Here is a 57039-nt window from a genome sequence, read left to right as displayed (position 1 = left end):
ATTGTAAGAAGAAATATCCCCGAACTGCATCCTTCCTACCGATAACAAAGAGGGTATATGCCGAAAGGAATGCCGCTTATTCTGCCGATAATTTTATCAACTAATGATTAAACTATTTTCTCCTCTCGCCGATAACTAGCTGAAACTACCATTGACTAAAGGAAACAATCTAATGGCAAGTGCAACAATCAGTAGTCTTGGCGTCGGCTCAGGTTTGGACTTACAGACGCTCTACACTAACCTTGAAACCGCTGAAAAAACAAAATTAACAACAATAACGAATCAGCAAACCTCTTATAATGCGCAGCTCAGCGCATTCAGTAAGCTGCAAAGTGCGATGCAAACGCTCAATACCGCCACTGCAGCACTCTCTAAAACTGACACATGGAACGCAACAGCAGTCGGATCGACCAATACCTCCTTTACGGCAACCACGGCAACGGGAGCCACCGTCGGCAGCTATGCCGTTCAGGTTAAATCGCTGGCAAAAGCACAGGTACTGACTACTGCGAGTCAGGCTAGCGCGACCTCGCAGTTAGGCGCAACAACGGGTGGAACTCGTACGATAACCATTGCACAAGCCGGCTCGACAACGCCGCTGACCGTTACGCTCGGTGATTCCGATACCTCATTAAATGGAATCGCCAGCGCGATCAACAAAGCGAACGGGAACGTTACTGCTACCGTCATTAAAGCGAAAGACGGTGACTACACTTTAATGCTGACCTCTAAAACATCTGGTACAGCAAATGATATGACGGTGAGCGTCTCGGGCGACAGCACATTACAAAATATCATTGGATATGATTCTTCAACTCACACAGGCGTGATGAATCAACAGACGGCATCCAAAAATTCGCAAGTTATTATCAACGACATCACGATTGAGCGTTCAACTAACACGATTACTGATGCCCTGCCGGGTATTACCCTGAGTCTTAAAAATGAGAGCACGAGCAGTGAAAATCTGGATATTACTCGTGCTGCTGACACCACTCAAAAAGCCATAACTGACTGGGTAACTGCCTATAATGCTTTACAGTCGACCATTACATCCGTCACCAAATATATAAAGGTTGATGCCGGTGAAAGCCAGTCTGCAAATAACGGCGCGTTAATTGGCGATAGCACGGTACGCTCGGTGCAATCTCAGCTACGCGGATTATTAACTGAGGTGCAGTCAGGCTCTTATGCAATCCTGGCTCAGCTGGGTGTCACGCAAGATACCGCGACGGGGGCCGACGGTTCGTTAGGCAATCTTAAGATTGACTCGACCAAATTGAGCAAAGCCTTAACGGATAATCCAGAAGCGGTACAGGAATATTTTGCCGGTGATGGGAAAGCAACCGGCCTTGCGACACAAATGGGCACGATGCTCACAAACATGTTAAGCACGACCGCGGGTAAAGAAGGGATTATCAAGAATGCGACTGACGGTATAAACACGACGCTTAAAACGCTTGATCAACGCTATGACGCGATGGAAGCAAATATAGAAGCCACAATGGCGCGATATAAGGCGCAATTCACGAATCTGGATACGTTGATGAGCAAAATGAACAATACATCCACCTATCTGAAACAGCAATTTAGTTCGTCCAGCAGTTAAGGAATAATCATGTACTCACAAATTGGTGCGCGTGCATATCAACAAATCGGTCTTGAAAGTGCGGTAATGAGTGCAAATCCGCACCAACTTGTGACCATGCTTTTTGACGGGGCACTCAGTGCCCTTGTCCGTGCTCGGCTTTTTCTCAACGAGGGTCGTGTTGCCGAAAAAGGTGAAGCTTTGTCGAAAGCGATAAATATCATCGACAACGGGTTGAAGGCTGGTTTGAACATGGAGATTGAAGGTCCGCTTTCTGCGAACCTTGCAGCACTTTATGACTATATGATTCGTCGTCTCTTACACGCTAATTTACGTAATGACGAAGGGGCAATTGTCGAAGTTGAGGACTTATTGAATAACATTGCTGACGCGTGGAAACAAATTGGCTCTAATGTCTCCTCTCACCAGGATAATTTTTAATGAACAACCCCAACTCTGCTCTTAGCGCCTGGCAGGCGCTACATGATCTCAGCCTTTCAATGCTCAAGCTGGCTAAAGCAGGCCAGTGGGACGATCTCATCACGCAAGAAATCACTTATGTTCAACTTATTGAAAATATTTCGCTTAATCCAATAGCATCAGCACCACGGCCCCATATCGAACAGGCCAGATTCTTGCTTGAAAACGTGCTCAAAAATGAAAGTCAACTCAAAGAGTTACTGGCAATTCGAATGGATGAGCTTAGGCATCTCATCGATCAAACCGGCAAACAGCAATCCATCACCTCTACCTATGGAAAGCTGTCAGGGAATATTCTTTATCCAGAAAGTGTTACCCGCGACACACAATTATGATTTCTTCATCCATACTCCAGAAGTCTGCCATATGGCTTCTGGAGCACGGACGATGAAAAACCCCACCCTGTTACAATGCTTTCACTGGTATTACCCCGCTGGCGGTGAATTGTGGCGAGAAGTCACGGCGTTAGCCCCCAATCTTAATGAAATCGGCATCAACATGATCTGGCTGCCGCCCGCGTATAAAGGGGCTTCCGGCGGGTATTCGGTTGGCTATGACTCTTACGATCTGTTTGACCTCGGCGAGTTTGACCAGAAAGGCAGTATCGCCACGAAATACGGTGACAAAGCGCAGCTGCTGGAAGCCATCGACGCCCTCAAAAGCAACGAGATTGCCGTCCTGCTGGACGTGGTGGTGAACCACAAAATGGGGGCTGATGAGAAAGAGCCTGTCCGCGTGCAGCGCGTGAACGAACAGGACCGTACACAAATTGATGATGAAATCATCGAGTGTGAGGCCTGGACTCGCTACACCTTCCCCGCCCGCGCCGGGCAATATTCGCAGTTTATCTGGGATTACAAATGCTTTAGCGGCGTCGACCATATTGAAAACCCGGATGAAGACGGGATCTTTAAAATCGTCAACGACTACACCGGCGAAGGCTGGAATGACCAGGTCGATGATGAGATGGGCAACTTCGATTACCTGATGGGCGAAAACATCGACTTTCGCAATCACGCCGTCACCGAGGAGATCAAATACTGGGCCCGCTGGGTCATGGAACAGACACGCTGCGACGGTTTTCGTCTGGACGCCGTCAAGCATATTCCCGCCTGGTTTTACAAAGAGTGGATTGAGCACGTTCAGGAAGTCGCCGAACAGCCGCTGTTTATCGTGGCGGAATACTGGTCTCACGAGGTGGATAAACTGCAGGCCTATATTGACCAGGTCGACGGTAAAACCATGCTGTTTGATGCCCCGCTGCAGATGAAATTCCACGAAGCGTCGCGCCAGGGACGTGATTACGACATGAGCCAGATCTTCACCGGCACGCTGGTGGAGGCCGACCCGTTCCATGCGGTGACCCTCGTCGCGAACCACGACACTCAACCCTTGCAGGCGCTGGAAGCCCCGGTCGAAGCCTGGTTTAAACCGCTGGCGTACGCGCTGATCCTGCTGCGGGAAAACGGCGTGCCGAGCGTCTTCTATCCGGATCTGTTCGGCGCAAGCTATGACGATACGGGAGGGGACGGTGAAACGTACCATATTGATATGCCGGTGATTGAGCAGCTTCACGAGCTGATCCTCGCCCGCCAGCGTTTTGCCCACGGCGTGCAGACGCTCTTTTTTGACCATCCAAACTGCATCGCCTTCAGCCGCAGCGGCACGGAAGACGATCCCGGCTGCGTGGTGGTGATGTCGAACGGCGACGACGGCGAGAAGGTAATTTGCCTGGGGGAAAACTACGGCAACAAAACGTGGCGTGATTTTCTCGGCAATCGTGAAGAAACGGTCACCACCGCGGCGGATGGCGAAGGCACCTTTACCTGTAAAGGGGGAAGCGTCAGCGTGTGGGTGATTGAGGATGCGTTGTAGAACGGGAAACGTGCGGCCTGATGCCCTCACCCCGTCCATCTCCCACAGGGAGAGGGCGCAAACACCACAAACGGCAACGAGGTTGCCGTTTTGCTTTTACCCTTAGGGCAGTTTACTCTCCAGCGGATTCTTGCTCAGGTAATCCGCACATTCCACCGTTGGGCGATCAACCTTCTGCAGCTCCATCCCGTCATATTCAAGCGTAGCGCCGTCGCGCTCCAGCGGATAGATATCCAGCTTGCGTGTGACGTTATAATAGCTGTCTGAACGCAGCATGATCTTACCCGGTACGGCAATCACACGCTGCCACTGGCGGCAGTCCAGCGTATCGCCCTCTTCCGTCAACACCAGTGTGGCAATCGCTTCAGGGCTGACCAGACTGCTCTGCGGCCCTTTCGACTGCCAGTATCCCGCCAGGTTCGCCGGGACGGGATGCTTGATCACGTCATTATAGTTATCGACCTGAACGCACCCGGTCAGTGCCAGCAGCGCGCCAGCAATTGCTATTTTTTTCATCATCTTTCCTGCATTCGAAGAAAAAAATATTGTGGCATTAAAGCGCTGAGGCTGCCAGCGAAGATCAAGGGGGCTTAAACCTGCATGCCCATCACTTCCTGATACGCCGACACCAGCTTGTTACGCACCTGGATCCCCATCTGCAGGGAAACCGAGGCTTTTTGCAAATCGGTCATCACATCATTGAGCGCCACGCCCGGCTCGCCGAGGGTGAACTTCTCCGCCTGCGTACGCGCAGCGGTCTGGGTATCGCTGATACGGTCAAGAGCGGCATGCAGTTGCCCCGCAAAGCTGATGGTCGGCTGCTGTTCTGCCACATTCTGATTACGGGCCGTCATCGCCGTTGCCTGCAACTGACTGATGACCCCTTCAATGCCCTGTATAGCCATGACTCTCCCCTGGATGGTTTTTTACGCGGTCAAGACTAACAGCTTGTCAATAAGATAATGGCGGTAAATAGCGTGAAAAAACCAGGTTATTTGACGCATAGAAAATCCGGAATCGTCAAATAATGGCAGGGCCATCAATATGGAACTTTTGTCGTGTTTGCCGACCCGGGAGTCAGTTTTGTTTCTCTACACGAATAACGTAAACCACCAGGATTTAAGAGGTGCGCAATGAGTGCAACAGCATCGACAGCGCCACAAAATAAATCACTCGAGTGGATGAACCGCCTTCGCGCGAATCCTAAAATCCCGTTGATCGTGGCAGGCGCTGCCGCAATTGCGATCCTTGTAGCGATGGTTTTATGGGCGAAAAGCCCTGATTACCGCACGCTCTACAGCAACCTTTCCGATCAGGATGGCGGCGCCATCGTCACCCAGCTTACCCAGATGAACATCCCGTATCGCTTTGCCGATAATGGCGGTGCGCTTGAGGTACCGGCGGATAAAGTGCACGAGCTTCGTCTGCGCCTGGCACAGCAGGGCCTGCCAAAGGGCGGCGCGGTCGGCTTTGAGCTGCTGGACCAGGAAAAATTCGGCATCAGCCAGTTCAGCGAGCAGGTGAACTATCAGCGTGCGCTGGAAGGCGAACTGGCCCGCACCATTGAAACGTTAGGCCCGGTGAAGAGTGCCCGCGTGCACCTGGCAATGCCTAAACCCTCTTTATTTGTTCGGGAACAGAAATCCCCTTCAGCTTCCGTTACCGTGAACCTCGAGCCCGGCCGCGCGCTGGACGAAGGGCAAATCAGCGCGGTAACGCATCTCGTCTCCAGCGCCGTCGCCGGCCTGCCGCCGGGTAACGTGACGCTGGTGGATCAAAGCGGACACCTGCTGACGCAATCCAATACCGCCGGGCGTGACCTCAACGACGCGCAGCTGAAATACGCCGCCGACGTTGAAAGCCGTCTCCAGCGCCGCATCGAAGCGATCCTCGGCCCAGTGGTGGGCAACAGCAACGTGCACGCCCAGGTGACCGCGCAGATTGACTTCTCTAATAAAGAACAAACCGAAGAGCAATACAGCCCGAACAGCGATGCGGCTCAGGCGGTCATGCGTTCACGCCAGATAAACTCCAGCGAACAGATCGGCGGGGCCTACCCTGGCGGCGTGCCGGGCGCGCTCTCTAACCAGCCAGCGCCGGCAAACGCGGCGCCGATTTCAACGCCGCCGGCCAACCAGCAGAACGGTCAGCAAAATAATCAGCAGACCACCTCAACGACCAATAACGCCGGTCCGCGCTCCAGCAGCCGTAACGAAACCACGAACTATGAAGTGGACCGGACGATCCGCCACACTAAGCTGAACGCGGGCGATATTCAGCGTCTTTCCGTTGCGGTAGTGGTGAACTACAAAACCCTGCCGGACGGCAAACCGTTGCCGTTAACCGCCGAGCAGATGAAGCAGATTGAGAACCTGACCCGCGAAGCGATGGGCTACTCCGAGAAGCGCGGCGATACCCTCAACGTCGTGAACTCTCCGTTTAACTCGGTTGAAGAGACCGGCGGTGAACTGCCGTTCTGGCAACAGCAGGCGTTTATCGACCAGCTGATGTCCGCAGGCCGCTGGCTGCTGGTGCTGATTGTCGCGTGGCTGCTGTGGCGTAAGGGCGTTCGTCCTCAGCTCCAGCGCCGTGCTGAAGCCGAAAAAGCGGCTCGCGAGCAGATGAATACGCGTCAGGAAACGGAAGAAGCGGTTGAAGTTCGCCTCAGCAAAGATGAACAGATGCAGCAGCGTCGTGCTAACCAGCGCATGGGCGCTGAGGTGATGAGCCAGCGCATTCGCGAAATGTCAGATAACGATCCGCGCGTCGTGGCGCTGGTCATCCGCCAGTGGATGGGTAACGAACATGAGTAATACGCTTACGGGCACCGATAAAAGCGTCATCCTGCTGATGACCATTGGCGAAGATCGCGCGGCAGAGGTGTTTAAACACCTCTCCCAGCGAGAAGTGCAAATTCTCAGTGCGGCGATGGCCAACGTGCGTCAAATCTCCAACAAACAGCTGACCGAAGTGCTGTCAGAGTTTGAACAGGAAGCCGAACAGTTTGCCGCGCTGAACGTCAACGCCAACGACTACCTGCGCTCCGTGCTGGTCAAGGCGCTGGGTGAAGAGCGTGCCGCCAGTCTGCTGGAAGACATTCTGGAAACCCGCGATACCGCCAGCGGTATCGAAACGCTCAACTTTATGGAGCCGCAGAGCGCCGCAGACCTGATTCGCGACGAGCACCCGCAGATTATCGCCACCATCCTGGTTCACCTCAAACGTGGTCAGGCGGCCGATATTCTGGCCCTGTTCGAAGAGCGCCTGCGTCACGACGTGATGCTGCGTATCGCGACCTTCGGCGGCGTTCAGCCGGCCGCGCTGGCGGAGCTGACCGAAGTGCTAAACAACCTGCTCGACGGCCAGAACCTCAAGCGCAGCAAAATGGGCGGCGTAAGAACGGCGGCGGAAATCATCAACCTGATGAAAACGCAGCAGGAAGAAGCCGTCATTTCGGCGGTTCGCGAATTCGACGGCGAGCTGGCGCAGAAAATCATCGACGAGATGTTCCTGTTCGAAAACCTCGTCGAAGTGGACGACCGCAGCATCCAGCGCCTGCTCCAGGAAGTGGATTCCGAGTCGCTGCTTATCGCCCTCAAAGGCGCCGAACAGCCGCTGCGCGAGAAGTTCCTGCGCAACATGTCCCAGCGTGCGGCGGATATCCTGCGCGACGACCTTGCCAACCGTGGCCCGGTTCGTCTGTCTCAGGTGGAAAACGAACAGAAAGCCATCCTGCTTATCGTTCGTCGTCTGGCGGAAACCGGCGAGATGGTGATTGGCAGCGGAGACGACACCTATGTCTAATGAGCTGCCGTGGAAGCGCTGGACGCCGGACGACCTGGCCCCTCCCCTTGCCGAATTCACGCCCGCGGTGGTCTCGTCCGCAGAGCCCGACGCGGACGTTGAACAGCCCGAGCTGAGCGAAGAGGAGCAGCAAGCGCAGATGCTGGCCCAGCTGCAAATACAGGCGCACGAGCAGGGCTATAACGCCGGTCTGAACGAAGGCCGCCAGAAGGGGCACGAACTGGGGTATCAGGAAGGCCTGGCGAAAGGGTTAGAGCACGGCATCGATCAGGCGCGCCAGCAGCAGGCGCCGATCCATGCCCGAATGCAGCAGCTGGTCAGCGAGTTCCAGCACACGCTGGACGCGCTGGACAGCGTGATTGCCTCGCGTCTGATGCAGATGGCGCTGGAGGCGGCGCGTCAGGTTATCGGCCAGACGCCCGTGGTGGATAACACCGCGCTAATCAAACAAATTCAGGGTCTGCTTCAGCAGGAACCGCTGTTCAGCGGCAAACCGCAGCTGCGCGTCCACCCGGACGATCTGCAGCGCGTTGAAGAGAGCCTTGGCGCAACGCTTAGCCTGCACGGCTGGCGTCTGCGCGGCGACCCGTCGTTACATCATGGCGGCTGCAAAGTCTCTGCCGATGAAGGCGACCTGGATGCCAGCGTCGCCACCCGCTGGCAGGAACTGTGTCGCCTGGCGGCACCGGGAGTCGTCTGATGACCGCACGCCTTACCCGCTGGCTCACCACGCTCGACAACTTTGAGACGAAGATGGCGCAACTGCCATCTGTTCGTCGTTATGGGCGACTGACGCGCGCCACCGGTCTGGTACTGGAGGCCACCGGCCTGCAGCTTCCCCTGGGTGCGACCTGCGTCATTGAGCGTCAGGATGGGCAGGAAACGCGTGAAGTGGAAAGCGAAGTGGTCGGGTTTAACGGCCAGCGCCTGTTCCTGATGCCGCTTGAAGAGGTGGAAGGCATTCTGCCCGGCGCGCGCGTATACGCGAAAAACATCAGCGGCGACGGGCTGCAAAGCGGGAAACAGCTGCCGCTTGGCCCTGCCCTGCTCGGCCGCGTGCTGGACGGCAGCGGGAAGCCGCTGGATGGCCTGCCCGCGCCGGACACCACCGAAACCGGCGCGCTGATTACCCAGCCGTTCAACCCCCTGCAGCGTACCCCTATTGAGCACGTGCTGGATACCGGCGTGCGTCCGATTAACGCCCTGCTCACCGTAGGGCGCGGACAGCGCATGGGCCTGTTCGCCGGTTCCGGCGTCGGGAAATCCGTCCTGCTCGGCATGATGGCGCGCTATACCCAGGCCGACGTGATTGTCGTGGGGCTGATCGGCGAGCGTGGTCGCGAAGTAAAAGACTTTATTGAAAACATTCTGGGTGCGGAAGGCCGCGCCCGCTCGGTGGTGATCGCCGCGCCGGCGGACGTGTCGCCGCTGCTGCGTATGCAGGGTGCCGCCTACGCCACCCGTATCGCCGAAGATTTTCGTGACCGCGGCAAGCACGTGCTGCTGATCATGGACTCCCTCACCCGCTATGCGATGGCGCAGCGTGAAATCGCGCTGGCCATCGGCGAGCCGCCGGCCACCAAAGGCTATCCGCCTTCGGTCTTCGCCAAACTTCCGGCGCTGGTAGAGCGTGCGGGGAACGGCATCAGCGGCGGCGGCTCCATCACCGCGTTCTATACGGTGCTGACCGAGGGCGATGACCAGCAGGACCCGATTGCCGACTCCGCGCGCGCGATCCTGGACGGCCATATCGTGCTGTCGCGCCGCCTGGCCGAAGCCGGGCACTACCCGGCGATTGATATTGAAGCGTCCATCAGCCGTGCGATGACGGCATTGATTACCGAGAAGCACTACGCCCGCGTGCGTAACTTCAAACAACTGCTTTCCAGCTTCCAGCGCAACCGCGATCTGGTCAGCGTGGGGGCGTATGCCAAAGGCAGCGACCCGATGCTCGACAAGGCGATTAGCCTGTGGCCGCAGCTGGAGGCGTTTTTACAACAGGGCATTTTTGAGCGTGCCGACTGGGAAGATTCAATCCAGGCGCTGGAGCTGATTTTCCCGCAGGTGTAACACAGGTGGAGGGCGAAGGTCATGGCGCAAAACAGCGCGTTATCAACGCTGAAAGATCTGGCTGAAAAAGAAGTTGATGATGCCGCATTGCAGCTTGGCGCAATGCGACGCGGGTGCCAGCAGGCTGAAGAACAGTTGAAGATGTTAATCGACTATCAGCATGAATATCGCACCAACCTCAATACCGATATGACGCAGGGCATTGGCAGCCAGCGCTGGATTAACTATCAGCAGTTTATCCAGACGCTCGAGAAGGCGATAGAGCAGCACCGCCAGCAGCTAAACCAGTGGACCCAAAAAGTCGATACCGCGCTGAATTTCTGGCGCGAGAAAAAACAGCGGCTGCAGGCCTGGCAGACCTTACAGGACCGGCAGATTGCAGCCTCGACCCTGGCGGAAAACCGCCTGGATCAGAAGAAAATGGATGAGTTTGCCCAGCGCGCATCAATGAGGAAACCGGAATGATCACACTGCAACAACTGCTGATGAGCGACAGCGACCCGTCAGGCGGCATGCAAACAGGGAAAGGCACCGAGGGTGCACAGGACTTTCTCTCCCTGCTGGCGGGCGCCCTGACGGATGCAACGGGCAAGGGCAACGATGCGCCGCTCACCCTGGCGGACCTGAAAGCCGCCGGCAGCAAGCTGTCGAAAGTCGCGCAGGAGGCCAAAGGCGATACCGCTCTGCAGGCCAAAATTGCCGACCTGCTCTCGCGTCAGCCTGCGCTGAATGGCGTTGAAACGTCGGAGCCCGCGCCGCTTGAAACGTTGGTCTCCGGGCTGGTACCGCTGTCAAAGGGCGACGCGCTTAAGACGCTCACCGCGGCCAACGGTAAAGATGACGCTAAAACCGAGCTGAGCGAAGAAGAGCTGGCGGGGCTAAGCGCGCTGATGGCGATGCTGCCGCACCAGCAGACGACCGCCTCTCGTGCGGCAGGCAGCGACGGCGTTCACGCCACCTCGGCGCTGAGTTCAGCAACGCTTTCGCAAAACGGTGCGGGACAGCCGCCGTCCCTGAACGCGCCTGCGGGAAGCCATGATAAAGCGCCGCTTTCTGCGTCCTATCAGAGCCAGGCGAAGAACAACGGTCCGGATCTCGCCGCCAACGCGCCAGCCGCACCGGTCGTGGCCGCAGCCGCTGAGAAGCAGGACTTCGCCAGCGCCTCCTCGTCATCTTCGCCGACCGCTACCCTGGCGCCGATTATCTCCAGCCATGCGGCCAGCCAGCCTGCCGCAACCGTTGCCACCGCCCCGGTGCTAAGCCAGCCTCTGGGCACACATGAATGGCAGCAGTCCCTGAGCCAGCACATCACCCTGTTCACTAAGCAGGGCCAGCAGACGGCGGAGCTGCGCCTGCACCCGGAAGATCTGGGCCAGGTGCAAATCTCGCTGAAGCTGGACGATAACCAGGCACAGCTGCAGATGGTCTCTGCGCACAGTCACGTGCGCGCGGCGCTGGAGGCCGCGCTGCCGGTCCTGCGGACCTCGCTGGCGGAGAACGGCATTCAGCTTTCTCAAAGCAGCGTCAGCAGCGAGAGCTTTGCCGGGCAACAACAGTCTTCATCCCAGCAGCACCATGCTTCACGCCCGGGCCAGCACGGCGGTTTTAATGAAGAGAGCGATGAGCTCCTGCCGACCCCTGCCGCCCTGCAATCCGCGGCGCGCGGTAACGGTGCCGTAGACATCTTCGCCTAAACGCCAGAGGTAGCGTGATTATCCCCGTCTTTTCCACGCTTTGACGACGGCAGGACACGGGATAATCACCTTATTAAGCTGTACCGAAACAGGAAGCTCGTATCAGATGACAGACTCCGCTATCACCAAAAAAAGCAAGCGTTCCATCTGGATCCCGCTGCTGGTGTTGATCACGCTCGCCGCCTGCGCTACCGCGGGCTATAGTTACTGGCGTATGCAGCAGGAACCTTCAACCGCTGCGGCCAAAGCCGAACCTGCCCCACCGCCGGCGCCGGTCTTTTTCCCTCTGGACACCTTCACCGTTAACCTCGGTGATGCGGATCGCGTGCTGTATGTCGGTATTACGCTGCGCCTGAAGGACGAAGCAACCCGCGCGCGCCTGAACGATTATCTGCCGGAAGTGCGTAGCCGCCTTCTCCTGCTGTTTTCTCGTCAGGACGCCTCCGCGCTGGCTACCGACGTGGGTAAGCAAAAGCTGGTCGACGCCATCAAGCAGACGCTGGCCACCCCGCTGGTAAACGGTCAACCTAAGCAGGAAGTCACTGACGTTCTGTACACAGCCTTTATTCTGCGGTAACGACATGGGCGACAGTATTCTTTCTCAGGCAGAAATCGACGCGCTGCTTAACGGCGACAGCGATAAGAGTGACGACCCGCAACCGGGTCTCACCGGCGACGATAATATTCGTCCTTACGATCCCAATACCCAGCGTCGCGTGGTACGTGAACGTCTGCAGGCGCTGGAGATCATTAACGAACGTTTTGCACGTCAGTTCCGTATGGGGCTGTTTAACCTGCTGCGTCGTAGCCCGGATATCACGGTCGGTGCGATCCGCATCCAGCCGTATCATGAGTTTGCCCGCAACCTGCCGGTGCCAACCAACCTTAACCTGATTCATCTGAAGCCGCTGCGCGGCACCGGTCTGGTGGTGTTTTCCCCAAGCCTGGTGTTCATCGCGGTGGATAACCTGTTCGGCGGCGACGGGCGTTTTCCGACCAAAGTGGAAGGTCGTGAATTTACCCACACCGAGCAGCGCGTCATTAACCGCATGCTGAAGCTGGCGCTGGAATCCTACAGCGACGCGTGGAAAGCGATTAACCCGCTGGAAGTGGAGTACGTCCGTTCTGAGATGCAGGTGAAATTTACCAATATCACCACCTCCCCGAACGATATCGTCGTCAATACGCCGTTCCACGTGGAGATCGGTAACCTGACCGGTGAGTTCAACATCTGCCTGCCGTTCAGCATGATTGAACCGCTGCGCGAGCTGCTGGTTAACCCGCCGCTGGAGAACTCACGCAACGAAGATCAGAACTGGCGTGAAAACCTGGTGCGCCAGGTGCAGCACTCGCAGCTGGAGCTGGTGGCGAACTTCGCCGACATTTCGATGCGGTTATCCCAGATCCTGAAATTACAACCCGGCGACGTTTTGCCGATAGACAAACCCGACCGCATTATTGCCCACGTAGATGGTGTCCCCGTACTTACAAGCCAGTACGGCACGATTAACGGTCAGTATGCGTTACGCGTTGAGCACTTGATCAACCCGATTTTGAATTCGCTGAATGAGGAACAGCCCAAATGAGTGACATGAACAATCCGTCCGATGAAAACAGCGGAGCACTGGACGATCTGTGGGCTGACGCGTTAAACGAGCAAAAAACGACTCCGACAAAAAGCGCGGCGGACGCGGTATTCCAGCAGTTAGGCGGCGGCGACGTCAGCGGCACGCTGCAGGACATCGACCTGATTATGGACATCCCGGTTAAGCTGACCGTTGAACTGGGACGCACCCGGATGACCATTAAAGAGCTGCTGCGCCTCACGCAGGGTTCAGTTGTGGCCCTTGACGGCCTGGCCGGCGAGCCGCTGGATATTCTGATCAACGGTTATCTGATTGCCCAGGGTGAAGTGGTGGTGGTTGCCGATAAATACGGCGTGCGCATCACCGACATCATCACCCCGTCTGAACGCATGCGTCGTCTGAGCCGTTAAGCATGAAAACCCAGGCAACAATATCACAGCCTTCCGCCGTTCCCGGCTCCCCGCTGCTCCAGGTGAGCGGGGCGCTGTTCGGTATTATTGCCTTTATTCTTATCGCCGCCTGGCTGGCAAAGCGTTTTGGCCTGGCGGGTAAAACTGCCGGCACCCGCGGCCTGAAGGTCAGCGCCAGCACGACGCTTGGGCCGCGCGAACGCGTGGTCATCGTCGATGTGGAAGATGCGCGTCTGGTTCTGGGCGTAACCGGCTCAAACATCAACGTATTACATAAACTGCCGCCCGCCCCGGTCACGGTGGAGGAGCGCGCACAAGCCCCTGCGGATTTTCAGTCCGTCATGAAGAGTTTGCTTAAGCGTTCCGGGAGAACCTGATGCGCCGTTTGTTATCCCTGACGCTTGCGGGCGTTGGCCTGTTTGCTCCTGCGGTTTATGCACAGCTGCCCGGTCTGATCTCCACGCCGATTGCGGGTGGCGGCCAGAGCTGGTCGCTCCCGGTTCAGACGCTGGTGTTCATCACCTCGCTGACCTTTATTCCGGCCATTCTGCTGATGATGACCAGCTTTACCCGCATCATCATCGTTTTTGGTCTGCTGCGAAACGCGCTGGGCACCCCTTCGGCGCCGCCAAACCAGGTTCTGCTCGGGCTGGCGCTGTTTTTGACCTTTTTCATCATGTCGCCGGTGATCGATAAGATTTATACCGACGCCTACCAGCCGTTCAACGAAGATAAAATTTCGATGCAGGAGGCGCTGGAAAAAGGCGCGCAGCCGCTGCGGGAATTTATGATGCGCCAGACGCGCGAGGCGGATCTGGCCCTCTTCGCCCGCCTGTCCAACACCGGCGAGCTGCAGGGGCCGGAAGCGGTACCGATGCGCATTCTGCTGCCGGCCTATGTCACCAGCGAGCTGAAAACCGCGTTCCAGATTGGCTTTACTATCTTTATCCCGTTCCTGATTATCGACCTGGTGATCGCCAGCGTCCTGATGGCGCTCGGGATGATGATGGTGCCGCCCGCCACCATTGCCCTGCCCTTTAAGATCATGCTTTTTGTGCTGGTCGACGGCTGGCAGCTGCTGGTCAGCTCGCTGGCGCAAAGTTTTTACAGTTAAGGAACGGCAATGACACCCGAATCGGTCATGATGATGGGCACGGAAGCGATGAAAATCGCCATTGCCGTTGCCGCGCCGCTGCTGCTTGTCGCGCTGGTTACCGGCCTGATTATCAGTATTCTTCAGGCCGCCACGCAGATTAACGAAATGACGCTGTCGTTCATCCCGAAAATCATCGCGGTGTTCGTGGCGATTATCGTGGCCGGGCCGTGGATGCTGAACCTGCTGCTGGACTATATGCGCAACCTGTTCACCAATCTGCCGTACATCATCGGCTGACCTGACGATGCTGCACTTCACCAGCGACCAGTGGGTTCAGTGGCTCGGCGTCTATTTCTGGCCGATGCTGCGCATTCTGGCGCTGATCTCCACCGCCCCCATTCTCAGCGAGAAATCGATACCCAAGCGCGTTAAGGTGGGGCTGGGCATTATCATCACCATTATCGTCGCCCCTTCCCTGCCACCGGTGGATATTCCCATCTTCTCGGCTAACGCAATATGGGTCGCTTTACAGCAGGTGATGATTGGCGTCGCCGTGGGCTTTACCATGCAGCTCGCCTTCGCCGCCGTGCGCACGGCAGGTGAGTTGATTGGCCTGCAGATGGGGCTATCGTTCGCCACGTTTGTCGATCCCGGCAGCCATCTCAACATGCCGGTGCTGGCGCGCATCATCGATCTGCTCGCCATGCTGCTGTTTTTGTCGCTCAACGGTCATCTGTGGCTCATCTCCATGCTGGTGGATACTTTCCATACGCTGCCGATCGGTGATAACCCGGTCAACAGCAATGCCTTCCTCGCGCTGACCCGCGCGGCGGGGCTGATCTTCCTCAACGGTCTGATGCTGGCTCTGCCGATCATCACCCTGCTGCTCACCGTCAACCTGGCATTAGGCTTGCTGAACAGAATGGCACCGCAGCTCTCGGTGTTTGTGATTGGTTTTCCGCTAACGTTGACGGTCGGAATTTTATTAATGTCATTACTGATGCCCCTTATCGCCCCCTTCTGTGAACATTTATTCGGCGAGATATTCAATCTGTTAGCGGATATTGTCAGCGAATTGCCACGTAAATAATAGTCCTCACGATCGCTATTGTCTTTCTGAGGATATTCCTAAAATAAAACGCGAAAAACATCTTCCAGGATATATCTGACGCGGTTTAAATGTTTCTAACCACCTCACAATACTTAATATTTACTTTACTTTAAGAAGATTCCTGGCAAATTATACGTAACTTTACGGGATAGTGAGTCCGCCTGAAAGTCTTTGTCATGCTCACAGGTTTATTATTTTTTTCCATCCCGTATGGCTGTTTTGAGCTCTCAGGCAGATGGTGAATTATCGTTACGCATTGAGTGAGGGTATGCCATGTCAACGATCATTATGGATTTATGCAGCTACACCCGGCTAGGGTTAACCGGGTACCTGGCAAGCAGAGGGGTAAGAAAGAGAGACATCAACGATGCACACACCGTTGAAGAACTCGCAGCCGCTTGTGACGAACTCAAACCAGGCGTGGTGTTTATTAATGAGGACTGTTTCATTCACGATCCAGCCAACAGTCAGCACATTAAGCAAATCATTAATCAGCATCCAAAAACCCTGTTTATTGTTTTTATGGCGATCGCGAATATCCATTTCGATGAGTATTTGTTGGTCCGTAAAAATTTATTGATCAGTTCTAAGTCGATTAAACCCGAGTCGCTGGATGACATTCTGGGTGATTATTTGAATAAAGAAGTTAAAAATGTAGGAGCGGTTAACTTACCCACCCTTTCATTAAGCAGGACTGAATCAAGTATGCTGCGAATGTGGATGGCTGGACAAGGAACTATTCAGATCTCCGACCAGATGAATATTAAAGCGAAAACCGTTTCGTCACACAAAGGAAATATTAAAAGGAAAATTAAAACGCATAATAAGCAAGTGATCTATCACGTGGTACGTCTGACCGATAATGTGACGAACGGGATTTTCGTCAACATGCGTTAGTGGCTTAAACCCCTTTGCACCCTACCTTTGATCTCTGGCCTGGCCAGAGATTTTTGCTTTTGCGGACGTGGTCGGGCACGCGCAATGCCACCCGACGCCGTACTACTCCGCTTTCTCAACAAAAATGCCGTCCGGATGCCCCAGTTCGTTAAAAAACCAGATGCCGAGCGGGTAGTCTTCCAGTGAGACCAGGTACATTGTGCCTTCACTAAACTCTTCAATTGCCAGCACCACCCCCGGGCGGCGCGGCCCACCGTCCGTTTTAACGGTTACCCGATCGTTGACCTTCATACATTCCTCCTCTGGTTTTGAGCCAGTGTAGAACAAAACGCAAAAACACACATCGCCGCACGGCGTGAATGGCGTTTTTATACACAGTCTATACTTACCGTGGACACGGTTTAATGAGGAGCCCCGTAATGAAGACCGATAAAGAGTACAGCGACACCATCAAACGCGAGGTCGAGGTGGATGTCGATGCCCTGCTGGCCGCCATCAATGAGATCAGTGAGTCAGAAGTCCGCCGCACGAACGATGGTTCGGACCACGTCATTGTTAACGGGAGGGATTATCACACCTACCGCGAGCTGGCGGAGGCCTTCGAGCTGGATATTCATGACTTTAGCGTGTCTGAAGCAAATCGTTAGCACGAAAAAAATCCCGGTCATGGGGATGGCCGGGATCAAAACTTGCTTATGCAAGAAGCACTTGAAAATTCGTTACACCAGGAAATCTGATGTACAAACAACACTATCCCCAACGATTTTGCATGACAAGCATATATTCTTACGATGAATATAATATTTTTAACATAATCGTTTTGGTTATGAGCAACAACATGCGCCGAATGCGGGTTTGGCTGGATCGGTTCTCCTCAATCCGGTTTAAGCCCAGATATTTTTTAGGAATATTCTTAGATTAAGGCTCATTCGTTTTCGGGAGTTACTATGCTTTCACTCCGGGGTCCCCTGCTGATTTTTTCCGATCTGGATGGGTCGCTGCTGGATATTCATACCTATGAGTGGCAGCCCGCAATGCCGTGGCTGGATAAACTGCAGGACAACCAGGTGCCGGTGATTCTTTGCAGCAGCAAGAGCGCGGCAGAGATGCTGGATATTCAGCAGGATCTGGGTCTGGAAGGGTTACCGTTTATCGCTGAGAACGGCGCGGTGATTCAGCCTGACGTGCGCTGGGAAATGGGTCAGCGCCACATCAACGGTATGACGCACCGGAAGATTCGTCCGCTTATTGAGCAAATCCGCCAGCAGGCGGGCTTCAAATTCACCACCTTTGACGACGTGGACGACCGCGTCATTAGCGAATGGACGGGGGTGACCCGCTACCGGGCGGCGCTTGCCCGCAAGCATGACGCCTCCGTCACGCTCATCTGGCGTGATTCCGACGAAGCCATGGCCCGGTTTGAAGCGGCGCTGGCGCAACGCGGGCTGAAATGCCTGCAGGGTGCCCGTTTCTGGCATATTCTCGATGCCGGCTGCGGTAAGGACGTTGCGGCTAACTGGCTAATCGCGCAGTACCGTGAACGGGAAAATATTGAACCCACGACCCTGGGGCTCGGCGATGGGCCGAACGACGCGCCGCTGCTGGACAGCGTGGACTTCGCGGTGGTGATTAAGGGGATAAACCGGCAGGGTATTACGTTACGGGACGATAACCCTCGCCGGGTTTATCACACCCGGCAGGCGGGACCGCTCGGCTGGCAGGAGGGGCTGGATCACTTTTTGTCATGATCGTGCCAGACAACCCGGTTACGTCCGTCCTGTTTAGCTTTATATAACCGGGCATCCGCCACGGACTGCAGCTGTTCGAAATCGTAATTTTCGTTTTCCCGGGCGCTGCTGACGCCGAGTGACGCGCTGATGCGCAGGGTCGTATTCTTCTTCACCAGAATCTCCTTGCTGTTGATTCGGCAGCGAATACGCTCCGCGACGCCTCTCGCCTCCTCAAGACCGAGCCCCGGCAGGACGATACAAAATTCTTCCCCGCCCACGCGTCCTGCCACGTCGTTTTTACGCAATGCGCTGGAAATTAGCCCTGCCGAGTGGGAAAGCACCTTATCACCGGCCTGGTGACCGAATCGATCGTTGACGCTTTTAAAATGGTCGAGGTCTAACTGAATGACCGAGAACGGCAACGACTGTTGATGACACTTCTTCGCCAGCAGTTTCGCGCGTTCGAACAGCGCGCCGCGATTATTCAGGCGGGTTAGCGGGTCGTGCCAGGCCTGCCACTTGAGCGAGTGCTGCAGCGTATACATATTGCTGACCATCCGGCGGATCACCAGCCACGAAATCAGCAGCATCGCGGTAAAGAGCGCCCACAGTAATGCCAGTACGATACTGATGCTGCCGAAGTCGCCCTGTACCCCTTCCTGCAGAGTATGGACACGCAAAACCAGGCCATCAAAATGATCGAGCCGCTGCCAGCTAATGAAACGGCTGCCGAGGCGGATGCCACCACCAGTATCGTGCTCGATCGCCTGCGCTATCTGCGCGAGTTCGCGTTCATCGAAATGGTTCACCTGTTTATCTGTCTTTTCAGAGGAGGCAATCATATTGAGCCGGGAGTCGTACAGCTGATACTCCCCCTCCGTACGGTCGTCCGTCGCCTCTGCCAGCAGGCGTTGCATCGTATTCAGCGAAAAATCCATCGCCACCACGCCATACCAGTAGCGATTGAAATAGATGGGGACGCTGGCAGTGATCGTTCGCTCGTCACCGGTCCAGGATGACGGCGTGGAGATAAACCAGCGCACCGCGCGGGAGCGATTGTTACGTTCCGACTGCTGGGTAAACCAGGACTGCGTGACCAGGTGATAATAGCGGGGGATAATATCGCTCGCCTCTGTTAGCGTGTCCGTCGAAAGATAAAACCCGGCGCGTGAAACGTAGATCACCCGAGATTCACTATGCCTGCTCGACGTCGCCAGCCTGAGCAGATAACCCACCTCAAGCGCGGCTGAAATTTCATTGCTGATGCGTTCAGCGTCCCGGTTCAGAATCGACGTTTTTTCAACAAACGCATCCGAGACGCCGTTAATCGGAAGTGTGCGATTTTTGTCAACGAGGAGCTGCCAGGTGGGACGCATGCGTAATGCGTTAAAGTGCGATACTGCATCGTGCAAAACATTGAAGGCCAGCGGCGTCTGTAGCGCATCGCGCATGCTCTGGCGAAATAACAGCATTTTATCCACGCTGTACTGCAGCTGTCTGTCCAGCGAGCTGGCCACGGTTTCCAGGTGGTTGCGCTGGCTGGAGATATACGCCTCTTCGAGGACCACCACTTCACGCCAGGTCAGGAGGGTTGAAAATACCAGAACAGTGATAAAACAGAGGTTAACAATCAAACCCGGATTGCTACGCTTATGCAGCCATTGCAGAAAAGATCGTCTTACAACAAAGGTATCGCGCTGCACACACACTCCCTGATTACTGCCTTACACCCGGTACTTCAGTTAAAAACGCCCGGCAAAGCCGGGCGTTATGTGATTAAGCCTGATCGTGCTTGCGCTGGCCGTCACCCGGCTGAAGCTCATCTTCACGAAAGGCTTCCTGCTTAATGCTGTAGCCATCATGCCACCGACATTCCACCATTCCGCTGGAATACCCGGTGACAATCATGCGCGGGCCGCCCTTCTTAGGCTTAACTTCATCACTGACCAAAAAGACCATACCTGCCTCCTGTATCAGGGTGAAACTGTTTCAATTTAGACGAGGAATGGTCTTTTTGCACCCTGCGACGGGTAACAATTAGTGCGCCGTACCGCGCATTTTTTCGATCAGTTTCACCGCCGCCACCACGATAGCGCCAACGATAAAGCCCAGCACCAGATTAAGCAGCGTGGGCAGAATCGCTGCCACCACACTCCCCTGCGCCGAGGCGAAATGTTCGATGGCATGGTGCAGCGGCGCAATGCCGTGGACCACAATGCCGCCGCCCACGAGGAACATCGCCAGGGTCCCCACCACGGACAAGCTCTTCATCAGCCACGGCGCCAGCGTCAGTAAGCCTTTGCCGATGCCTTTAGCCACCGCGCTGGATTTCTCCTCCAGCCAGTAACCGATATCATCCAGCTTCACGATCAGCCCGACCAGGCCGTAAACGCCCACCGTGACCAGAATGGCGATCCCGGAGAGGATCAACACCTGATTCAGCAGCGGCGCATCGGAGACAATGCCCAGCGTAATGGCGACAATTTCAGCCGACAGAATAAAGTCGGTGCGAATGGCGCCTTTGATTTTATCGCGCTCGAAAACTTTCGGATCCTGCGCGGCAAGCGCTTCAAGGCGCTGCTGGCGCGCCTCCGGGGTATCCTTCTGCTTGCGAGAGCTCAAAGAGTGCAGGACCTTCTCCACGCCTTCGAAGCACAAGAATGCCCCGCCAATCATCAGCAGCGGCGTGATGGCCCAGGGGATGAATGCGCTGATCAGCAGCGCCAGCGGCACCAGGATCACTTTGTTCAGAAACGAGCCTTTTGCCACACCCCACACCACAGGCAGCTCACGGTTAGCCCGTACCCCGCTCACCTGTTGGGCGTTAAGCGAGAGATCGTCCCCCAGCACCCCTGCGGTTTTCTTCGCCGCCAGTTTCCCCATCACGGAAATATCATCCAGTAAGGTGGCAATATCATCCAGCAATGTTAATAAGCTACTTCCTGCCAAAATGGTGATCCTTCTTTTTTTGGTAATTAAGTGAATAGTATGGAGCAAAAGCGCAATCGCGGAAACAGGCAGCTTTCGTCAACAAAAAATTCACATCAACTACACAATTAAAGGGCTCGCCAGCGCGATAGTTTTCGCGTTTACTATCAGCGACCTTTTTATTTCGTCGTGAGGGATTATGCGTTTCCGGCAACTGCTTCCGCTTATCGGGGCACTTTTTTCGCTGTATATCATCTGGGGTTCAACCTATTTTGTCATTCGCATCGGCGTGGAAAGCTGGCCGCCGCTGATGATGGCGGGCATTCGCTTCCTCTCGGCGGGTGTGCTGCTGCTGGCCTTCCTGCTGCTGCGCGGACATAAGCTTCCACCGCTTCGCCCAATGCTGAACGCCGCCCTGATTGGCCTGCTGCTGCTGGCGGTCGGGAATGGCTTTGTGACCATTGCCGAGCACCAGAACGTACCGTCTGGGATCGCCGCCGTGGTCGTTGCCACCGTACCGCTGTTTACCCTCTGCTTCAGCCGTCTTTTCGGCATCCGCACCCGCAAGCTGGAGTGGCTGGGGATTGGCATCGGCCTTGCCGGCATCATTCTGCTTAACAGCGGCGGTAACCTGAGCGGGAATCCGTGGGGCGCAGTGATTATCCTTATCGGCTCGATGAGCTGGGCGTTTGGTTCCGTATACGGTTCGCGTATCGAACTGCCGACCGGCATGATGGCGGGGGCAATAGAGATGCTTGCGGCTGGGATCGTGCTGCTGCTAGCCTCAGCCCTTACGGGAGAGGAGCTGACGACCCTGCCGCCGTTGTCGGGCTTCCTGGCGGTAGGCTATCTGGCGCTGTTTGGCTCAATCATCGCCATCAACGCCTATATGTTCCTGATCCGTAACGTCTCGCCGGCGGTCGCCACCAGCTATGCCTACGTCAACCCGGTCGTGGCCGTGCTGCTTGGCACCGGGCTTGGCGGTGAAACGCTCTCTCCGGTTGAGTGGTTAGCTTTAGGGGTGATTGTTTTTGCCGTCGTGCTGGTGACCTTAGGCAAATATTTGCTGCCGGCAAAGCCCGTGGTTACGCCTTGCGAGGTGGAGAAACCGTAAGCGCGTGGATCCCCTGGGTGTCGATCTGCGCGGCCTGGCCGCCGCCGCAGATCCACTCTTCCAGCCGTTCGCTCAGATCGGCATCGTTCAGCTTTAACCGCCCTTTCAGCGCACATTCCCAGACGATCAGCACTCTCCAGCCCTGCGCGACAAGCGTGGCGAGATCCCGCGCATCTCGCTCAACGTTCTTGCCAATCTTTTCCAGCCAGAAATCGGTGCGCGTCGCCGGGACTTTAAACAGGTAGCAGTCGTGATGATGCCAGAAACAGCCGTGGGTGAAGATAATGCACCGATACGCGTCAATGACGAAATCCGGGCGACCCGCAAGTGCGGGATCCTGCACGCGAAAGTCGAAGCCCGCCTGCGTCAGAAGCCCGGCCAGACGCTTTTCAATCGCGGTGTCACGCGTGCCGATGGCACGCATGTTTTTGCTCCGCGTGGCCTTATCGTGAACGTCCGTCATTGACGGCCTCACCCAGGCGGAGCGCCACCGCCTGTCTGATGCGCGGGGCCAGCAGTTTTGCCACCGCCGCGAACGCGGGCACCACCACCGAGTTACCAAACTGACGGTAAGCCTGGGTGTCCGAAACAGGAATGCGGAAGCGGTAGCCCTGTGGCGTTTCAAAGCCCATCAGCCGGGCGCACTCTCGCGGCGTGAGGCGCCGCGGACGGTGACGCTGGTTTTGCGGATCGTCGAAATCTTTCTCGCCCAGCGCTTTATCCCAGCCTCTGTCGATCAGGATTTCCGCGCCGTCTTTGTAGTAGCGAGCGGACAGCGTGCGGGTCACGCTGTGCGGATCGTTTGGGTTCACCATGCCAAACCCAAATCCGTTGCCTTTGGCCTGATGCTTTTTGGCATAGCGGTAGAGGTATTTCCACAGGATCGGGGTAAGGATAAATTTCGCGTCGACCACCGGCTCCAGCAGGTCGGCAATGGTTGGACGACGCTCGGGGTATAAGGAGGGAATATCCCGCAGGGTGAAATCCCCCTTAAGATTGAGATCGCGGCGGAAACCGACGAGCACAATGCGTTCGCGATGCTGGGGCAGGAAGTGTTTCCCGTCGATAATTTTCGGGTCATCCGCGCCCATGTCCCCGGAATCAGCCACGTCATAGCCCAGTTCGTCCAGCGTTTGCATGATAATGCGGAAGGTCTTTCCACCGTCGTGGCTCTTTAAGTTCTTGACGTTTTCCAGCACGAATATGGCCGGGCGACAGGCGTCAATGATTCGGGCCACATCGAAAAACAGCGTTCCCTGCGTATCGCAGGCAAAACCGTGGGCACGCCCGAGGGCATTCTTTTTGGAGACGCCGGCCAGCGAGAAAGGCTGGCACGGGAAGCCCGCCAGCAGCACGTCATGCGCCGGAATCGTCTGGCGAATGTGCTCGGCGGCTTGTTCATCCGTGACGCCGCTTTTATGGCTCAGGGTAACGTCGCGGATATCGGCGTTGAAATGATGTTCATGCGGATCGCAGTACCAGTTCGCTTTATAGGTGCGTACCGCATGTTTGTTCCACTCGCTGGTAAACACGCACTGACCGCCGATAGCTTCAAAGCCGTGCCGGATGCCACCGATGCCGGCAAACAGATCGATAAAGCGGAAGGCATAGTTCGGGTGCGCGGCAGACGGCCGCGGAAGCAGGTCTTGCAGATAACGAAACTCGCTTTCGCTCAGGCGGCGCCCTGCCCGATCGCTGGTCAGCAGTCGCTTAAGGATGGCCGGGCTCCAGTGGCTCTCGCCGTGCGCCACCAGCTGGTTTGCCAGCGTTTTAGCGTCATAAATATCCAGCAGCTGGCGCAGTAATGCCTGCACCGTTGCCGTTGACTTCTCAGCCTGCTCAGGCGCGGGCTCTGTCACTGATCGATTTTCCTGCATTCTTTTAACCGGGCAATAAAGACTGGAAACAGATTACCACAGTTCACTTTCGCAAACTGCGACGGAAGCGGTGTTGAATCTGGCTATCCAGCCCGATGCAGTCGCCCTGTAATTCGGCACTGAGTTTCGCCATAAACTGAATCAGAAAATCGGCGTTGTGCTGCGCGAGCTCGCGCCCGACGTCGGTTTGCATTGTATCAGGCAAGCGCAGCAGCTTGGTCTGAAAATGATCGAGCGCAAACGCCCGGTCATCAAGCGGGCGCGCGTCGGCAAACGGATCGTCCGCGTTAAAAAGCGGTACGCCCAGCGCACCTGACACGGCAAACACGCGCGCCAGGCCAATCGCCCCCAGCGCCTCCAGACGATCTGCATCCTGCACAATTTTGGCCTCAATCGTGGACGGCGTCAGGCCGGCGCTAAAACTGTGCGCCTCGATGGCGTGCTCCACGGCGGCATAGCGATCGGACGGGAAGTCAGGGAAATCGCGGTGCAGAATGTCCCGCGTTTTGCGCGCAGCCAGACGCGACGACTGGCTGCGTTCAGGATGATTTTTCGGCAGGCTAACGATGTCGTGAAAATAGCAGGCGGTCAGGATCGTCAGCGGGTCGACGTGGTGATGAACCATGATTTTCTGCGCCGTCAGCCAGACGCGACGGAAGTGTGAAATATCGTGCGCGGTGTCATCGGTCGCGTGATGTTCATCAAGCCAGGATTCAAAGCGCTGCTGCCACTGTATGAGTTCCATCATCCTTTCCTGTTACGAAAATGGGCACTGAATTATAATATAGCTAAATAAAATAAATTAAAAAATAGAACCCCGAAATACTTAATAATAATTACCCGCAATACTTTCAAGCGATTAATTCATTTGAAAAATAAAGAGATTTTTGGAAATATTTTGTAATATTTTCACTGGTTTAATTACATTTATTTTTGAACCAAATTCACGAGCCATAGAATAGTATCAGACACGTAATTACGGAGGGTGATTACATATATTCATATAAATTATCTTTAAAGGGAATATATAATGAAAAGAAAAGTTCTGGCAATTCTTGTACCCGCATTATTAATGGCTGGCGCGGCAAACGCGGCTGAAATGTATAACAAAGACGGCAATAAAGTTGACCTGTACGGCAAGGTTGACGCGCGTCATACCTTCTCCGACAACGCGGGCGACGACGGCGACGAAACCTACGTGCAGATTGGTTTCAAAGGCGAAACACAGATTACCCGCGATCTGGTCGGTTACGGTCAGTGGGAATATAAAACCTACGCAAATGATACCGAAGACGCCGGGGATACCTCTTTCAACCGTCTGGCCTATGCGGGCCTGAAATATGGCGAATACGGTTCATTTGATTATGGCCGTAATTACGGCGTCGTGTATGACGTTGAAGCCTGGACCGATATGCTGCCGGTATTTGGTGGCGATTCCTACACCTGGACTGACAACTATATGGTTGGCCGTACCAACGGTGTTGCGACCTACCGTAATAATGATTTCTTCGGGCTGGTTGATGGCCTGAACTTCGCGCTGCAGTATCAGGGTGCTAACGAAGGCGCAAACGCTAACGAAGATCAGGAAGGCACCAAAAACGGTCACGACGACGTACGCTTCCAGAACGGCGACGGCTTCGGTATGTCTACCACCTATGACTTCGACTTCGGTCTGACGCTGGGTGCGGCGTATTCTTCATCTGACCGTACCAACGATCAGGTTGCTTATGGTGCGGGCAACTATAACCGCTTCAGCAAATACGCAGGCGGTGACCGTGCAGACGCATGGACCGTTGGCGCAAAATATGATGCTCAAGGCGTCTACCTGGCGATGATGTACGCGGAAACCCGCAACATGACGCCGTACGGCAGCGACGGCATCGCCAACAAAACGCAGAACTTTGAAGCCGTAGCGCAATACCAGTTTGACTTCGGTCTGCGTCCATCCCTGGCGTGGGTCTATTCCAAAGGCATCGATCTGGGCGGTAACGATTATCACCCACGCAATGGCTATGACTATGTAGACCAGGATCTGGTTAACTACATCGACCTGGGCATGACCTACAACTTCAACAAGAACTTCTCCACCTACGTTGATTATAAAATCAACCTGCTGGACGAAGATGACGCCTTCTACAATGACAACGGTATTGCAACCGATGACATTGTTGGCATCGGCATGATCTATCAGTTCTGATCCCTGAAAATACCAAAGCCCGCATTTGCGGGCTTTTTTGTTTCAAGGGACACTATTTTACGGCGCTTCCTGCAGCGCCACGCGGATAAACCCGTTATTCTGCACCAGCAGCTCATGGGCTTTCCACGCATCCAGACCGGTCAGCACCATCAACACCGCCGTTTTACAGTGGTGGTTACAGCTCTCCAGCGCGGCCTTTGCCTGCGCCCGGGTGCATCCCCCCGCTTCCATCACAATGGCGATCTGCCGTTCGGCCCATTTGGTACTGCTTGCCTCAAGATCCACGCGCAGGTTGCTGTAAACGCGCCCGGTGCGAACGGCCAGCGCGGTGGTAATCATCGAGAGGATCATTTTTTGCGCGATCCCCGCTCTGGTATTGCGATACCCGGCAACCACATCGGCCCCAAGCTCTGGGGCAATTACCATGCTTGCCAGCTGTGCTGCTTCACTTTGTGCATCACCGGTGATGACCGCAACCGGCGCTCCCAACGACCACGCATGCCGCATTGCCCCCCAGACCCACGGCGTTTTTCCGCTGACGGTCACGGCAAGCATCATATCGTGCTCACCAAATTTAATGGCCTGCAGGTCAGCCACCCCGCGCTCGTAGCTCCCTTCCCCCTCGCCAGCCGTAACGGCAATTACCGGCGTTTTACCCGGCGCATACTCATCTGCAGCCTGTTGTGCGATGCAGCCCGACGGGCCCGCGCCGACAATCACCAGACGGCCACCGCGGTTAAGCGACGCGGCGGCGTTATCCACCGCGCGGGCGATTGTCGTTAAGCAGGGGGTTATAGCAGCAGAAATGCGTGCATCTTCCTCGTGGATAACCTTCAGCATGTCCAGCGTGGACAATCTATCTATATTCATCGTGCTGGCGTGCCGTCTTTCCTTGACTGAACCGGTAAGCGTAATGCTCATAAACAGCCTCCTTATTATGAGTACCCACACACTATAAAGTGTTTTATATAGATGACCTGCGAGTGGGGTCACGAAAAGAAGAGTAAATCGACGCTTTTACATGGCTTTAAGAAAAGCCCATCATCAGCGATAATCACTCCCTTTCCTAATCATCGCGGAGTGTTGATGAGCGATTTGCAGCCTTTCCCTCTGACGCGCAAGCGCCCCATGAAACTGTACACGCTGGTCACGTTGATGGTGTCCGCGATTATCGCCTCTGTGCTGCTGGTGGTTTTTGCGCTCTATTCCGTGCAGATCACCCGGGCAACCCGCGATGATGTAAAAGATACCGCTCTGGGCATCGCCCGCACGCTGGCCGACAGCCCGGAGATCCAGCGCGGCCTGATGCAGTCGCCGCAGGCCGACATCATTCAGCCCATCGCCAAAGCCGTTACCCAACGCAACGATCTGCTGCTTACCGTGGTGACCGACATGCGGGGGATTCGCTACTCGCACCCTAACGAGGCGCTCATCGGCCTGCATTTTATCGGCAACGATCTGGAACCCGCGCTGGAAGGCAAAGAGAATGTCTCGGTTAACCGCGGCGCCCTCGCCGAGGCGCTTCGCGTTTTCACGCCGGTCTATGACAGCCAGCACGATCAGATCGGGGTCGTCGTGGTCGGGATCTCCCTCAAAAAGGTAGAAGACCAGATAGCCCGCGGGCGGCTCAACGCGCTCTGGACGATTCTGTTCAGCATCTTTATGAGTTCGATGGCGATTTGGGGTCTGGTACGGGTCCTGAAACGCATTCTTTTCGGGCTCGAACCCTATGAAATCTCCGCCCTGTTCGAACAGCGCCAAGCGATGCTGCAGTCGCTTCGCGAAGGGGTGCTGGCCGTCGACATTCACGGCCGCGTGACGATGATTAACCACGCAGCCAGAGAGATATTACTTCTTCCCTCCGGCAAGCAGACCGAAAACACCAGCGAGCCGCTGCTGGCAAGCCTGCGTGAGGTATCGAAAACCGGGGTTGCGCGTCAGGATCAGGAGATCAGCTGCAACGGACGACTGCTGCTCTGCAACATGGTGCCGGTCAAAAGCCAGAATCGGGTGATCGGGGCTATCAGCACCTTCCGCGATAAAACGGAAATCAGCCAGCTGATGCAGCGTATCGATGGCATGGTCAACTACGTCGACGCCCTGCGCAGCCACACGCACGAGTTTATGAATAAACTGCATGTGATCCTCGGCCTGCTGCACATGAAGCGTTACGACAAGCTGGAGGAGTACATCATCCAGACGGCGCATAATTACCAGACGGACATTGGCACGATCCAGAGCAAGGTAAAGTCCCCGGTCGTTGCCGGGTTCCTGCTGGGTAAAATCAACCGGGCGAAAGAGGCCGGCGTCACCCTGACGCTGGCGGATGAAAGCCTGATACCGGATACCGCCAGTGAAGAGCAGGTTGCGGTGCTGATCACCGCCCTTGGTAACTTAATCGAAAACGCGCTCGACGCGATGGCAGGACAGCAGGAAGGCGAGATTGGCCTGCTGCTGCATTATCAGAATGGCTGGCTCAGCTGCGAAGTCAGCGACGACGGCCCCGGCATTGATCCCACTCAGCTGGAGGCTATTTTTACTAAAGGGTTCTCAACAAAAGGTGAAAACCGCGGCGTTGGGCTGTTCCTTGCTCGCCAGCAGATCCAGAACCTGGGCGGCGATATCACCGTCGAGTCTGAGCCTGGCGTATTTACCCAATTTTTTGTTCACATCCCCTGGGATAGCGAGAGGAATATCGCGTGATAAATGTATTAATTGTCGATGATGACGCCATGGTAGCCGACCTCAACCGTCTGTACGTCAACCGTGTTGAAGGCTTCAGCTGCTGCGGCGTCGCCTCCACGCTCAATCAGGCCAGGGCCTTTATCAATAACCCCAGCCAGCCTGTCGATCTGGTGCTGCTGGACGTCTACATGCAGCAGGATAACGGGCTGGATCTGCTGCCCGATATTCGCGCTTCAGGCCGCCCGATTGATGTGATTATGATCTCCTCGGCCGCCGATGCCGCCACGATCCAGACCTCCATCCACTACGGCGTGGTGGATTATCTGATAAAGCCGTTCCAGTTCCCGCGCTTTGAAGAGGCGCTGAACGGCTGGAAGGCAAAGCACAGCCTGATGGGCTCGCACCAGTATTACGAGCAGGCGGACGTCGACAGGCTGATCCACGGCGGCGCGCCGGAGCTGGCGGACACTAAAAAATTGCCGAAGGGGTTAACGCCGCAAACGCTGCGCACGATTTGCCAGTGGATTGATGGCCACCCGGAGACGGAATTTTCCACCGACGATCTGGCTAACGCTGTCAATATCTCCCGCGTCTCCTGCCGTAAGTACCTGATTTGGCTTGCGCAGATCAACATTCTGTTCACCAGCATTCACTACGGCGCCACCGGGCGTCCGGTGTATCGCTACCGCTTACAGCCGGAACAGATCGGGCTGCTCAAACAGTACTGCCAATAACGCGGTAGCTCTCGTCCAGAAGGGTAAAACGGAAGTGGTGCATCGAGGAGATGACCACTTCTTTTGTTTTGGTCACAAAGATAGCTTCAATATCGGGGCGCGCGCGCAGGGCGGCACAGCCCTTTTCTACCCCCATGCCGTACATCAGCGTGGTCCAGATGTCGCCGTCAATGGAGTCTTTTGAAATAATAGTGACGCTCTCCAGCTCGTTGTCGAGCGGATACCCGGTGCGCGGATCGAGAATATGGTGATAGCGCTTGCCGTTCTGCTCGAAGTAGCGCTCGTACGTTCCCGAGGTCACCACGGAGAGGTTCTCCACCGTCATCGCACCGATCAGCGCGTCACCGGCGAACGGTTTTTTTAGCCCCACACACCAGCCCCCTTCCGGCGAGCCTAACGTCTGGATGTTTCCGCCGAGGTTGATCAGCCCCAGCTCAGCGCCCTCTTTGCGCAGGTAGTCCCGCACCCGGTCGGCGATATAGCCTTTGGCGATGGCCCCCAGATCAATCTCCATCCCCGCTCTGGTCAGAAACACGCTGGTCTGCGCCTCATCAAGGATGACCTCCTCGGGCCGGGTTATCGCCAGCAGGGACGCAATGTCATCGGCAGGCGGAACGCTGTCTCCCTGAAAGCCAATCTTCCAGCGCTTCACCAGCGGGCCGATCGCCAGGTTAAACGCGCTGTCTTTTAGCATGCTTGCCGCTTTTGCACAGCGGATCAGTTCAAACACCGGACGACTAACGGCAACCGGATGCTGGCCCGCCGCATGGTTGATGTCCATCACCTGGGAATGCGCGCGGTTAACGGTGAGGAGATCTTCGTACTGTTTGATCAGGCGGAAAACGCGGGACGCGAGGGCTTCGTCATGGGAGAAGAGCTTCAGGAGAATGGGCGAGCCCATCAGAACGGCGGAGTAGCTGTAAACGCGATGGCTATCAGGCATTGCATGTGTCCTCTGATGTAGCCCCGGCAGGCACCGCGCCGCCGGGGAGACAGGAGCCTTACGTTCTTTTTGAGCGCATCGCCGCCTGATGTCCTGCAAGGGTACCAAAAATAATGATATCCGCCACCGCGTTACCGCCGATACGGTTGCCGCCGTGGATCCCCCCGACCACTTCACCCGCCGCAAACGCCCCCGGCAGTACGTTGTGGTTGCTGTCCAGCACGCAGGTTTCGGTGTTGATGGTCACGCCGCCCATGGTGTGATGCACGCCTGGCGCAATCTGAATAGCGTAGAAAGGCCCTTCGTTGATAGGCGCACGCAGCGCGGTGGTACGACCAAAATCGTCATCGTGCTGTTTTTCAACGAAACCGTTGTAACGTTCCAGGGTCGCGAGGAAAGCGTGGTGATCCATACCGAGCGCTTCCGCCAGCGCTTTTGGCGAGCTGGCGCTGGTCACGAAGCCTTTCGCAATATACTCATCCGCGGCTTTGTTTTTGGCACGTACGTGCTCGTCAAAGACGATGTACGCGTATTTCTCCGGCAGCGCGATGATTGACGCCGAGACTTTATCGCGGGTCGACATTTCGTTGTAGAAGCGCTCCCCTTTCTGGTTGACCAGAATCGCCCCGCCTCCGCGGATGGATTCGGAAATCAGGTACGAGGTGTTCTGCTCAACGGTTGGGTGAATTTGGATTTCGCCCATATCCACGGTGCCCGCCCCGATGCGCTCCAGCAGCGCGATACCGCCGCCGGTTGCCCCTTTGTGGTTGGTGGTGACGAACCCTTCCAGATCCGGACGGTATTTGACGACCATCTGGCTGTTGGCGCTGAAGCCGCCCGTCGCCACGATCACGCTTTTCGCTGCCACGGTGACGGTTTCGTTCTCTTCAGTGGTCAGGCGAACCCCGGTCACTTCACCGTTCTCGAAGATGATGTCGCTGACGGAGGTATCCAGCATCACCTCGATGTTGCGTTTGTTGACGTTACGCACCAGGCCGCTGATCAGGTAGCCCCCCACCGCAGAGCCGTCTTTTGGACGGTGAGTACGGTCGATGCTCATCCCACCGGTGGTGGTGATGTCGTTCAGCATGATGCCGCGCGTTGCCAGCCACTCGATCGCCTGCGGCGCGTTCTCGACAAAGCGGCGCAGCAGTTCAGGGTTGTTCTTGTTGCCGCCGCCTTTCAGGCTTTCCTGGTAGAACAGCTCTTTGCTGTCCTGAATGCCCTTCACGCGCTGGAAGCGGGTTTCGGCGGCATTCATACCGGCAGAGGCTTTAATGGTGTTCCCGCCGATGGTCGGCATCTTCTCAACAATCAGCACGCTCGCGCCTTCGTCGTGAGCCTGAATCGCCGCCGCCAGACCGGCGCCACCGCTACCGACCACCACCACGTCCACGCTGCGGGTTTCGTTCGGGTCAACGCCCTCTTCCGCTGCCAGCGCTTTGCTGGATTTCAGCATCGCTTTAGAGACCGCTTTCTTCACCGCTTCACTCTGGCTGGTTGCACCGGTGATGGCATCCACGTGCGGGGTATTGGCGTCCAGAATGCGGGTACGGATCTCTTCAAAGCTGGTGACGAACTCAACGTCATCGCTCGGGCCAGAGGCCAGCTCGATGTCCGCAATGCGGTCGGTTTCCAGACTGACGTTAATCACCAGCTCGTTCGCGTCGTCCTGCACCTTCTCGGTGAACATGCCCGGTTTGAATTTCGATTCGCCCATGCTCATGTCGCGGATCATCGCTTCCACCAGCGAGAAGCGCCACAGCGGTTCAGGAATGCTCAGTTCCTCGCGTTTGGTGCTGTCCATAAACAGCTCAAGGCTTTCACCCGTCGCGATGCGGTCGGTCCAGTCCGGGTAGGCAATAGTGGCGCGGCCAACGGCAATCAGGTCGTAACCGTGATCCAGCGCTTCATTCACGTCTGACGCATTCACCACGCCGCCCACGCCCATCACCGGAACCTGCGCCAGCGTTTCAGAACGCATCGCGCAATATTTTTCGATCAGCGGCGTCGGGTCCTGGGTGTCGACAATGGACGGACGCAGGGTCGCACCGACGGAGAAGTGCAGGTAGTCCACGCCGCGCGCCGCCAGTTTTTCCAGCAGGTACATGGTGTCTTCAAAGCGGATGCCCGGCACTTCCAGCTCTTCAGGGGAGAAGCGGTAGCCAATAATAAACGCGTCGTCCGCGTACTGGCGCACCATTTTGTGGGTGATGTCCAGCACCGCCAGCGGGAACTTCGCGCGGTTGTCGCGGCTGCCGCCCCACTCGTCGTCGCGCTGGTTAGAGTTTGGAGAGTAGAACTGCTGAATCAGGTAGGTGTTCGCCCCGTGGATTTCCACACCGTCAAAACCGGCCTGGATGGCGCGGCGCACGGCTTCACCAAACTTGCCGATCATGCCTTCCACTTCTTCGGCGGTCAGGGCAACCGGCGTTGCGGCACCGTCACGCGGCGCGGCCACGGCGCTTGGGCCAACCGGGGTACGGCCACCGATCAGTTTCGGATCAACCATGCGGCCACCGTGGTAGATCTGCAGCAGGGCCTTAGATCCTTTGGATTTAATGGCCTCGGCGATTTTCGCCAGCCCGGCGATTTTCTCGTCGTTATCAATACCAATTGCGCCCGGGAAGGCGAGGCCGAGATCGTCGACGAAGCAGCACTCTACGATGATGGTGCCAATGCTGCCGGAACGGGCCCGATAGTACTCCACCAGCTCGCTGGTGACGGTGCCGTCATAATAGCCGGTACAGGTGGTCATAGGGGCCATTAACAAACGGTTTTTCAGTTCAGTGCCATTCGGTAATGTGAAGGGGCTAAGAATGCGTTCGTTAGTGCTCATAATAGAAACTCCAAACTTTTAAAAATTGAAAATTCGTTATCGGATTGATTTTTTATTTCGTCGTTCTTTGCCGATGTCATGATATTAATATAATGATTTTTTTAGTTTCTAAAGTTATTACGTTAGTTAAAAAACTATTTAATCCCTGTAATAACACTAATAATACATTGGTGTTAGCGATTGTCATTCAGGCATTCACAATATTTTAAAATACGTTAAATAAAAAATGGTAAAACCATTACACCAAAAACCAAAAACACCTTTTAAAATCAACTAAATAGCAATTATTAAAAATTCAAATTGTTACAGAAATGATAAAATAAACCCGCAAAAAAGATAATAACCACATACGCCAGAGTGGTTATTAATAAAAGCATAAAAATAACGCTGCAATTCTGTTTTTTTGATCTCGATCAATAGTCATGGCATTTAAAAGCGCAATATAAAAACATCATCATTTTTTAATTTAACGCACACAAAAAAGCGTTAAATCGCTATTACTGAAAATACAAAAACGCACCTTTAATAACTAAAAAAAGCAAAGAAACTTAAGAAAGCAATTTTGACTTTTCAGTGCGACCGAATTTTTGACAACTTAAGACGTGAAACTATGAATACAAAAACTGCTGTAACGCCCCCTGTGGCGAACCAGGCATCAAATGGAAACGCAAAACGTCTGCTGATGATGGCACTGCCCGTCATCGTCGCCGTACTGCTGCTGTTTGTTCCGGTACCGGAAGGACTGCCTCCTTACGCGTGGCACTACTTCGCCATCTTCGTCGGCGTGATCGTCGGTCTTATCTTCGAACCCCTGCCGGGCGCGGTGATCGGTCTGACCGGCGTGGTCGCCATTGCCCTGTGCAGCCAGTGGGTGCTGTTCAGCCCTGAACAGCTGGCTGACCCGAAATTCAAGCTGGCGGGCGCCTCCTTTAAGTGGGCAGTGAGCGGGTTTGGTAACTCCACCGTCTGGCTGATTTTCGGTGCCTTTATGTTTGCCGCGGGCTACGACAAAACCCGCTTCGGCCGCCGTCTGGCGCTGATTCTGGTGAAGTATCTTGGCCGTCGCAGCCTGACGCTCGGTTACGCGATTACGTTTGCGGACCTGCTGCTGGCACCGTTCACTCCGTCCAATACCGCGCGCAGCGGTGGGACCATCTACCCGATCATCGCTAACCTGCCGCCGCTGTACGGTTCAAAACCCAACGACCCAAGCGCGCGTAAGATTGGTTCGTACCTGATGTGGGTGGCGATCACCGCGGCCTGTATCACCAGCTCAATGTTCCTCTCTGCCCTTGCGCCGAACCTGCTGGCCCTTGCGCTGGTGAAAAGTACGGTTGGGATCGACATCTCCTGGGGGACCTGGTTCCTCGCCTTCCTGCCGCTGGGCATCCTGCTGATCCTGACCATGCCGCTGCTGGCCTACTGGTTCTACCCGCCAGAAGTGAAGGTGAACAACGAAGTGCCGCTGTGGGCGACCCGAGAGCTGGAAAAACTGGGCAAACTGTCCCGCAATGAGATCCTTCTGCTGGTGTTCGTATGCTGCGCGCTGCTGATGTGGATCTTCGCCGCCGCGTGGATTGAACCCGCGATGGCGGCCCTGCTCATCGTCGGCCTGATGCTGTGGACCGGCGTGCTGGAGTGGAACGATATCACCGGCAACAAAGCGGCGTGGAACACCTTCGTCTGGTTCGCCACCCTGGTGGCGCTGGCGGATGGCCTCTCCTCTACCGGCTTTATCAGCTGGTTAGGTAAAGAAGGCGGCCTGCTGATGAGCGGTATCTCTCCGGGCGTGGCGACCATCGTCCTGCTGCTGGCGTTCTACCTGCTGCACTACCTGTTTGCCAGCACCACCGCGCACACCACGGCGCTGCTGCCAGCGATGCTGACCATCGCCTCCACCATTCCGGGCATGAATATGGAAGTGTTCGTTCTGCTGATGGTGACCTCGCTGGGCGTGATGGGGATTATCACCCCGTACGGCACTGGCCCAAGCCCGATTTACTACGGTAGCGGCTACCTGCCAACCAAAGACTACTGGCGCCTCGGCACCATCTTCGGTGCCATCTTCCTTGCGGCCCTGCTGCTGATTGGCTACCCGTGGATGTCCATGATGTTCTGATTCCTGACCGCCGGACTTCTCCTCCGGCGGTTTTATTTTTGTGGAGCAATACGCTATGTCAAACAAACCGTTTATCTACCAGAACCCCTTCCCTCTTGCGCATGACGACACCGAATACTACCTGCTGACCAACGAGCACGTCTCCGTTGCCGAGTTCGAAGGCCAGGAAATCCTGAAAGTGGAGCCGGAAGCGCTGACCCTGCTGGCGCAGCAGGCCTTCCACGACGCCGCATTTATGCTGCGTCCTTCCCACCAGAAGCAGGTTGCCGCCATCCTCAACGACCCGGAAGCCAGCCAGAACGACAAGTACGTGGCCCTGCAGTTCCTGCGCAACTCGGAAATTGCGGCGAAAGGCGTGCTGCCAACCTGCCAGGATACCGGCACGGCAATCATTATGGGTAAGAAAGGCCAGCGCGTCTGGACCGGCGGCGGTGACGAAGCGGCCCTGAGCCAGGGCGTGTATAACACCTATATTGAAGACAACCTGCGCTACTCGCAGAATGCGGCGCTGGATATGTATAAAGAGGTGAATACCGGCACTAACCTGCCCGCACAGATTGACCTCTACAGCGTCGACGGTGACGAGTATAAATTCCTGTGCATGGCGAAGGGCGGCGGCTCTGCCAACAAAACCTATCTCTACCAGGAAACCAAAGCGCTGATTACCCCGGCGAAGCTGAAAAACTACCTGGTTGAGAAGATGCGTACCCTGGGGACCGCAGCCTGCCCGCCGTACCATATCGCGTTTGTTATCGGCGGCACCTCAGCGGAAGCCACGCTGAAAACCGTGAAGCTCGCCTCCACCCGCTACTACGACGCGCTGCCAACCGAAGGCAACGAGCACGGCCAGGCGTTCCGCGACGTTCAGCTCGAACAGGAACTGCTCCAGGAAGCACAGAACCTCGGCCTCGGCGCGCAGTTCGGCGGGAAATACTTCGCCCACGATATCCGCGTGATCCGCCTGCCACGCCACGGTGCCTCCTGCCCAATCGGCATGGGGGTCTCCTGCTCCGCTGACCGCAACATCAAGGCGAAGATCAACCGCGACGGGATCTGGATTGAGAAGCTTGAGCACAACCCGGGTCAGTATATTCCTGAATCCCTGCGTCAGCAGGGCGAAGGCGATGTGGTGAGCATCAACCTGAACAAGCCGATGAACGAGATCCTGGCGCAGCTTTCCGCGCACCCGGTCTCTACCCGCCTGTCGCTGAACGGCACCATTATCGTGGCGCGCGACATTGCCCACGCGAAGCTTAAAGAGCTGCTGGATAACGGCGAAGCGCTGCCGCAGTACGTCAAAGATCATCCGATTTACTACGCGGGCCCGGCCAAAACGCCGGAAGGCTACGCGTCTGGCTCCCTCGGCCCAACCACCGCAGGGCGCATGGATTCGTATGTGGACTTACTGCAGTCCCACGGTTCGAGCATGATCATGCTGGCCAAAGGCAACCGCAGCCAGCAGGTGACGGACGCCTGCCATAAGCACGGCGGCTTCTACCTGGGCAGCATTGGCGGCCCGGCGGCGGTGCTGGCGCAAAACAGCATCAAGAGCCTGGAGTGTGTGGCCTATCCTGAGCTGGGTATGGAAGCGATCTGGAAAATTGAGGTGGAGAACTTCCCGGCGTTTATTCTGGTGGATGATAAAGGCAACGACTTCTTCCAGCAGATTCAGAACAAGCAGTGCAAAGGCTGTTCACAGCGCTGAGTGCTTCCATACGTCCGGCAGGAGCGACAGCGTTTCAGCGATCGTGCTGCGCTTGTCGCTCCCCGGCTTCCAGATGGTGACCATCGTCTGACCAATCCCCTGGCTGCCCACTTCGGTGTGCAGCCTTTTTACGTTTTGCCACTGACCGGCATGAAAATGCGTCGGTAAGAATCCCCAGCCGCAGCCGCGCTCCAGCAGACCGCGCAGCATCTCCGGTTCGTTGGTAAAGAGAGTATGCCCGGAGATCTGCAGGCGGCGCGCCACCGGCTCGTCCGAGGCGGGGTGCATGACGACCTGGGGCACCAGGGAGAGATCGAGCAGCGACAGTGGGGAAGCACTGTCCGCAAACAGCCCGCGGGCGGCATAAAAATCCATATCAATGGCGCCGAGGGCGCGCCACTCCATATCATTGCCCACGCTGCGGTTGCGCGCCTGGCAGATGGCCAGATCCGCGTCGTTGTTCGCCAGCAGCCGTTCCGATTCATCCCGAGAGGTGCAGATAAGGCTCAGCCGGATGTTTCGCGCGGCCATTTCAGCAATCACCCCGAGCAGAAAGGCTCTGGGCGTAAAAGGATCGTAGGCCAGCGTCAGGTCCTGCGTGGCACGGTGCGGCACCTCTCTGGCAAACGCCTCAAAGGCTTTTACCTGCCGCATCAGCAGGTGCGCCTGGCGCTGAAGCTGTTCCCCTTCGGGCGTGAGCCGCAGGGTGCGGCCGTCGCGAATAAACAGAGCGTAGCCCAAGCCATCCTCAAGAAAATCAATCAGATCGCGAAGCGTCGTGCGGTCCTTCTTCAGCGCCACCGCGGCTTTACTTAGGCCCCCGTTCTCGGCCACGGCGGTAAATGCCTCGAGCTGTGCAAAAGAGTAAATCAGTCCCGCCACGCTACGCTCCTTCTGTTTTATAGGGGGATTTTCCCCCACTACGCGTTTTTTATTATAGCCCCCGGGTTTTTAAACTGAAGCCGTTCTTAACCTGAAAGAGACGGATATGAAAAACAGAAAAGTAAACCATGCCCTGCTGGCGGGACTTGTCTTCAGCACCCTGCTCTCCCCTGCGGCAGTGGCCGCCTGCAAAGGCACCGACCTTAGCGCCTGCCCTGCCCCCTTTGACGCCGCGCTGCCGGACACCCATAAGATGCTCACCTGGAGTCAGGCCGACCGCGTGGTGGGCTTTCGCAATGACTACCGCAACTACGCCGGGGATGTTTTCCGCCACGGTAGCGCCGTGGCGCTGGAAATGTCGGATAAGCCGCTCACTGACGCCTGGTATCAGGTCAACGGCAGGCGCTACGGCCTTCAGGAGTACCTTAAACGCCAGAACGTCAGCGGCATGCTGGTGCTGAAGGACGGCAAAATCGCCTGGAAGTACCTTGAAGAGGGCAATACCGACTCCACGCTCTGGACCTCGCGCTCGGTTGGGAAATCGGTTGTATCGGCGCTGGTGGGCGTGGCCCTCAAAGAGGGAAAAATTCACTCGCTCGACGACCTGGTCACGCGGTATGAACCCGACCTGAAAGGCACCGCGTGGGACGGCGTGACGCTTAAGCAGCTTATCACCCATACCTCCGGCGTGGCGTGGAACGAGGATTACACCAACCCTAAATCCGACTTCGCGCAGCTCACCGAGTGCGAGGCGAAGCCGGGTACCTATGACTGCGTGCGCAAGCTGGTGAAGGGGTTACGCAGGGCGCACCCGGCCGGAGAGAGCTGGTCTTACTCTTCGGGCGGCGCCTGGCTGCTGGGTGACGTGCTGGAGCGGGCCACCGGCATGACGCTGGCGGCCTATCTGGAGAAAAGCATCTGGCAGCCTTACGGCATGGCGAGCGACGGCGTGTGGCATGCCTACAGCAAAGGCCAGCATAACGTTGGCGCGCACGGCTTTAACGCCACACTGGAGGACTGGGGGCGCTTCGGGCAATTTATCCTGAGCAACGGTACGCTGCCGAACGGTAAGACCATTCTGCCGGAAAACTGGATCCGGCAGTCGTCAGACTGGACGAAGGCCAAAGGCTCCGTCTCAGACGCCCATCCCGAGGGGCTGTACGGCTATCAGTGGTGGAACAACGAAGTGCCCGCCAACGCCACGGGCGTAGAGCCGACGGCCCAGGATTCGCTGAAAGGTTCACTCTGGGCGCTGGGCATTTTCGGGCAGATGATTATGGTGAACCCGAAGGAAAATCTGGTCATCGTCCAGTGGTCTACCTGGCCGCAGGCGGAACCGTCCTTCAGCGCCCAGCCGCTGGAAGCCTCTCTGATGTTTAGCGCGATTGCCAGGGCGCTGCGCTAAATGGCCTCCGCCGGGTAACGACGCGGTTACCCGGCTCATTCTAAAACGCGCCTCTGCGCTACATCACAAAATCGCAATATCAGAGACTTACAGAATATTGGTGAATAAAAAGCCAATATTTTGTTAAGTTATTGTTGCCATTAAATGTATTTATTCGCCGGATTACATTCATGCAAGAAATGCATCAGTCGATGCGGCATTTGCGCTTATCGAATTCCTCATCCTGATCCAGTTTTCAGAAACAGACGCGTAAAACGTCAACAATAAACTGGAGATAACCATGTTTTCCTCAACCTCACCTGCAACCGTACGCTCTAAGGCGGGCGCGATACTTCGCGTGACGTCCGGCAACTTTCTTGAGCAATTCGATTTCTTTCTTTTCGGCTTCTACGCCACCTACATCGCCCACACGTTCTTCCCGGCGAGCAGTGAATTTGCGTCGCTGATGATGACCTTCGCGGTCTTCGGCGCGGGCTTTTTGATGCGTCCAGTCGGGGCCATTGTGCTGGGGGCTTATATTGACAAGGTCGGTCGCCGCAAAGGGCTGATCGTGACGCTTTCCATCATGGCGGCAGGCACCTTCCTGATCGTGCTGATCCCGTCCTATCAAAGCATCGGGCTTTGGGCACCGTTGCTGGTACTGACGGGCCGTCTGCTGCAGGGCTTTTCCGCCGGCGCGGAGCTTGGAGGCGTCTCGGTCTATCTCGCTGAAATCGCCACGCCGGGCCGCAAAGGGTTCTATACCAGCTGGCAGTCCGGCAGTCAGCAGGTTGCCATTATGGTCGCCGCGGCGATGGGTTTTGCCCTGAACGCGCTGATGGAAGAGAGCGCCATTCGTGAATGGGGCTGGCGCATCCCGTTCCTGTTCGGCTGTTTAATCGTGCCGTTTATCTTTTTCCTGCGCCGCAAGCTGGAGGAGACGGAAGAGTTCAGCGCGCGCCGCCATCATCTGGAGATGCGTCAGGTCTTTAAAACGCTGCTTGGCAACTGGCAGGTGGTGGTCGCGGGCATGCTGATGGTGGCGATGACCACCACCGCGTTCTACCTGATCACCGTCTACGCGCCAACCTTCGGCAAAAAAGTGCTGATGCTGAGTGCCTCGGACAGCCTGCTGGTCACGCTGCTGGTAGCGATCTCTAACTTCATCTGGTTGCCGGTGGGCGGCGCGCTGTCGGACCGCTTCGGGCGTAAACCGGTGCTGATTGCCATGACCCTGCTGGCGCTGGCCACCAGCTACCCGGCCCTGACGCTGCTGGCTGACGCGCCAAGCTTCTCCATGATGCTGAGCGTCCTGCTGTGGCTCTCCTTCCTGTACGGGCTGTATAACGGGGCGATGATCCCGGCGCTGACGGAAATTATGCCCGCTGAAGTCCGCGTGGCAGGGTTCTCTCTGGCTTACAGCCTCGCAACGGCGATCTTCGGCGGCTTTACCCCGGTGATGTCCACCGCGCTGATTGAATACACCGCTGACAAAGCCTCGCCGGGCTACTGGATGAGCTTCGCCGCGGTGTGTGCCCTGCTGGCAACCCTCTACCTTTACCGTCGTCGCGCGGTTTCGGTGCAAAACACCGTTAAGTCGCAGGAGGCCGCATGACTCGCACTTCTCGTTATACCGTTACCGCGCTGATGCTGACGTTCCTGAGCGCCAATGCCTGCGCTCAGGAGGTGAAAGTGATGATTTCAGGCGGTTTCAAAGCCGCCCTTGAAAAGCTGGCACCGGAATATGAACGCCAGACCGGCGATACCATCGTGATTATTCCCGGTCCGTCAATGGGCGCTACGCCGCAGGCGATCCCAAACCGGCTCGCGCGCGGCGAGAAAGCCGACGTGGTGATTATGGTGGGCGATGCGCTGGCGAAGCTCGAAAAAACCAGCCAGACCCAGCCGGGTTCGCGAACGGAACTTGCGGACTCTCCCGTCGGAATGGTGGTGAAAAAAGGGGCGGATGTCCCAGATATCAGCAGCGAGGCGACGCTACGTAACGCGCTGCTTCAGGCCAGCTCCATCGCCTACTCAGACAGCGCCAGCGGCAGGTATGTCAGCCAGACGTTGTTCAAGAAACTAGGGATTGAAAAGGAGGCGGCGGCTAAAGCAACGATGGTCGAACGCATTCCGGTTGCTTCGGAAGTGGCAAAAGGGAAATACGCCGTGGGCTTCCAGCAGGTGAGCGAGCTGCTGCCGGTTCAGGGCGTCACCTTTATTGGTAAAATCCCGGATAATCTGCAGTACATCACGCGCTTCGCGGGTGCGGTCACCCGTCACGCTGAACATCCTGACGAGGGGAAAGCGCTGCTAACCTATCTCGCCTCACCGCCCTCACGCGCCGTCATCGAGAAGACGGGGATGATCCCCGTTACGTCCGGCGATACCGCTCGGTGATCTCTTTTTCCAGTTCAGCCGCGATATAAGACTGGATGCGCCCCCGGCGCCGGATAAGCCCCACGGTACGTTTAACTTCCGGCGCCACCAGCGGCAGATGCGTCAGCGGCGTGTACTCTGACGTCGGCATCGACATGGCGGGAACGGCGGCAATGCCGATCCCCGCCTCTACCATACCGAGCATCGTGGTGACGTGGCGCGTTTCGCAGACGCTGGGGCGCTCGGGAATGATATCCCCCAGCATCCGATCCAGCAGGTTGCGGTTCCCCGACGTTTTATCAAGGGAGATATAGTCCTGCTGGTAAAACGCCTGCCAGGTCAGGTGGCTCTTCTGCGCCAGCGGGTGGTCCTTTCTGCACGCCACAACGTAGACATCCTCTACCAGCGGGAAAAATTCAATTTCAGACGGCAAGTTTCCCGCAAAGCAGATGCCAAAATCCGCCTGGCTTCGGGCCACGGCGTCAATCACATTCCCCGCGCTGCTGTCGATGAGCTTAATGCGAACGCGCGGAAAGCGGGACTGAAAGCGACGGATCACATCAGGCATAAAATAACAGGCGGCGGAAGGTACCGCGGCGACCGTAATCAGCCCCGTCCGCTCTTCACTGGCCTTATCGACATCCGCCAGCATTGATTCTACGTTGTCGAGCAGCTGTGCTGAGCGTTCAGCAAAGTTTTGCCCGTATAACGTCAGGGCGACGCGGCGGGTGGTTCGGTCAAACAGCCTGGTTCCCAGCGCGGCTTCCAGCTTTTCGATCCTGCGGCTTAGCGCCGACTGGGATATGCAGATTGATTCAGCGGCGACACGGAAGTTACCGTATTCCACTAACGCCCTGAAGGCATAGAGATCGTTAAGGTCGAAATTCACGGGCATAGCGTCTGGATGTCCTGTCAGGGAAAGCAACAAAGTCAAAAATAATAGCGTCTTATTGACCTTCCGCAACCGGCGCGGTGTTGAAATAGGTCAGAGGTCGTTGAGATTGAGGCGAATGCGCCCGGCCTGGTCAGCAATCGCCTGCCGTTCCTCTTCCTTCATATCCGAAAGCTGTTTATAGACAATGCCCAGGCGGGGATTGTTACCGAGGCGCATCCGGTTGCGCGCAAAGAAATCCCAGTAGAGGGCATTGAACGGGCACGCCAGCTCTCCGGTGCGCTGGTTGTGCTGATACCGACAACCCTGACAGTAATTACTCATCTTATGAATGTAGGATGCGCTTGAGACATAGGGCTTACTGGCCAGTAACCCGCCATCGCCAAACTGGCTCATGCCGAGAGTATTGGGCAGCTCCACCCATTCAAACGCATCAATATAGACCCCCAGATACCACTCATGAACCGCCTGCGGCGACAGGCCGCTGAGCAGACTAAAGTTCCCGATCACCATCAGGCGCTGGATATGGTGGGCGTAAGCCTCGGTAAGCGATTGCCCAACGGCATGCGCCAGGCAGCGCATCTGCGTTTTGCCCGTCCAGAACCAGTGCGGCAGCGGGGCGTGCTGCTCCAGGGCATTCAGCTCGCGATAGCCCGGCATTTGCGACCAGTAGATCCCGCGCACGTACTCCCGCCAGCCGAGAATTTGTCGGATAAACCCTTCAACGGCAGGCAGCGGCGCGTGGCCAGAACGCCATGCCTGCTGGGCGGCGGCCACCACTTCCCGGGGATTAAGCATTTTGGTATTCAGCGCAAAAGAAATTAACGAATGAAAAAGAAAAGGTTCCTCCGCGTGCATCGCATCCTGCCAGTTTCCAAACTGCGGGAGCACGTGAGAAATAAACGCATCCAGACTGGCTTTGGCTTCCGAACGGTTGAGCGGCCAGCGAAAATTGTCGGCCTGCGGTTCGCCGAAGGTCTTTATGCCGCAGCGTTGGATCTCTGCCCACAAGGCTGAATGATCGTGGCGGGGGCGCGAGTCACCCGGTGCGGGCGGCTCGCCCGACCAGCGCCTGCGGTTTTCAGCATCATAATTCCATTTCCCCCCTTCCGGCTCGCCTTCAGAGGTCAAGAGAATCCCGTGCCGACGGCGCATTTCTCGATAAAAGTATTCCATTCGCCAGCTTTTACGCGACGCAAAAAACGCGATTACCGCGTCCCGGGGGGTCAAAAAATGCTCGCTGCTGACGCAGGCTGTTTCAACGGACGCTGTTTTCGCCCACGCTTGCAGCTGCGCATCAAGACGCCATTCGTCGGGCTCCTGCCACAATACCCTGTCGGCGCTGTAATGCGTAACAAGCGCGTTGAGATTGTCTTCCAGCGCGCCGCGGTTTGAACCGTCAGAGAGCCGGACATACCTCACCCGATGCCCCTTCTCTTTCAACGCTGAGGCAAACGCCCGCATGGCGGCGAAGATAGCGATAATTTTCTGGGCATGATGCAGCACGTATGCGGTTTCCGCCCGCAGCTCCAGCATCACGTAAATGACGTTTGGGTTGCGGGTATCAAACCAGCTGTGATGCGGATTAAGCTGATCGCCCAGGATCAGACGCAGCTCGGTCAACGATGGCTCCTGCGGCAACGCTCGGAACAGTATTTGACCTCATCCCAGCATTTCGCCCATTTTTTGCGCCACGTCATGGGCCGCTGGCAGTGCACACACAGCCGACTGGGCAGGTCCTGCTTGTTGCCTTTGAAATCGCTCATCTTTTCAATACCGTACTGATTTATTCACCCCACCTGCGGATAAAGGCTACGACAGACGTCACAAAATGAAGGTGATGCCTGCAAAGCGCTACCCACCGCTACGTACGAAATGATAGTTTATTCGGGCTGTAAGTGTTGCAATGATAACGTTCCCCTTTGTGTTCAAGTGACGAGTTTGCGAGCAAAGTGATGATTAAGTGGCCCTGGAAAACGAATGAGGCAGGCCGGGACATGGCGCTGCCGTGGGATGACGCGCTGGCGATCCCTGTTCTGGCGAATCTTAAGCCGGATGAACAATCGAAACTGGTTCAGATGGCAGATCGTTTTTTGCAGCAAAAACGTCTGGTGCCGCTGCAGGGGTTCGAGCTTGATCCGCTGAAAAACGCCCGCATCGCCCTGCTTTTCTGCCTGCCGGTGCTGGAGCTCGGCATTGAGTGGCTGGACGGTTTTCATGAAGTGCTGATTTATCCTGCACCGTTCGTCGTCGATGATGAGTGGGAGGATGATATCGGGCTGGTACACAACCAGCGGGTGGTGCAGTCCGGACAAAGCTGGCAGCAGGGGCCAATTATCCTCAACTGGCTCGACATTCAGGACTCGTTCGACGCCTCGGGCTTTAATCTGATTATTCACGAGGTGGCGCATAAGCTTGATACCCGCAACGGCGATCGCGCCAGCGGCGTGCCTTTTATTCCGCTACGTGAAGTCGCAGGATGGGAGCACGACCTGCATGCGGCAATGGATAACATCCAGGATGAGATAGACCTGGTGGGCGAAAGCGCGGCCAGCATTGATGCCTATGCGGCAACTGACCCCGCCGAGTGCTTTGCGGTGCTCTCGGAGTACTTCTTCAGCGCCCCCGAACTCTTCGCGCCCCGTTTCCCGGCGCTGTGGCAGCGTTTCAGCCAGTTTTATCAGCAGGATCCGCTCCAGCGCCTGCGGCAAAATGAGGGCGCTGGCGGCCCTTCATCCCACCACGTCCATTAATTTTTTTCGACAGGGGTACGCTCGGTTAACCGTACCCCGATGCTCAGCGCTAAAAACAGCGCCGCCACGCCAAAGGCCGCCGTCGTTAAATAGTGTTCGCCGAAAAAGCGCGTCACAACGGGCACCAGCAGCGCGCTGACGCCATAGCCCAGCGTGTGGCTGGTCGCAATAGCGCCCGCCCCCTTCCCCGTGGTCAGGCGATCGTTCAGCAGCAGCTGATAGCCCGGCGTTGCCATTGCCGCGCCGAGCGAAGTGATAGCAATCCCCACATAGAACAGCGCCAGTTCGGCGATACACATTAGCGCCAGCCCAGCCACCATCAGCACCGCCGCCATGCAAAGCAGGGTCAGCGGGCTGAAATGCTGCGGACGAACCACCAGGAACTGCGCCGCGAGCGTAGCCAGCGCGGCCAGGCTCAGCAGGAGCGCAACATGATGGCTGATATCCCGGGCGTTGCCGTCCAGCAAGGGGCTGAGGTGCGGTGACAGGCCGAGCTGCATCAGGCTCACCAGCGCCGCCAGCAGCATCGCCAGCAGCAGGAACGGCAGCATGGACATCTGCAGGCGGGTCGCCTGGTGTGCCACCGGCGGCAGCGGCGGATCCGCCACCTCCCGCAGCACCAGCAGCAGAGCGATTAACGGCGCGATCGCCATCAGCCAGAGCGGCGCGACCGGGTTAACGCTGAGCATCAGCGCCGCCAGCGGAGGCCCCAGCAGGCGGCCGCAGCTGAGGCCGGAACTGATGGTTGCCAGCGCCGCCATGCGTTTATCCAGGCCCGCACGCTGAATGGCCCACGTCTGCGCGGCAGGCACCATGCCCGACACCGTCAGGCCATACAGCAGACGCGAGAGGATCAGCCCCGCCAGCCCCCAGGTGCTTTCCAGCCTCCCTGCCGCCATCGCCCAGACCACCAGCGCCATGACGCCAAAGCTGGCGAGATAGCCGCTGAGGGAGGACACCATAACGACCTTACAGCCGCGGCGCTCGCTCTGGCGTCCCCACCAGGGGGACGCGGGTAAAAAAAGCATGGAGCCGAACATCAGCAGCCCGGCCCAGACCGAGAGTGAGAGTCCGGTCAGGGTCACCAGCTGCGGAAGCATGACCAGCAAACCGTTTTGCCCGATGCCCAGCAGGCCCGCGCAGAGCGCCAGGGGCCAGTTGGCTTTGGAGGTGATATTTTCGGTCAACGTTTCAGAATCAGCGCGCATGAAAATGTGAACATAGTGTCAATAAATGTGTGGAAATTATGAAGTTAATGAAAACAAATATTGCAAAAATAGTTGCCACTGTAAACAGAATGAATATCATAACGAGAATTATTATCAGTCATGGAATGAGGTACATCTATGCGTGCTCTGCCCCGCTCTGCCGGTACAGACGTTGCAGCCCAGTGTTTTTTAAACGCCCTGTTACGCGAAACGAAGGACTGGCGCTATCTCCCTGCAGCCGCAGCGGATGAGTTAGCGCACATTCATATTCCACTCTCTTCCTCCCAGGCCCTTCGGGTTCCGGTACGCTATTTCTCCCCAACCCAGCATCATCAGTACCGTTTCCCGGCAACGCTTATTCAGAGCGATAGCGACAATGGTGACGCCGTCACTTTCACTCAACTGATTGATTTAATTCTTGAAAAACCCTCAGTAAAAGGCTCACTGGATGCCGATACGCTGACGCGTTTTAAACAGCGCGCGCTGGAAAGCCATACCCATACCTGGCAGGCGATTGATTTGCGCCACGGCTGGGCAACGTTGCGCGACAAGCCCCTGACGTTTGCCGAAGCGGAACAGGCGCTGCTGGTGGGCCACGCGTTTCACCCTGCGCCAAAATCCCACGAGCCATTCAACGAAACCGAGGCGCGCCGGTATCTGCCGGATTTCGGCTCCCGCTTCCCGCTGCGCTGGTTTGCCGTTGAGAGCACGCTCATTGCCGGCGACAGCCTGAACGTCTCCCTGCGCGAGCGTCTGCTGCGCTTCGCCGCCCAGAGCGCGCCCGAACTGCTCGGCCACTTCGCCGACACCCGCTGGCTGCTGCCGATGCATCCGTGGCAGGCCGACTATCTGCTGGAGCAGGACTGGTGTCAGCGTCTGGCGGCAAACGGTTCATTACAGGACCTGGGTGAAGCGGGCGCACAGTGGCTGCCCACCAGCTCCTCACGCTCGTTGTACAGCGAAACCAACAGCGACATGATTAAATTCTCCCTCAGCGTGCGCCTGACCAACTCCGTGCGCACGCTGTCGGTCAAAGAGGTTAAGCGCGGTATGCGCCTGGCGCGGCTGGCGAAAACAGAACGCTGGCAAGATTTACAGGCCCGCTACCCGACCATGCGCGTGATGCAGGAAGACGGCTGGGCAGGACTGCGTGATGAAAGCGGCGTCGTTCAGGAAGAGAGCCTGATGGCCCTGCGCGTTAACCTGCTGTTCGATACGCCAGACACCCAGACCAACGTGCTGGTCAGCCTGACGCAGGCCGCGCCTGACGGCGGCGACAGCCTGCTGGCCGCAGCGGTACGCCGTCTAAGCCAGCGTCTGGATTTACCGCTCGCCCAGGCCGCCCGCTGCTGGCTGGACGCCTACTGCGACCGCGTGTTGCTTCCGCTGTTCAGCGCCGAGGCGGACTACGGTCTGGTGCTGCTGGCACACCAGCAAAATATCCTCGTTGAGATGCAGCAGGATTTCCCCGTCGGGCTGATCTACCGCGACTGCCAGGGCAGCGCCTGGACCGAAGGGGCCGACGCGTGGCTGAAAGAGGCGGGCGAAACCGACGTGGAAAACCGCTTCGGTGAAAGCCAGCTGCTGCGCTACTTCCCTTATTACCTGCTGCTGAACTCCACCCTTGCCGTCACCGCCGCTCTCGCCGCCGCCGGTTTCGACAGCGAAGAGCACCTGATGTCCCGCGTGCGTGACGCGCTGGCCGGGCTGCGCACGACGGCGAAGCAGACCCGCTGCCTCGACTACGTGCTCGACAGCCCAACCTGGAACTGCAAAGGCAACTTCTTCTGCTACCTGCACGATCGCAATGAGAACACCATCGTCGATCCGGCGGTGATCTATTTCGACTTTAGCAACCCGTTTTACAAGGAGAAGGCGTGATGGCCATCGCGAATATCGTCCATTCCGGCTACGGCTTTCGCTGCACCGCAACGGAACAAAACCTGCCGCTGACGCTGGGTCTTGACGGCAGCGCGGTGCTGGAGCGTCTGACCGGGATCCCGGCCGGCTGGCTGGTGGAAGCCCTCGATCAGCTGTTTGTTGCCGCGCCCGCCCTGACCGGCATTACCCTGCCGTGGGCGGACTGGCAGGATGAACCCCAGGCGCAGGCGCTGTTTAGCCAGGCCCACGGGGATTATCTGGCGCGAGAAACCTTCTGGCAGCTGCCGCTGTGGCTGCAAGGCGAACGTCCGCAGGCAAGCGGCGGGATGCAGTTTGATGAGAGCCGCCAGCTGTACTTCCCGCTGCGTCCTCGTCGCCCACAGGGCGAGGTGTATCGCCGTTACGATCCGCAAATCAAGCGCACTTTAAGCTTCCGCGTGGCGGACGTGGCGCTGGACGGCGAACGTTTCACTCAATGGATGAATAACCCGCGCGTGAACGCCTTCTGGGAGATGGCGGGCCCGCAGGCCGAGCAGGAAAACTACCTGCGCCGCCAGCTTGACTCGACCTACTGCTACCCGGTTATCGGCTGCTTCGACGACCAGCCGTTTGGCTATTTTGAACTCTACTGGGCGGCAGAAGACCGCATTGGCCGCCACTACCGCTGGCAGCCGTTTGACCGCGGGCTGCACATGCTGGTGGGCGAAGAAAACTGGCGCGGCGCGCAGTATATCCGCAGCTGGCTGCGCGGCCTGAGCCACTATCTGTATCTCGATGAACCGCGCACTGCGCGCATCGTGGCCGAGCCGCGCTTCGACAACCAGCGCCTGTTCCGCCATCTGGCCTCCGCCGGTTTCGACACGGTGAAAGAGTTCGACTTCCCGCACAAGCGCTCGCGCCTCATCATGAGCCAGCGTCACCGCTTCTTCAGCGAGGTGGGCCTGTGAACGCGCTCTGGCAGAAAGTGAACCGCGAGATGGTGGCGAAGATCCTCGCGGAGCTGGAATACGAACGCACCCTGCGCGCTGAGCCGGTTTCATCGGACGGCTGGCGCATCGCCATGGGCAACGAGTCCTGGCAGTTTCGCGCCGCGCGCGGGATCTGGGGCTGGCTGCATATCGACCCGGACAGCCTGACCACCTCCAGCGGCGCCGCCGTGGAAGCGGAAAGCGCGCTGCTGCAGCTGGCGACGGTGCTGGAGATGAGCGACGCGCAAACGGCGGAGCACATGGAAGATCTCTACGCCACGCTGCGCGGCGACATGCAGCTGCTGCAGGCGCGTGAAGCGCTGGACGCGGACGCGCTGATCCACCTCGACCCGGACGAATTACAGTGCCTGATGAGCGGCCACCCGAAGTTTATTTTCAACAAAGGCCGCCGCGGCTGGGGTCTGGACGCGCTGCGCCAGTACGCGCCGGAATACCGCGGGCGCTTCCGCCTGCACTGGGTCGCCGTCCAGCGTGAACATCTGGTCTGGAGCAGCGACGCCGATTGCGACATTCACGCTCTGCTGGCCAGCACCATGGATGATGCCGAGCGCGCCCGGTTTGACGCTCGCTGGCAAGCGCTGGGTCTCGACGACGGCTGGCTGCCCGTGCCGCTGCACCCGTGGCAGTGGCAGCAAAAAATTGCAATTCATTTTCTTGCGCAGCTGGCGCGCGGTGAAATGGTTGAGCTGGGCGAGTTTGGCGATGAGTACCTGGCCCAGCAGTCCCTGCGCACGCTCACCAACGCCAGCCGTCGCGCGCCGTATGACATCAAGCTGCCGCTGACCATCTACAACACCTCCTGCTATCGCGGCATTCCGGGCAAGTACATTGCCGCCGGTCCTCTGGCCTCGCGCTGGCTGCAGCAGCAGTTCGCCGCTGACGCCACGCTGATCCGCTCCGGCGCGCAGGTGCTGGGCGAACCCGCCGCCGGGTATCTGTCGCATCCGGGCTACGCGGCGCTGCCGAAAGCGCCCTACCGCTATCAGGAGATGCTGGGCGTGATCTGGCGCGAGAACCCATCCTGCTATCTGCAGGACGGCGAGCAGGCGGTGCTGATGGCGGCGCTAATGGAAACCGACAACGCCGGGCGTCCGCTGATCGACGCGTGGATCACGCGCTCGGGGTTAAGCGCCGACGCGTGGCTGGAAAAGCTGTTCGAGGCAACGGTGATCCCGTTCTACCACCTGCTCTGCCGCTACGGCGTGGCGCTGATTGCCCACGGCCAGAACGTGACGCTGGTGATGAAGGACTACGTCCCGCAGCGCATCCTGCTGAAGGATTTCCAGGGCGATATGCGCCTGGTGGACGAGGATTTCCCACAGGCGCAGAGCCTGCCGGAGCAGGTAAAAGCGGTGACGGCGCGCCTGAGCGCGGATTACATCATCCACGACCTGCAAACCGGCAACTTTGTGACGGTGCTGCGCTTTATTTCACGCCTCACGCTGCAAAGCGGCGTCAGCGAAACGCGTTTCTATCAGATCCTCGCCGGGGTGCTGCACCGCTATATGGCCGCGCACCCGGAGCTTGCGGAGCGCTTTGCGAAATTCGATCTGTTTAAGCCGCAGATTATTCGGGTGATCCTTAACCCGGTCAAACTGACCTTCTCCGAACACGACGGCGGCAGCCGCATGCTGCCGAACTACGTTACCGATCTTGATAACCCTCTTTTTCTGGCCTCCCGGGAGTCCGCGCAATGAAAACCTATGATTTCATCGGCATTGGTATTGGCCCGTTTAACCTCAGCGTCGCCGCCCTCGCAGAAGGTCTGGACGGCTTTAGCTCGCTGTTCCTTGAGCGTAAACCGCACTTCTCATGGCACCCGGGCATGATGGTGCCGGACTGCCACATGCAGACCAGTTTCCTGAAGGATCTGGTCAGCGCCGTGGAGCCGACCAACCGCCACAGCTTTCTGAACTACCTGGTGCAGCGCAAAAAGTTCTACCGCTTCCTGACCACCGAGCAGCGCACGGTTTCCCGCGAAGAGTTTGCCGACTACCTGTGCTGGGCGGCGGACAACCTCACCAATCTCGCCTTCAGCCAGCAGGTGCAGCAGGTGAGCTTTGATGAGCAACGCGGCCTGTTTGAGGTGGTGACCCAGCGCGACCGCTTCCTGGCGCGCCACGTTTGTGTGGGGATTGGCAAACAGATCAACCTGCCTGACTGCGTCACGGCGCAGGACGATACCTGCTTCCACGCCAGCGAGATGATGCTGCGCACGCCTGACCTTGCGGGCAAGCGCGTTACCGTCGTCGGCGGCGGCCAGAGCGGCGCCGACCTGTTCCTGAATATTTTCCGTGGCGAATGGGGCCAGCCGCTGAGCCTGAATTGGGTCTCGCGCCGCAATAACTACAACGCACTGGATGAAGCCGCCTTTGCTAACGAGTATTTCACGCCGGAGTACGTGGACAGCTTCTCCACGCTCGGTGAAGAGGCGCGTCGTCAGATGCTGCACGAGCAGAAGATGACCTCCGACGGCATCACCACCGAGTCCCTGCTGGCGATTTACCGCGCCATGTACCACCGCTTCGAAGTACTGCGTGAAAAACCCTGGGCGCACCTGATGCCGTCCCGCTCGGTGACTGCCCTGACGCGTCAGGAAACCGGACATCGCCTGAGCATTCAGCATCACCTCGACGGCGGCCACGAGCAGCTGGAGAGCGACGTGGTGATTTTCGCCACTGGCTACCGCGCCGTGCAGCCCGCGTTCCTCGCGCCGCTGTCTCACCGCCTGCATCTGGATGCGGACGAAGCGTTCTGCATTAACAACGATTTCACCCTCGAATGGGACGGTCCGCAGAGCAACCGCCTGTTCGCCGTGAACGCCGGGATGCACCGTCTCGGCATTGCCGAACCCCAGCTCAGCCTGATGGCCTGGCGCGCGGCGCGAATTCTGAATCGCGCACATGCCGACGAGCCGTTTGAACTGGCCACCACCCCTGGCGTTATCCACTGGCGGAGTACCACCAGCCCGGAGAGCAGCCAGGTTTTTAAATCGTTAGCAAAAACCACTGAGTACTGACACACACAATCAGGATCAACATAACAATGAAACGTTCTCATCTTTGGGTTTTAAATCCTTGCTTGCTTGCAATGCTTTCTACCTCTGCGTGGGCGGAAGAACAAAAGGAAGAAAATATCGTGGTCTCTGCCAGCCGCGCGCACCGCAGCGTGGCCGAGATGGCGCAGACCACCTGGGTCATTGAACGCTCTGAGATCGAGCAGCAGGTTCAGGGCGGGAAAGAGATTAAAGAGGTGCTGGCGCAGCTGATCCCGGGCATGGACGTCAGCAGCCAGGGGCGTACCAACTACGGCATGAACCTGCGCGGCCGCTCCATGATGGTGATGGTGGACGGCGTACGCCTGAACTCGTCCCGCAGCGACAGCCGCCAGCTCGACTCCATCGACCCGTTCAACATTGACCGCATCGAAGTCATCTCCGGCGCCACGTCACTCTACGGCGGCGGAAGCACCGGCGGCCTGGTGAACATCGTCACCAAAAAGGGCCAGCCGGAGACCGAAGTTGAGTTCCAGACCGGAGCAAAAAGCGGGTTTAACAGCCACAATGACCACGATGAGAACGTGTCGGCTGCGGTCAGCGGCGGCAACGACAACGCCTCCGGTCGTCTGTCGGTGTCGTATCAGCGCTACGGCGGCTGGTATGACGGCAACGGCGATGAGGTGATCATCGATAACACCCAGACCGGCCTCCAGTATTCCGACCGTATTGATGTGATGGGAACAGGCACCCTCAACATCGACGATCACCAGCAGCTGCAGCTCACTACCCAGTACTACAAGAGCGAATCCGACGGCAAGCATGGGCTGTATCTCGGGAAGAACTTCTCGGCGGTAACGGGCGATGCCACCGCGTACAACAAGGATAATCTCGACTCTGACCGCGTGCCGGGCACCGAGCGCCATCTGATTAACCTGCAGTACTCTAATACTGATTTCTGGGGCCAGGATCTGGTCGCGCAGATTTACTACCGTGACGAGAGCCTGACCTACTACCCGTTCCCGACCCTGACCAAAGGCGTGGTGAGCAGCATCGGCGCGTCGCAGCAGAAAACCGATTTTTACGGCGGCAAGCTGACGCTGAACAGCAAGCCGGTGGACGATTTGACGCTGACCTGGGGTGTCGATGCCGACCACGAAACGTTCGATGCCAACCAGCAGTTCTTTGACCTGAGCAAAGCGGCGGCGAGCGGCGGCATGGAGCTGGACAACGCCTACAACGTGGGCCGTTATCCTGGCTACAGCATCACCAATCTCGCCCCGTTCCTGCAGGCGAGCTACGACATTGACGCCATCACCCTGAGCGGCGGCGTGCGCTACCAGTACACCGAGAACAAGGTGGACGACTTTGTCGGTTACGCCCAGCAGCAGGCCATCGCCACCGGGAAAGCCACCTCCGCCGACGCGGTGCCGGGCGGGAAAACCGATTACAACAACTTCCTGTTTAACGCCGGGATCCTCGGTCGCCTGACCGAACAGCAGCAGCTGTGGTTTAACTTCTCCCAGGGCTTTGAAATTCCTGACCTGGCGAAGTACTACGGCTCCGGCACCTACCAACTCAGCAACGGCCACTATCGCCTGCTGAACAGCGTAAACGTCAACGACTCAACGCTGGACGGCATCAAGGTCAACGCCTACGAGCTGGGCTGGCGCTTCACCGGTGACAACCTGCGCACGCAGGTCGCGGCGTATTACTCGCTCTCGGATAAAACCATCACCATCAACAAGACAGATATGACCATCAACCTGGAAGACGACAAGCGTCGTATCTACGGGATTGAAGGCCAGGTGGACTATTTCTTCACCGACAGCGACTGGAGCACCGGCGCGAACTTTAACGCCATCAAGTCTGAAACCCGCGAAAACGGGAAGTGGGAGAAGCTGACGGTCGACAGCGCCAGCCCGTCGAAAGCCAGCGCATGGGTGAACTGGGCGCCGGGCGACTGGACCCTGCGCGTGCAGAGCACGCAGACCTTTGACGTGTCTGACGCTGACGGCAAGAAGATCGATGGCTATAACACGGTCGATTTCCTGGGCAGCTACGCCCTGCCGGTGGGGAAAGTCAGCTTCAGCGTGGAAAACCTGCTGGACAAAGACTACACCACCGCCTGGGGCCAGCGCGCGCCGGGGCTGTATAGCCCAACCTACGGTGCACCGGGCCTGTACACCTATAAAGGCCGCGGACGTACGTTTGGTCTGAACTACTCCGTACTGTTCTGATCCTTCGCGCCGCCTGCGGGCGGCGCATTTCGTTGTGTAATTTCAACGCGAATTTGCTATAAAATCAGCGATTTGCTGAAATAGTCGGCAAACGAACAAAAAGCGCGTTTTCACCCTTTGACAAGGCGTACCGAGGTCGATAATATGCGCCTCGTTCACACGATTCCTCTGTAGTTCAGTCGGTAGAACGGCGGACTGTTAATCCGTATGTCACTGGTTCGAGTCCAGTCAGAGGAGCCAAATTTGAAAAGCCTGCTTTTGAAGCAGGCTTTTTGCTTTTCTGCGTCTCTGATGCTAACTCAGAATTGCATCCAGCCTGGCAAGCACTTCATTTATAACAGCATCAGGTATGCGTTCCAGCCGCATGCCGTTTCGGGCAGCCATATCAATAGTTCTGGGCTGGTCGCAGCGAATAACGCCCATCGTTTTTGTCCCCGCCCCTTCCAGTGAAACGGTGAAACCTGCCGTGCGAGCAAAGTTACCGCCGCTGGTGACGGGAACCACTACCGGTAGCCGGGTCAGCTTGTTAAACGATGCCTTCGACACGATGAGAACCGGACGTTTTCCGCTTTGCTCGTGGCCTGCAATCGGATCCAGTGAAACAAGCCAGATTTCCCCTCTGTCCATTTACAGGATCTCCTTTCCTACCGCAGGCGCATCAATCCATTCCCGATCCTCTTCACTCATTTCAGCGTGCGGATCGCACTGCGCCAGCAGCTCCTCAAGCGAATAATGAGGCCGTTTTTGGGGTTCAATGATCAGGCAGCCATTGTTAATGGTCATGCCGACTTCGCTGTCCGTCGACAGCTCCAGCGTTTTCAACACGGCGGGAGGAACCGCCAACATGATGGATCCGCCGACCTTTTTCAGGCGAGTTTTATACATAGCGCACCTCCTAATATTATATTTTAATATAACATTTATGCCAGGAGATGCGCAGTTATTCATCAGATTCATGGTGATTTCCTTTTCGTAAAAAAGCTGTTATCCATCTAAGTACACTGCCGGTGGGAACGAAGTGCGTTACTACTAAGGCTGATAATAGAGAACTGTTTTTGCGGTTCAAAGGATTATGGCGAATCGGATAAACGAAATGCGAGGTGGCTTCCGGATCGGAGCTGCGCCTGAGGAACATCAGCTATAGCGCTAAGGCCAGATTTTTCAGGGGAAACATATAACGATACCACTCTCCAGCCCAACACAGAGGTAGAGACGAACACATGATATAAAAGACGCAGGCGCATCTTATGTTACGTATACATTTCGAGGTTTCTATCCCGCCCTTAATTTTTCAAGTGTAGGTAAAAAACACCGACTTCAGTTAAAAACGGCAAGAAGAAGCCGTGAACCACAGCTCATAAATTGTTTCACAGCACAAAAGCCAAGCATATAACACGTTAGCAACCAATTCAGCTAGCAAATGTTTTATGAATATTATTTTATAAAGAGAGATCAATATTAAAGATTGAAATCGTATCCGATCGGCGTAACATGAAATTGCTGAAATTTAACTCTTCGTTAATCTAACATGGATGAGGTGAAATGTGAGCCCCCTTGTATTACATTCCTACAATGCTGTTATTGAATACACCCTTTCCCGGGCCAAAAAATCCAAAGCGTCACGTCGTATTGGAGGATTTTGTCAACTTCAGGGGCCAACAGGTAGCGGGAAGACGAGCTCGCTCTATCGTCCTGGTCATCAAGACAACACACTTCCCGCATTAGAATACATTAGAAAATCAGGATTTCAGGCCATTCTAGTTACCCATCGCTGGAACATACTGCACGATATTTATGAAAAAACAGTGGAGCATAAAGACAGTAATGGAGAGCCATTCCGGGTCAGTGTGCTTTATGCACAAGAGGACCAGATTGTATCTGCCGTTGAAGCGACACCATTACCTCATGAGACATATATATCTCCAGCTTCGTTACCCAATCCTTTTATGTCTAT

Annotated in this window: 54 protein-coding genes, 1 tRNA gene and 1 pseudogene (1 of these 56 cut by a window edge); 37 read left to right on the top strand and 19 right to left on the bottom strand. The window is 56.8% G+C overall.

Annotated elements, in window-relative coordinates; all coding sequences use genetic code 11:
* Nucleotides 1-172: 172 nt before the first annotated feature.
* The 4 genes from fliD to amyA are packed head-to-tail and all read left to right on the top strand — an operon-like array spanning nucleotide 173 to nucleotide 3943.
* On the top strand, nucleotides 173-1609 hold the full coding sequence (gene fliD, locus IM303_RS05600; protein ID WP_193359697.1) for a flagellar filament capping protein FliD: 1437 nt from the start codon (nucleotides 173-175) through the stop codon (nucleotides 1607-1609).
* Between the two features lie 9 nt (nucleotides 1610-1618).
* Nucleotides 1619-2029 (top strand): flagellar export chaperone FliS, encoded by a 411-nt coding sequence (gene fliS / locus IM303_RS05595; RefSeq protein WP_049000129.1) that lies wholly within the window; start codon nucleotides 1619-1621, stop codon nucleotides 2027-2029.
* Nucleotides 2029-2403: a flagella biosynthesis regulatory protein FliT gene (fliT, locus tag IM303_RS05590; protein WP_049000127.1), complete on the top strand. Its 375-nt coding sequence runs from the start codon at nucleotides 2029-2031 to the stop codon at nucleotides 2401-2403. The genes fliS and fliT overlap by 1 nt, the downstream gene beginning before the upstream one ends.
* A 52-nt stretch (nucleotides 2404-2455) precedes the next feature.
* Nucleotides 2456-3943: an alpha-amylase gene (amyA, locus tag IM303_RS05585; RefSeq protein WP_047367839.1), complete on the top strand. Its 1488-nt coding sequence runs from the start codon at nucleotides 2456-2458 to the stop codon at nucleotides 3941-3943.
* A gap of 102 nt (nucleotides 3944-4045) precedes the next feature.
* Here the strand turns inward: amyA and yedD are convergent, their stop codons facing one another.
* Entirely contained in the window at nucleotides 4046-4459 is a 414-nt protein-coding gene (gene yedD / locus IM303_RS05580) for a lipoprotein YedD (protein ID WP_049000124.1), read from the bottom strand.
* Between the two features lie 74 nt (nucleotides 4460-4533).
* Entirely contained in the window at nucleotides 4534-4848 is a 315-nt protein-coding gene (gene fliE, locus IM303_RS05575) for a flagellar hook-basal body complex protein FliE (protein WP_013097729.1), read from the bottom strand.
* A 228-nt stretch (nucleotides 4849-5076) separates the two neighbouring features.
* On the opposite strand from fliE, the gene fliF reads away from it, so the two are divergent.
* From fliF to rcsA, 14 genes and pseudogenes are all read left to right on the top strand, one after another.
* The gene (fliF, locus tag IM303_RS05570; protein ID WP_193359696.1) at nucleotides 5077-6756 is read left to right on the top strand and encodes a flagellar basal-body MS-ring/collar protein FliF; all 1680 of its coding nucleotides are present in this window, start codon (nucleotides 5077-5079) and stop codon (nucleotides 6754-6756) included.
* Nucleotides 6749-7747 (top strand): flagellar motor switch protein FliG, encoded by a 999-nt coding sequence (fliG, locus tag IM303_RS05565; protein WP_014832476.1) that lies wholly within the window; start codon nucleotides 6749-6751, stop codon nucleotides 7745-7747. Before fliF ends, fliG begins: the two co-directional genes overlap by 8 nt.
* Nucleotides 7740-8447, top strand: coding sequence for a flagellar assembly protein FliH (gene fliH, locus IM303_RS05560; protein WP_049000119.1), 708 nt, complete (start codon nucleotides 7740-7742; stop codon nucleotides 8445-8447). Before fliG ends, fliH begins: the two co-directional genes overlap by 8 nt.
* Nucleotides 8447-9817 (top strand): flagellar protein export ATPase FliI, encoded by a 1371-nt coding sequence (gene fliI, locus IM303_RS05555; RefSeq protein ID WP_023330814.1) that lies wholly within the window; start codon nucleotides 8447-8449, stop codon nucleotides 9815-9817. The genes fliH and fliI overlap by 1 nt, the downstream gene beginning before the upstream one ends.
* A gap of 21 nt (nucleotides 9818-9838) precedes the next feature.
* The gene (gene fliJ, locus IM303_RS05550; RefSeq protein ID WP_006811155.1) at nucleotides 9839-10282 is read left to right on the top strand and encodes a flagellar export protein FliJ; all 444 of its coding nucleotides are present in this window, start codon (nucleotides 9839-9841) and stop codon (nucleotides 10280-10282) included.
* Nucleotides 10279-11511: a flagellar hook length control protein FliK gene (fliK, locus tag IM303_RS05545; protein ID WP_193359695.1), complete on the top strand. Its 1233-nt coding sequence runs from the start codon at nucleotides 10279-10281 to the stop codon at nucleotides 11509-11511. The genes fliJ and fliK overlap by 4 nt, the downstream gene beginning before the upstream one ends.
* 106 nt (nucleotides 11512-11617) lie before the next feature.
* On the top strand, nucleotides 11618-12088 hold the full coding sequence (fliL, locus tag IM303_RS05540; protein WP_021241388.1) for a flagellar basal body-associated protein FliL: 471 nt from the start codon (nucleotides 11618-11620) through the stop codon (nucleotides 12086-12088).
* Nucleotides 12089-12092: 4 nt separating this feature from the next.
* Nucleotides 12093-13097, top strand: coding sequence for a flagellar motor switch protein FliM (gene fliM / locus IM303_RS05535; RefSeq protein WP_028013703.1), 1005 nt, complete (start codon nucleotides 12093-12095; stop codon nucleotides 13095-13097).
* Nucleotides 13094-13507 (top strand): flagellar motor switch protein FliN, encoded by a 414-nt coding sequence (fliN, locus tag IM303_RS05530; RefSeq protein WP_003859592.1) that lies wholly within the window; start codon nucleotides 13094-13096, stop codon nucleotides 13505-13507. Before fliM ends, fliN begins: the two co-directional genes overlap by 4 nt.
* Nucleotides 13508-13509: 2 nt before the next feature.
* Entirely contained in the window at nucleotides 13510-13884 is a 375-nt protein-coding gene (gene fliO, locus IM303_RS05525; RefSeq protein WP_193359694.1) for a flagellar biosynthetic protein FliO, read from the top strand.
* A complete protein-coding gene (fliP, locus tag IM303_RS05520; RefSeq protein ID WP_193359693.1) occupies nucleotides 13884-14621 on the top strand; it encodes a flagellar type III secretion system pore protein FliP in 738 nt (245 codons plus the stop codon). Before fliO ends, fliP begins: the two co-directional genes overlap by 1 nt.
* A gap of 9 nt (nucleotides 14622-14630) precedes the next feature.
* On the top strand, nucleotides 14631-14900 hold the full coding sequence (fliQ, locus tag IM303_RS05515) for a flagellar biosynthesis protein FliQ (protein WP_008500315.1): 270 nt from the start codon (nucleotides 14631-14633) through the stop codon (nucleotides 14898-14900).
* 7 nt (nucleotides 14901-14907) lie between these two features.
* Nucleotides 14908-15700, top strand: a pseudogene (gene fliR / locus IM303_RS05510) (flagellar biosynthetic protein FliR); the annotation flags it as partial.
* Between the two features lie 287 nt (nucleotides 15701-15987).
* On the top strand, nucleotides 15988-16611 hold the full coding sequence (gene rcsA, locus IM303_RS05505) for a transcriptional regulator RcsA (protein WP_013097740.1): 624 nt from the start codon (nucleotides 15988-15990) through the stop codon (nucleotides 16609-16611).
* Nucleotides 16612-16713: 102 nt separating this feature from the next.
* Here rcsA and dsrB read toward each other — a convergent pair whose 3' ends face one another.
* A complete protein-coding gene (gene dsrB, locus IM303_RS05500) occupies nucleotides 16714-16902 on the bottom strand; it encodes a protein DsrB (protein WP_013097741.1) in 189 nt (62 codons plus the stop codon).
* Nucleotides 16903-17030: 128 nt separating this feature from the next.
* On the opposite strand from dsrB, the gene yodD reads away from it, so the two are divergent.
* Nucleotides 17031-17258: a YodD family peroxide/acid resistance protein gene (gene yodD, locus IM303_RS05495; RefSeq protein WP_028013707.1), complete on the top strand. Its 228-nt coding sequence runs from the start codon at nucleotides 17031-17033 to the stop codon at nucleotides 17256-17258.
* 300 nt (nucleotides 17259-17558) lie between these two features.
* Nucleotides 17559-18359 carry a mannosyl-3-phosphoglycerate phosphatase-related protein gene (locus IM303_RS05490; RefSeq protein ID WP_193359692.1) on the top strand — a complete coding sequence of 267 codons (801 nt, stop codon included), beginning with the start codon at nucleotides 17559-17561 and terminating at the stop codon, nucleotides 18357-18359.
* Here IM303_RS05490 and dgcQ read toward each other — a convergent pair.
* From dgcQ to IM303_RS05475, 3 genes are all read right to left on the bottom strand, one after another.
* A complete protein-coding gene (gene dgcQ, locus IM303_RS05485; RefSeq protein ID WP_193359691.1) occupies nucleotides 18344-20044 on the bottom strand; it encodes a cellulose biosynthesis regulator diguanylate cyclase DgcQ in 1701 nt (566 codons plus the stop codon). The genes IM303_RS05490 and dgcQ overlap by 16 nt on opposite strands.
* Nucleotides 20045-20117: 73 nt before the next feature.
* Complete coding sequence (locus tag IM303_RS05480; protein WP_028013710.1) at nucleotides 20118-20300, bottom strand: YodC family protein; 183 nt, start codon at nucleotides 20298-20300, stop codon at nucleotides 20118-20120.
* Between the two features lie 78 nt (nucleotides 20301-20378).
* Nucleotides 20379-21293 (bottom strand): DUF808 domain-containing protein, encoded by a 915-nt coding sequence (locus tag IM303_RS05475; RefSeq protein ID WP_169804339.1) that lies wholly within the window; start codon nucleotides 21291-21293, stop codon nucleotides 20379-20381.
* A gap of 175 nt (nucleotides 21294-21468) precedes the next feature.
* On the opposite strand from IM303_RS05475, the gene yedA reads away from it, so the two are divergent.
* On the top strand, nucleotides 21469-22383 hold the full coding sequence (gene yedA / locus IM303_RS05470; RefSeq protein WP_028013712.1) for a drug/metabolite exporter YedA: 915 nt from the start codon (nucleotides 21469-21471) through the stop codon (nucleotides 22381-22383).
* Here the strand turns inward: yedA and IM303_RS05465 are convergent.
* The 3 genes from IM303_RS05465 to IM303_RS05455 all read right to left on the bottom strand — a co-directional run bounded on the left by IM303_RS05465 (nucleotide 22355) and on the right by IM303_RS05455 (nucleotide 25005).
* The gene (locus IM303_RS05465) at nucleotides 22355-22846 is read right to left on the bottom strand and encodes a very short patch repair endonuclease (protein ID WP_048959268.1); all 492 of its coding nucleotides are present in this window, start codon (nucleotides 22844-22846) and stop codon (nucleotides 22355-22357) included. The two genes, yedA and IM303_RS05465, sit on opposite strands and share 29 nt — an antisense overlap.
* Nucleotides 22827-24242, bottom strand: coding sequence for a DNA cytosine methyltransferase (locus IM303_RS05460; protein ID WP_333488540.1), 1416 nt, complete (start codon nucleotides 24240-24242; stop codon nucleotides 22827-22829). The genes IM303_RS05465 and IM303_RS05460 overlap by 20 nt, the downstream gene beginning before the upstream one ends.
* Nucleotides 24243-24303: 61 nt before the next feature.
* Complete coding sequence (locus tag IM303_RS05455; protein WP_049136356.1) at nucleotides 24304-25005, bottom strand: phosphohydrolase; 702 nt, start codon at nucleotides 25003-25005, stop codon at nucleotides 24304-24306.
* 285 nt (nucleotides 25006-25290) lie between these two features.
* On the opposite strand from IM303_RS05455, the gene ompC reads away from it, so the two are divergent.
* The gene (gene ompC, locus IM303_RS05450; protein ID WP_047367847.1) at nucleotides 25291-26457 is read left to right on the top strand and encodes a porin OmpC; all 1167 of its coding nucleotides are present in this window, start codon (nucleotides 25291-25293) and stop codon (nucleotides 26455-26457) included.
* Nucleotides 26458-26514: 57 nt separating this feature from the next.
* Here the strand turns inward: ompC and IM303_RS05445 are convergent, their stop codons facing one another.
* Nucleotides 26515-27378 carry an N-acetylmuramic acid 6-phosphate etherase gene (locus tag IM303_RS05445; RefSeq protein WP_192971742.1) on the bottom strand — a complete coding sequence of 288 codons (864 nt, stop codon included), beginning with the start codon at nucleotides 27376-27378 and terminating at the stop codon, nucleotides 26515-26517.
* A gap of 165 nt (nucleotides 27379-27543) precedes the next feature.
* Between IM303_RS05445 and IM303_RS05440 the strand changes: the two genes are divergently transcribed.
* Together IM303_RS05440 and dcuR are read left to right on the top strand one after the other, a co-directional pair.
* The gene (locus tag IM303_RS05440) at nucleotides 27544-29160 is read left to right on the top strand and encodes a sensor histidine kinase (protein WP_069733051.1); all 1617 of its coding nucleotides are present in this window, start codon (nucleotides 27544-27546) and stop codon (nucleotides 29158-29160) included.
* On the top strand, nucleotides 29157-29876 hold the full coding sequence (dcuR, locus tag IM303_RS05435) for a two-component system response regulator DcuR (RefSeq protein WP_028013719.1): 720 nt from the start codon (nucleotides 29157-29159) through the stop codon (nucleotides 29874-29876). The genes IM303_RS05440 and dcuR overlap by 4 nt, the downstream gene beginning before the upstream one ends.
* Here dcuR and IM303_RS05430 read toward each other — a convergent pair.
* Nucleotides 29857-30819: an FAD:protein FMN transferase gene (locus IM303_RS05430; protein ID WP_193359689.1), complete on the bottom strand. Its 963-nt coding sequence runs from the start codon at nucleotides 30817-30819 to the stop codon at nucleotides 29857-29859. The two genes, dcuR and IM303_RS05430, sit on opposite strands and share 20 nt — an antisense overlap.
* Nucleotides 30820-30877: 58 nt before the next feature.
* Complete coding sequence (locus tag IM303_RS05425; protein WP_192971740.1) at nucleotides 30878-33658, bottom strand: flavocytochrome c; 2781 nt, start codon at nucleotides 33656-33658, stop codon at nucleotides 30878-30880.
* A gap of 610 nt (nucleotides 33659-34268) precedes the next feature.
* Here IM303_RS05425 and IM303_RS05420 point away from each other — a divergent pair.
* Together IM303_RS05420 and fumA are read left to right on the top strand one after the other, a co-directional pair.
* Nucleotides 34269-35777, top strand: a complete 1509-nt coding sequence (locus IM303_RS05420) for an anion permease (RefSeq protein WP_023325580.1) — start codon at nucleotides 34269-34271, stop codon at nucleotides 35775-35777.
* Between the two features lie 55 nt (nucleotides 35778-35832).
* Nucleotides 35833-37482, top strand: a complete 1650-nt coding sequence (fumA, locus tag IM303_RS05415; RefSeq protein WP_193359688.1) for a class I fumarate hydratase FumA — start codon at nucleotides 35833-35835, stop codon at nucleotides 37480-37482.
* On the opposite strand, the gene IM303_RS05410 is transcribed toward fumA, so the two are convergent.
* Nucleotides 37471-38364 carry a LysR family transcriptional regulator gene (locus tag IM303_RS05410; RefSeq protein WP_049000095.1) on the bottom strand — a complete coding sequence of 298 codons (894 nt, stop codon included), beginning with the start codon at nucleotides 38362-38364 and terminating at the stop codon, nucleotides 37471-37473. The genes fumA and IM303_RS05410 overlap by 12 nt on opposite strands.
* 106 nt (nucleotides 38365-38470) lie before the next feature.
* Here IM303_RS05410 and IM303_RS05405 point away from each other — a divergent pair, with 106 nt between their 5' ends.
* From IM303_RS05405 to IM303_RS05395, 3 genes are all read left to right on the top strand, one after another.
* Nucleotides 38471-39769: a serine hydrolase gene (locus IM303_RS05405; protein ID WP_193359687.1), complete on the top strand. Its 1299-nt coding sequence runs from the start codon at nucleotides 38471-38473 to the stop codon at nucleotides 39767-39769.
* A 280-nt stretch (nucleotides 39770-40049) separates the two neighbouring features.
* The gene (locus tag IM303_RS05400; RefSeq protein WP_049000093.1) at nucleotides 40050-41363 is read left to right on the top strand and encodes an MFS transporter; all 1314 of its coding nucleotides are present in this window, start codon (nucleotides 40050-40052) and stop codon (nucleotides 41361-41363) included.
* On the top strand, nucleotides 41360-42148 hold the full coding sequence (locus IM303_RS05395; protein WP_049000091.1) for a substrate-binding domain-containing protein: 789 nt from the start codon (nucleotides 41360-41362) through the stop codon (nucleotides 42146-42148). The genes IM303_RS05400 and IM303_RS05395 overlap by 4 nt, the downstream gene beginning before the upstream one ends.
* Here the strand turns inward: IM303_RS05395 and IM303_RS05390 are convergent.
* The 3 genes from IM303_RS05390 to IM303_RS05380 form a co-directional block, all read right to left on the bottom strand.
* Nucleotides 42123-43022 carry a LysR family transcriptional regulator gene (locus IM303_RS05390; RefSeq protein ID WP_028013727.1) on the bottom strand — a complete coding sequence of 300 codons (900 nt, stop codon included), beginning with the start codon at nucleotides 43020-43022 and terminating at the stop codon, nucleotides 42123-42125. The genes IM303_RS05395 and IM303_RS05390 overlap by 26 nt on opposite strands.
* 90 nt (nucleotides 43023-43112) lie before the next feature.
* Nucleotides 43113-44642 carry a cryptochrome/photolyase family protein gene (locus tag IM303_RS05385; protein ID WP_053087963.1) on the bottom strand — a complete coding sequence of 510 codons (1530 nt, stop codon included), beginning with the start codon at nucleotides 44640-44642 and terminating at the stop codon, nucleotides 43113-43115.
* Nucleotides 44639-44785, bottom strand: a complete 147-nt coding sequence (locus IM303_RS05380) for a DUF2256 domain-containing protein (RefSeq protein WP_072001212.1) — start codon at nucleotides 44783-44785, stop codon at nucleotides 44639-44641. Before IM303_RS05380 ends, IM303_RS05385 begins: the two co-directional genes overlap by 4 nt.
* 189 nt (nucleotides 44786-44974) lie before the next feature.
* On the opposite strand from IM303_RS05380, the gene mtfA reads away from it, so the two are divergent.
* A complete protein-coding gene (mtfA, locus tag IM303_RS05375; protein ID WP_045260370.1) occupies nucleotides 44975-45772 on the top strand; it encodes a DgsA anti-repressor MtfA in 798 nt (265 codons plus the stop codon).
* On the opposite strand, the gene IM303_RS05370 is transcribed toward mtfA, so the two are convergent.
* On the bottom strand, nucleotides 45769-46980 hold the full coding sequence (locus IM303_RS05370) for an MFS transporter (RefSeq protein WP_049000087.1): 1212 nt from the start codon (nucleotides 46978-46980) through the stop codon (nucleotides 45769-45771). The two genes, mtfA and IM303_RS05370, sit on opposite strands and share 4 nt — an antisense overlap.
* A 138-nt stretch (nucleotides 46981-47118) precedes the next feature.
* Between IM303_RS05370 and IM303_RS05365 the strand changes: the two genes are divergently transcribed.
* The 6 genes from IM303_RS05365 to IM303_RS05340 all read left to right on the top strand — a co-directional run bounded on the left by IM303_RS05365 (nucleotide 47119) and on the right by IM303_RS05340 (nucleotide 55325).
* On the top strand, nucleotides 47119-48861 hold the full coding sequence (locus IM303_RS05365) for an IucA/IucC family siderophore biosynthesis protein (protein WP_193359686.1): 1743 nt from the start codon (nucleotides 47119-47121) through the stop codon (nucleotides 48859-48861).
* Complete coding sequence (locus IM303_RS05360; protein ID WP_028013731.1) at nucleotides 48861-49808, top strand: GNAT family N-acetyltransferase; 948 nt, start codon at nucleotides 48861-48863, stop codon at nucleotides 49806-49808. Before IM303_RS05365 ends, IM303_RS05360 begins: the two co-directional genes overlap by 1 nt.
* On the top strand, nucleotides 49805-51547 hold the full coding sequence (iucC, locus tag IM303_RS05355; RefSeq protein ID WP_333488541.1) for an aerobactin synthase IucC: 1743 nt from the start codon (nucleotides 49805-49807) through the stop codon (nucleotides 51545-51547). The genes IM303_RS05360 and iucC overlap by 4 nt, the downstream gene beginning before the upstream one ends.
* The gene (locus tag IM303_RS05350; protein WP_028013733.1) at nucleotides 51544-52869 is read left to right on the top strand and encodes a lysine N(6)-hydroxylase/L-ornithine N(5)-oxygenase family protein; all 1326 of its coding nucleotides are present in this window, start codon (nucleotides 51544-51546) and stop codon (nucleotides 52867-52869) included. The genes iucC and IM303_RS05350 overlap by 4 nt, the downstream gene beginning before the upstream one ends.
* 26 nt (nucleotides 52870-52895) lie before the next feature.
* Nucleotides 52896-55085 carry a TonB-dependent siderophore receptor gene (locus IM303_RS05345; RefSeq protein WP_028013734.1) on the top strand — a complete coding sequence of 730 codons (2190 nt, stop codon included), beginning with the start codon at nucleotides 52896-52898 and terminating at the stop codon, nucleotides 55083-55085.
* Nucleotides 55086-55249: 164 nt separating this feature from the next.
* Nucleotides 55250-55325, top strand: a tRNA-Asn gene (locus tag IM303_RS05340).
* 54 nt (nucleotides 55326-55379) lie between these two features.
* Here IM303_RS05340 and IM303_RS05335 read toward each other — a convergent pair.
* Nucleotides 55380-55712: a type II toxin-antitoxin system PemK/MazF family toxin gene (locus IM303_RS05335; protein ID WP_049138518.1), complete on the bottom strand. Its 333-nt coding sequence runs from the start codon at nucleotides 55710-55712 to the stop codon at nucleotides 55380-55382.
* The gene (locus tag IM303_RS05330) at nucleotides 55713-55970 is read right to left on the bottom strand and encodes an antitoxin (RefSeq protein ID WP_041909206.1); all 258 of its coding nucleotides are present in this window, start codon (nucleotides 55968-55970) and stop codon (nucleotides 55713-55715) included.
* 659 nt (nucleotides 55971-56629) lie between these two features.
* On the opposite strand from IM303_RS05330, the gene IM303_RS05325 reads away from it, so the two are divergent.
* Nucleotides 56630-57039, top strand: partial view of a hypothetical protein gene (locus IM303_RS05325; protein ID WP_193359685.1) — the start only. The gene runs 3490 nt beyond the window's last position; only the first 410 of its 3900 coding nucleotides appear in the window; it begins with the start codon at nucleotides 56630-56632; its stop codon lies beyond the right edge, outside the window.

The organism is Enterobacter cloacae complex sp. P38RS (assembly GCF_014930775.1).
In the GTDB taxonomy this organism is placed as follows: Bacteria; Pseudomonadota; Gammaproteobacteria; order Enterobacterales; family Enterobacteriaceae; genus Enterobacter; species Enterobacter bugandensis.
Note: the sequence above shows the minus strand (reverse complement) of the source record. Positions and strands in the feature narration are given on the sequence as shown.

Coding starts and splice junctions, on each gene's coding strand:
- rcsA (WP_013097740.1), top strand. CDS start 15,988: ATGTCAACGATCATTATGGATTTATGCAGCTACACCCGGCTAGGGTTA.
- fliT (WP_049000127.1), top strand. CDS start 2,029: ATGAACAACCCCAACTCTGCTCTTAGCGCCTGGCAGGCGCTACATGAT.
- IM303_RS05380 (WP_072001212.1), bottom strand. CDS start 44,785: ATGAGCGATTTCAAAGGCAACAAGCAGGACCTGCCCAGTCGGCTGTGT.
- yedA (WP_028013712.1), top strand. CDS start 21,469: ATGCGTTTCCGGCAACTGCTTCCGCTTATCGGGGCACTTTTTTCGCTG.
- fliP (WP_193359693.1), top strand. CDS start 13,884: ATGCGCCGTTTGTTATCCCTGACGCTTGCGGGCGTTGGCCTGTTTGCT.
- fliD (WP_193359697.1), top strand. CDS start 173: ATGGCAAGTGCAACAATCAGTAGTCTTGGCGTCGGCTCAGGTTTGGAC.
- IM303_RS05395 (WP_049000091.1), top strand. CDS start 41,360: ATGACTCGCACTTCTCGTTATACCGTTACCGCGCTGATGCTGACGTTC.
- fliJ (WP_006811155.1), top strand. CDS start 9,839: ATGGCGCAAAACAGCGCGTTATCAACGCTGAAAGATCTGGCTGAAAAA.
- IM303_RS05465 (WP_048959268.1), bottom strand. CDS start 22,846: ATGACGGACGTTCACGATAAGGCCACGCGGAGCAAAAACATGCGTGCC.
- amyA (WP_047367839.1), top strand. CDS start 2,456: ATGAAAAACCCCACCCTGTTACAATGCTTTCACTGGTATTACCCCGCT.
- IM303_RS05430 (WP_193359689.1), bottom strand. CDS start 30,819: ATGCCTGATAGCCATCGCGTTTACAGCTACTCCGCCGTTCTGATGGGC.
- fliM (WP_028013703.1), top strand. CDS start 12,093: ATGGGCGACAGTATTCTTTCTCAGGCAGAAATCGACGCGCTGCTTAAC.
- fumA (WP_193359688.1), top strand. CDS start 35,833: ATGTCAAACAAACCGTTTATCTACCAGAACCCCTTCCCTCTTGCGCAT.
- fliQ (WP_008500315.1), top strand. CDS start 14,631: ATGACACCCGAATCGGTCATGATGATGGGCACGGAAGCGATGAAAATC.
- fliH (WP_049000119.1), top strand. CDS start 7,740: ATGTCTAATGAGCTGCCGTGGAAGCGCTGGACGCCGGACGACCTGGCC.
- yodD (WP_028013707.1), top strand. CDS start 17,031: ATGAAGACCGATAAAGAGTACAGCGACACCATCAAACGCGAGGTCGAG.
- mtfA (WP_045260370.1), top strand. CDS start 44,975: ATGATTAAGTGGCCCTGGAAAACGAATGAGGCAGGCCGGGACATGGCG.
- fliL (WP_021241388.1), top strand. CDS start 11,618: ATGACAGACTCCGCTATCACCAAAAAAAGCAAGCGTTCCATCTGGATC.
- fliI (WP_023330814.1), top strand. CDS start 8,447: ATGACCGCACGCCTTACCCGCTGGCTCACCACGCTCGACAACTTTGAG.
- IM303_RS05425 (WP_192971740.1), bottom strand. CDS start 33,658: ATGAGCACTAACGAACGCATTCTTAGCCCCTTCACATTACCGAATGGC.
- IM303_RS05365 (WP_193359686.1), top strand. CDS start 47,119: ATGCGTGCTCTGCCCCGCTCTGCCGGTACAGACGTTGCAGCCCAGTGT.
- IM303_RS05345 (WP_028013734.1), top strand. CDS start 52,896: ATGAAACGTTCTCATCTTTGGGTTTTAAATCCTTGCTTGCTTGCAATG.
- fliN (WP_003859592.1), top strand. CDS start 13,094: ATGAGTGACATGAACAATCCGTCCGATGAAAACAGCGGAGCACTGGAC.
- IM303_RS05405 (WP_193359687.1), top strand. CDS start 38,471: ATGAAAAACAGAAAAGTAAACCATGCCCTGCTGGCGGGACTTGTCTTC.
- fliK (WP_193359695.1), top strand. CDS start 10,279: ATGATCACACTGCAACAACTGCTGATGAGCGACAGCGACCCGTCAGGC.
- IM303_RS05455 (WP_049136356.1), bottom strand. CDS start 25,005: ATGGAACTCATACAGTGGCAGCAGCGCTTTGAATCCTGGCTTGATGAA.
- fliG (WP_014832476.1), top strand. CDS start 6,749: ATGAGTAATACGCTTACGGGCACCGATAAAAGCGTCATCCTGCTGATG.
- ompC (WP_047367847.1), top strand. CDS start 25,291: ATGAAAAGAAAAGTTCTGGCAATTCTTGTACCCGCATTATTAATGGCT.
- yedD (WP_049000124.1), bottom strand. CDS start 4,459: ATGAAAAAAATAGCAATTGCTGGCGCGCTGCTGGCACTGACCGGGTGC.
- IM303_RS05360 (WP_028013731.1), top strand. CDS start 48,861: ATGGCCATCGCGAATATCGTCCATTCCGGCTACGGCTTTCGCTGCACC.
- IM303_RS05330 (WP_041909206.1), bottom strand. CDS start 55,970: ATGTATAAAACTCGCCTGAAAAAGGTCGGCGGATCCATCATGTTGGCG.
- IM303_RS05350 (WP_028013733.1), top strand. CDS start 51,544: ATGAAAACCTATGATTTCATCGGCATTGGTATTGGCCCGTTTAACCTC.
- IM303_RS05440 (WP_069733051.1), top strand. CDS start 27,544: ATGAGCGATTTGCAGCCTTTCCCTCTGACGCGCAAGCGCCCCATGAAA.
- fliF (WP_193359696.1), top strand. CDS start 5,077: ATGAGTGCAACAGCATCGACAGCGCCACAAAATAAATCACTCGAGTGG.
- fliE (WP_013097729.1), bottom strand. CDS start 4,848: ATGGCTATACAGGGCATTGAAGGGGTCATCAGTCAGTTGCAGGCAACG.
- IM303_RS05370 (WP_049000087.1), bottom strand. CDS start 46,980: ATGCGCGCTGATTCTGAAACGTTGACCGAAAATATCACCTCCAAAGCC.
- dsrB (WP_013097741.1), bottom strand. CDS start 16,902: ATGAAGGTCAACGATCGGGTAACCGTTAAAACGGACGGTGGGCCGCGC.
- IM303_RS05480 (WP_028013710.1), bottom strand. CDS start 20,300: ATGGTCTTTTTGGTCAGTGATGAAGTTAAGCCTAAGAAGGGCGGCCCG.
- IM303_RS05335 (WP_049138518.1), bottom strand. CDS start 55,712: ATGGACAGAGGGGAAATCTGGCTTGTTTCACTGGATCCGATTGCAGGC.
- IM303_RS05400 (WP_049000093.1), top strand. CDS start 40,050: ATGTTTTCCTCAACCTCACCTGCAACCGTACGCTCTAAGGCGGGCGCG.
- fliS (WP_049000129.1), top strand. CDS start 1,619: ATGTACTCACAAATTGGTGCGCGTGCATATCAACAAATCGGTCTTGAA.
- IM303_RS05390 (WP_028013727.1), bottom strand. CDS start 43,022: ATGCCCGTGAATTTCGACCTTAACGATCTCTATGCCTTCAGGGCGTTA.
- fliO (WP_193359694.1), top strand. CDS start 13,510: ATGAAAACCCAGGCAACAATATCACAGCCTTCCGCCGTTCCCGGCTCC.
- IM303_RS05445 (WP_192971742.1), bottom strand. CDS start 27,378: ATGAGCATTACGCTTACCGGTTCAGTCAAGGAAAGACGGCACGCCAGC.
- IM303_RS05420 (WP_023325580.1), top strand. CDS start 34,269: ATGAATACAAAAACTGCTGTAACGCCCCCTGTGGCGAACCAGGCATCA.
- IM303_RS05490 (WP_193359692.1), top strand. CDS start 17,559: ATGCTTTCACTCCGGGGTCCCCTGCTGATTTTTTCCGATCTGGATGGG.